Consider the following 55,013-nt stretch of genomic DNA (forward strand, 5'->3'; position numbering starts at 1 on the left):
GCAACGGCGGCGGCAAGCCGTCCGTCCCGGAACTCCAGACCGCCATGGGCATCACCTGGACCAGCGTCCGCGAGGAACTGACCGAAGCCATCCCACCCGCCTACACCGAGCACATCGGCGCCGCATTCCTCGCCACCGCAACGCTGGGGATGGTGGCATGAGCGGGAACCTGCTGTCCGCAGCGCTCGACGCCGCCGCCTGCGGCTGGCCCGTCCTGCCCCTGCGCCCCGGCGGCAAGCGCCCCGCCCTGCACGGCGAGAACGCCTGCACCCGCACCGGCCCCTGCGCCGGCGGACACGTGAAGTGGGAGCAGCGCGCCACCACGGACCCCGACCGCATCCGGCACGCCTGGGCAGCCGCACCGTTCAACGTCGGCATCGCCACCGGTCCCGCCGGGCTCCTCGTCGTCGACCTGGACCGGCCGAAGGGCAAGGGCAGTGCGGATACGCCTTGCGGCGTGGCGACCTTCACGGCGCTCTGCGAGCGCGCCGGACAGCCGGTCCCCACCACCCGTACGGTGCGGACCGCGAGCGGTGGACAGCACCTGTACTTCACCGCCCCCACCGGAACCCGGCTGGGCAACAGTGCGGGCACGCTCGCGCCGCTGGTCGACACCCGCGCGTGGGGCGGCTACGTCGTCGCCCCCGGCAGCATCACCCCCAGCGGCCCCTACGAGATCCTGGACGACACCCCGCCCGCCGCCGCGCCCGAATGGCTGCACACCCGCCTGACGGGCCGTCAGGCCGTGCGGGGGCTTATGGCTGCACCGGTCGCGTCGCGGTCCTCTCGTCGCGTCACAGCTGCCCTGAACGCCGAACTGGCGGCTGTCCACGGTGCGCCGGAGGGTGCGCGCAACGCGACGTTGCTGCGGGCGACGCGCGCTCTTGGGCGGTTCGTCGCGTGGGGCCAGATCCCCCGGCACGTGGTCGAGGACGCTTTTCAAGGAGCGGGGGAGGCGGCGGGACTGCCGCCGGCCGAGTGCCGCGCCACCATCCGCAGCGCCCTCAACTGGTCCATCCGCACCGCCCGCACCCAGGGGGCGGCATGAGCCAGCAGCATCCCCCCTCCCTGAAAAGCCAGTCCGTGACCAGTGACCAACCGCATGCCGCCGCCCCTGGCCCGGCCGCGTCGGACGGTCGGGCGCTGAAGGTCGTCGCCGAAGGCGTCCCCACTGCTCTTTGCCCTGACCCGCACCCGGGCGACGGGCGGCACTCCGTGGCGTGGCTGCACATCTGCGTGCCCGGCCACAGCGCGGTTCCTTCGGTCACGTCGCGGTGCCTGTGCGGCAGGGACCGCCGCGCGGTCGGCAGGGCACGCGTGCTGGCCCTCATCGACGACCACCAGGCACACCGCCACACCTGCCCGCTCCGCAGTCCCCAGGAAGGGAGGACGGCCGCATGAACGAGACGGATGGCGCTGCGTTGCTCGATGAGGTCGAGCAGTTCCATCGGCGCTTCAACGCCTTCCCCACCCAAGCTGCGTACGTCGCTGTTGCACTGTGGGACGCACACGCGCACCTGCTCGACTGCTTCGACTCCACCCCCCGGCTCGCGTTCCTCTCCCCCGAGCCGGGCAGCGGCAAGTCCCGCGCACTGGAGATCGTCGAGACCCTGGTTCCGCATCCGATGGTGGCGGTCAACGCTTCCGCTGCCGCCCTCTTCCGGGCCGTTTCCGGCACCGACGGACGGCCCACCATCCTCTTCGACGAGATCGACACCGTATTCGGTCCCAAGGCGGGGGAAAACGAGGAGCTGCGCGGGTTCCTCAACGCTGGGCACCGCCGCTCCGGCGTCACCTACCGGTGCGTGGGTGACGGCTCCACGCAGAACGTGGTGGCGTTCCCGTCCTACTGCGCGGTGGCAATGGCCGGACTCGGCTCCCTGCCGGACACGATCCTGACCCGCTCGGTCATCATCCGCATGCGACGCCGGGCCCCGAACGAGCGCGTGGAGCCCTTCCGACAGCGTCTGCACGAAGGTGAGGGCAACACTCTGCGCGACCGGCTGGCCGCATGGGCGAACACCGTCCGCACGGGTCTGGAAGGCGCGTGGCCGACGATGCCCGAGGGAGTTACTGACCGCCCTGCCGACGTATGGGAACCCCTGCTTGCCGTAGCTGACGCTGCCGGAGGGGCGTGGCCCGCACGGGCCCGTGCGGCCTGTGTGGAGCTGGTGACCGCAGCCAAGGAAGACGACCGCACCTCGCTCGGTATCCGACTTCTCACCGACCTGCGCGACCACGTGTTCTGCGGAGCGGACCGGATGCCCACGGCCGTCATTCTCGAATGTCTCAACGCCATGGATGAAGCTCCCTGGCCGGACATGGGTGGCAAGCCCATGACCCCTCGGGCTCTGTCTCGCCTGCTCGGGGAGTACGTCACCGGCGACAACAAGGCCATCAAGCCACGGCCCATTCGAACCGCCGCCGGTGTCCCCCGCGGTTACTACGCCGAGGACCTGGCGGACGCCTGGACGCGGTACTGCCCACCACCCCCTGAGAAGTCCGCTACATCCGCTACACCCGCTACAGACCAGCTCAGCGGCGGTGCAGATGTAGCGGATGAGCTTCCCGGTATCCGCTACATCCACCCGTCCTCGGCTACACCCGCCGGACCGGCCAGCCGCACCGCGTAGCGGCACCCATCCGCTACACCCCGCCCATCCGCTACACCCGCACGGTCTCCGACCTGCGGTGTAGCGGATGTAGCGGATGTAGCGGCTCTCTGAGAAGGGAGCGCCCGAAGCATGCTCACGCAGGACGAGACACACGATCCCACTCTTGCCCTCCTCACTGTCGAGGAAGCCGCCCGGCGGCTCGGCATCGGCCGGACCGTCTGCTACCGGCTCATCAGCTCCGGCGACCTGGAGTCGGTCACGGTGGGGCGACTCCGCAAGGTGCCCGCCGAGGCCGTCCCGGAGTACGTCGCCCGCCTCCGCACCTCCCGCCGTTCCACGACGCAGATCGCTGCCTGAAAGGACAACCTGTGGCTGAAGAGAAGAACCGCACGCGGCAGCCCAACGGACGGTCATCCGTCTATCTCGGCAAGGACGGAAGGTGGCACGGCCGTGTCACGGTCGGCATCCGGGATGACGGTCGCCCCGACCGTCGGCACGTGGAGCGGAAGACCAAGGCGGAGGTGACCAAGGCGGTCCGGGAGCTGGAGAAGCAACGGGACACGGGGAAGCTCCGCAAGCCTGGCAAGCGCTGGACGGTCGCTGATTGGCTCACCCATTGGGTGGAGACCATCGCACCGCTGGCCGTCAACGAGAACACGATGGTGGGCTATGGCGTGGCAGTCAGGAAGCACCTGATTCCCGCCCTCGGAGCGCACCGGCTCGACCGGTTGGAGCCGGAGCACATCGAGCGCTTCTACGCGAAGATGCAGGCCCGTGGCAGTGCCGCCGCCACAGCCCACCAGGCGCACCGGACGTTCCGCACCGCGTTGAACGAGGCAGTGCGGCGCGGACACTTGGCAGAGAACCCCGTCCGGCTCGCCAAGGCCCCGCGCGTCAACGAAGAGGAAGTCGAGCCGTACACCGTGGATGAGGTGAGGCGGCTCCTCACCGCCGCACAGCGGCGCCGGAACACCGCTCGGTGGGCGGTCGCCCTGGCCCTGGGTCTGCGACAGGGCGAAGCGCTCGGTCTGAAGTGGACGGATGTGGACCTAGACACCGGAATCCTCTACGTCCGGCGCAGTCGGCGGCGGCCCCGGTACGCGCACGGGTGCGGCGACACCTGTGGCCGCAAGGCCGGGTACTGCCCGGACCGGCGCCGGACCAACCCGGAAACTGCCGACACCAAGTCGCGCGCCGGCCGCCGGGCGGTGGGGCTACCACCGCAGCTCGCGAACCTGCTGCGTCAGCACCGAGTCGCGCAGGACCGGGAGCGGCAGGCGGCGGGGGAGCAGTGGACGGAAAACGGCTGGTTGTTCGCCACGGTGGACGGGCGCGGCACCTCACCGCGTACGGACTACGACGAGTGGAAAGAGCTGCTGACCGACGCCAAGGTGAGGGACGGCCGTCTCCACGACGCCCGGCACACCGCCGCCACGGTCCTGCTCATCCTCGGAGTCTCCGAGAGGGCCGTCATGGGGCTCATGGGTTGGTCCACCACAGCCATGGCTGCTCGGTATCAGCACATGGTGGATTCGGTCCGAAGCGACGTGGCTCGACAGGTGGATGGACTCATATGGACGCCGGCCGGAGACGAGCCCGATGACGGGGCCGTTGGTGTGCTCGCCCCGACCCGGTGAGACTGAGAGGGGCAGGGTTCTACACCCTGCCCCTCTCAGCGCTGCGTCATCACCTGACATCCGTCGATCAGTCGCGCCACCACGCTAAACGTAGCTAGCTGTTCCAATGCCTCCTGCTCCGCCAAGTCACCCACTTCGTGGGCAGCGGGGTTCCGGAGCGCGAAGTAAGCCCCCTGGCCGAGTTGGTGGGCGCCACGCTGCCGTGTCTGCACTCCGGGGTCTGTCGGGTCACCCGGCATCCGTAGTCGGGGCTTGCCCGTCTCCGGGGCCTTATCGCTGAAGGCTTCCTGTACGAGCTTGGCGTCCGACAGGTCACGCCGACCAAGCTTGTCCTGGAGGTGGGCGTTGATCGACGTGGCGGCGGCATGAACGGCGGCTCGGTAGTGCCTGGACTCCCAGAAGGTGCGAGCAGCGTCCCACACCCATGGGTGGAGCCTGTCAGCCGGAAGAGATGGCGCATCTGGCGCCAATCGAGTCGTCCACTCGTCCATGTCTGCGAGGATGCCTATGCCGCGCCTGACTGCGCTTGTGTTGATGGTCAGCCCTTGCCAGTCGTCCTCCGCAAGCACCTCTGTGTGCAGCAGCCGAGGGTCGAGAGTGCGCAAGATCTTCACGACTGTGGGCTCAGCTTCAAACAGCCGCTTCCGAACTTCCGACGTAGCAGCGTTGGCACGCCGAAGGAGCCAGTAGTGATCCTCTAGCGCTTCGAAGGCAGTGAGCCGCTTACGCATCCAGTCTCGATCCACGCCCCGGAGGATAGGGGGCGAAACACCTATTGCGGTGAGATTTTCTGCGCTTGACGGGCCAACTGAGACGGAAACTGAGACGGCGCACGACGAAGGGCCGGACCCCTGCCGGGTCCGGCCCTTCGTTCGTCCTGCTCAGAGCGGTAGCGGTGGGATTTGAACCCACGGTGGAGTTGCCCCCACACTCGCTTTCGAGGCGAGCTCCTTCGGCCGCTCGGACACGCTACCGGGAGAGAGCTTAGCCCACGGTGGGGCGTGCGCCGAAATCGGTGCCCGGGCGGTGGCGGAAGAAGTCGGTGAGCAGTGCGCCGCACCGGTCGGCGAGCACTCCGGGGATCACCTCGGGGCGGTGGTTGAGTCGCCGGTCGCGCACCACGTCCCACAGCGAGCCGGCGGCGCCCGCCTTGGGGTCGGTGGCGCCGTAGACGATCCGGTCGACCCGGGACAGCACCGCGGCGCCGGCGCACATCGTGCACGGCTCCAGGGTGACGACCAGGGTGCAGCCGGTGAGCCGCCACCCGCCGGCCTGCTCGGCGGCGCGGCGCAGGGCGACGACCTCGGCGTGCGCGGTGGGGTCGCCGGACGCCTCGCGGGCGTTGTGCCCGCGGCCCAGCTCGGTGCCGTCGGGGCCGAGCACGAGCGCGCCCACGGGGACGTCGCCGGCGCCGGCGGCCTCGACGGCCTCCGCGAGGGCGTGCCGCATCGAGGGGAGCCAGGGGTCGCGCAGAGGATCGTCCATGCCCCCAGTGTCACCCGGCTACCGGACGGCCTCCAGCACGTCGGTGCAGCCCAGAGCCTCGGCGATCTCGGAGAGCGCGTCACCGGCGTCCAGCGACAGCACCTCCTTCTCCAGCATCCCGAGGTCGGCCAGCAGTTCGGCGTCGCCGACCGGCCCGTCCGGGACGGTGCCCGGCTCGGACGGCTCGTCGTCGGCGTCGTCGGCCACCACGTCGGGCTCGCCGTCCTCGGTGCCGTCGAGGTCGACGAGGCTGTCGAGGTCCTCGGGCGCCTCGGGGTCCCGGCCGAGGACCTCGTCGGTGAGCAGGATCTCGCCGTAGGCGTTGCGGGCGGCGGCTGCCGCGTCGGAGACGTAGATGCGAGGGTCGTCCTCGCCGTCCACGCGGACGACGCCGAACCAGGCGCCCTCCTGTTCGATGCAGATCAGCACCGTGTCGTCCTCCCCGGCCGCCTCGCGGGCGAGGTCCGCGAGATCGGCGAGGGTTTCCACGTCGTCGAGTTCCGTGTCGCTCGCTACCCATCCCTCTTCGGTGCGCGCGAGCAGTGCGGCGAAGTACACCGTGACTCTCCCACTGGTATCCGGTGATCAGCGAGTGCTCAAGAGGGGCGACGCCCCGCTCTTTCGGCATCGTGACAGAAACCCGCGCCGGATGGGACGTCTTCGACGATGCGTCGGGCAGGTGTTTGCGGATCGGACGCGAGAGCAGGCAGCCGGGAGGCGCGGTGGGCCCAACCTGCGGGCGTTACCGCCGGTCACCACCGGAACGTGCGCATCCGCATCTGCTGGCGCATTCGGGCGGCGCGCGCCCGGCGCGGTTGCACGCGCTCGCGCAGTGCCTTCGCCTCGCTCAGCTCGCGCAGGAAGAGCGCCCGCTTGCGCAGGCGGTCCGGGTCGCTGACCTCGCGGCGCAGCGCGGCGGTGTCACCTCTGCGCGGCGACTGGTTCCTCGGGTCGGACATATGGCCTCACCTCCGGCGTATCCCTTCACTTTCCCTCCGGACCCGGGGTTCACGCCACCGCAGGAGACCTGGTCACGTGGGTCTCGGATACTGTCGGAGCATGCGGACCCACGTCGTCGACCACCCGCTGGTGGCGCACAAACTCACCACGCTGCGCGATGAGCGCACCGACTCCCCGACCTTCCGGCGGCTCGCCGACGAGCTGGTCACCCTGCTCGCCTACGAGGCGACCCGGGACGTGCGCACCGAGCAGGTCGACATCCGCACGCCGGTCACCGGCACCACCGGCGTGCGCCTGTCGCACCCGCGCCCGCTGGTGGTGCCGATCCTGCGGGCGGGCCTGGGCATGCTGGACGGCATGGTCCGCCTGCTGCCCACGGCCGAGGTCGGCTTCCTGGGCATGATCAGGGACGAGCAGACGCTGCAGGCGTCGACGTACGCCACGCGCATGCCGGACGACCTGTCCGGCCGCCAGGTGTACGTGCTCGACCCGATGCTGGCCACCGGCGGCACGCTGGTCGCGGCCATCCGGGAGCTGATCGGGCGGGGCGCCGACGACGTGACGGCGCTGTGCCTGCTGGCCGCGCCGGAGGGCGTGGAGCTGATGGAGCGCGAACTGGCCGGCACGCCCGTCACCGTGGTGACGGCGGCCGTCGACGAGCGGCTGAACGAGTCCGGCTACATCGTGCCCGGGCTCGGCGACGCCGGAGACCGGATGTACGGCACCGCCGGCTGACGTCACGCACGCGCACGCGCACGCGGACCGGATACGCCGGTCCGCTCCCGGCCGGTCCGCGGGCTCGTACGCCGGTGGGTCTGCGGCCCGTGCGCGGGTCTGCACGCCGGCTCGCCCGCACCCCCCGGGCCGATCCGGGCTGCCCGGCCGCGTGATCCGCTGCGGCCCGGGAGCGGCCGGTGGTCAGCAGCCGGCGGCGGTGGACGGCGCGGGAGAGGGCTTGGTCAGTGCCACGAGAGTCTGCTGGGCGGCTTTCGGTTTGGTCAGGGACCGGTAACCGTCCCCGATGACCAGGTCGACACTCTTGGCCGCGGTCCCCTTGCGTGCCTTGTCCGTGCGGGTGGAGGCCTTGTCCAGGTGCGCGGCGAGAACGGCGAGCGCGCCGCTCTGCTCGGACTTGGGCGTGCCCAGCAGCAGCCCGGTCTGCTTGACCTTCTTGTCCAGCTCGGGCGGCGCGTTGTCCACCTCCCCGATGGTGAAGCCGCGCTTTGCCAGCTCGTCGGCGGTCTCCTTCGCCAGCCCGCTGCGCTCGGTGGCGTTGTAGACGTTGACGGTGATCGACGACGGGTCCGGCAGGACGCGGGCCGGGGCCGCGTCCTTGCCGGTCCGCGGGTCGCTCGGTTTGCAGTCCTCTTGGGCGGCGCTGACGGTCTTGCCGTCGCCCCCGGTGAAGACGGAGACGAGCTGCACCGTGCCCCAGGCCAGCAGGCTGAGCGCGGTGACCGCGGCGAGGGAACCCAGGACGATTCGGCGGCGGCCGTGCGGTCGCCGCATGCGGGGGTAGCGGTCACCCGTGATGCGGTACTCACCGCCCATGCCGGGGGGCGTCAGCATGCTCATGGGCGCAGCGTAGCCCGGGTGCGCGGGAGTGCGTACTAACTGATGAGCGTACGGCGGGCAGCCCAACCCGAAAGGGTCATTACGCCCGGCGGACGGCTCTGCCCGCGCTGCGGACGGCGGCGGAGTGTGCAGCGCGCCGCCGTCTGGGCCACCCCGCGGACGCTCCCGGCTCGGGCGGTCCCGGCTCGGACGCTCCCGGCATGGGCGATCGGCGCCGGGCGGGTCACCGCGCGGCGGTCGGTGCGGGCGACGGACCGGCGGGCGCGGCGGAACGCGGGCAGGCAGGCGGGAGGCCGGTCGAGCGGGCCTGTTGCGGGCCTGCGGGCGGGATCAGCCGAGGTCGAGGACCCGGGCGTGCAGTACCTGCCGCTGCTGGAGCGCGGCGCGGACGGCGCGGTGCAGGCCGTCCTCCAGGTAGAGGTCGCCCTGCCACTTCACGACATGGGCGAAGAGGTCCCCGTAGAAGGTGGAGTCCTCCGCGAGCAGGGTCTCCAGGTCGAGCTGGCCCTTGGTGGTGACCAACTGGTCCAGGCGCACCGGGCGTGGGGCGACGTCCGCCCACTGGCGGGTGCTGTCCCGGCCGTGGTCGGGGTAGGGCTTGCCGCTGCCGATTCGCTTGAAGATCACACGGAAAGCCTACCGGGCCGGTGCCCGCGGGCGCAGCCTCGTCCACGGAACGGATAGTGGTCGTTCCGCCTCGTACCAGGCATATCGGGCGGGTCGTGGTGCGGCCTCCGAGGCGCCCGCCCGAGGGGCCGGGGGCCGGCCGGGGCGGTCCGCTCGCGCCGGAGTGCGCCGGAGTGCCGGGCACCGGCCCGGGGTCGGCGGGCAGGTCGCGGTCGCCGGAGGCACGGCTGCCCGCGTGCGCCCGTGGCGCACCGCGACGCGCCCCTGCCGGGGGTGCGGACGGCCGAAGGCCCCGCGGGCGCCGTGAGGCGGCCGCGGGGCCCGACCGGTCCGTACCGGGCGCTGCCCGGAGGGACTACCGGACTACTCCTTGTCCAGCTCGTGGTCGTGGTCGTCGTGCAGACCGCCGCCGCTGCCCGCGTCACCGTCGGTGGGCACGAACGGGACCTCCGCCTGGAGGGAGGAGGTGTCCCAGGCGTAGTTGCCCACGGCGTTGGCGATGACCTTGATGTTGATGTCGAAGGCCTTCATGTTGATGTTCTTGATGTCGTCGCAGGCCTGGTGGTAGCAGGCGTCGTAGGCGACACCGGCCTCGCCGCCCCACAGCTCGCGCTGGGCCTCGGTCTTGATGCCCTCGGCCCCGGTGAAGGTGCCACCGGAGGCGATGCCGATCTCGATGAACGGTCCGTAGTCGGAGCGCCCGGTGAAGTCGGTGCCGCGCGGCTCCTCGCCGCGGGACTTGATGAACTCGTTGATGCCGTACTCGATCTGGGCGGAGCCCTCGGGGCCGGGGCCGGCGCCGACACCGTCGGAGTCGTCACCGTCGTACACGAACAGCCCGTAGTTCGGCGAGGCGATCATGTCGAAGTTCAGGTACAGCGCGATCCGGTCCCGCTCGGCGTCGCTGAGGTTCGAGACGTAGTGCTCGGCACCCTGCAGGCCGACCTCCTCGGCGCTCCACAGCGCGAACCGCACCTTGTTGGCGGGCTGCTTGGGGTTCTTGGCCTGGTGCGGCAGCCACTGCTTGGTGGCCTTGGAGTACTGCAGGGCCGCTTCGAGGATGCCGGCCGAGCCGGAGGCGTTGTCGTTGATGCCGGGGCCGTCGGCGACCGAGTCCAGGTGCGCGCCCAGCATGACCACGTTGTCCGGGTCGCCGCCGCGGGTCTCCGCGATGACGTTCGGCGTGCTGCGGTCCTCCTGGAACTCGATGATCTCCAGGTTCACCGAGGTGTCGCCGCCCGCGACCTCGGTGGACAGCGCGCTGCCGTCGGCCAGGCTGAGGCCGCCGGTGGGGATGCGTCCGGCGCTGGAGTCGCCCAGTGTGCCGTTGAGTTCGCCGTCCACGTTGTTGTAGATGAGCGCGCCGACGGCACCGGCGTCCGCGGCTGCGGCCTGCTTGGCGGCGAAGGTGCAGCCGCCGCGCTGGATCAGCGCGATCTTGCCGGTGAAGTCACCGGAGGCGAAGTCGCCCGCGGTGCAGCCGGTGGTGCCGTCCTCGTCGCGCGGGACCTCGGCCACCTCGGCCTCGATGCCGCCCTCGGGCGTGCTGGTGGTGTACGTCATCAGCTTGATCGGCACGTCACGGCTGTCCGTGCCGAGCACGGTCAGGCGCTCCGCGATGGTCTCGCGGTAGGTGAACGTGAAGTCCTGGTAGGTCACCTTGTAGCCGGCGGCCTTGAGCAGGGTGCCCGCGTACTTGGCGGACACCTCGTGGCCGCGGGTGCCAGCGGCCCGGTTGCCGTCGTAGCGGTCGGCGATGGCCTGGAAGGCCTTCAGGTGCTTGTGGGCGTTCTTCGCGCTCGACTGCTTGACGAGCTGCTTCGCCAGCTTCTGCCCCTCGTGGACGGGGTCGGTCTTGGCGGCGGCCGGGCTTGCGGTTGCGACGAGCAGGAGCGGGGTCGCGAGCGCGGCGGCGGAGAGCGCCGCTACCGCGCGGCGTCTTCCTCGGAACGAGGCGGGCACAGGCAGGTCCTTCCGTGTGCGTACGACGAGGACTGAACTGTTCGACGTGGGGGATTCCGTGTCCGGGATACGAACGCGGTGGAAGGGAAGTTAGCGTCCGAGCGGCTTCTGGGGAACGCCTGTGGCACACATCACCGGGAGTGATGATCCGATTGGCCGAACTTGCGGCTGTATGGCTGTCAGATCGTGAGTGACAGGGTTTGCCCGTTAACGTGGCGCCGACCGCAGGTCCGCCAGCACCTCGCGGGCCGCCCGCGCGCCGGAGGCCAGCGCGCCCTGCACCGAACCGGTGGCCCGGTGGTCACCGCACACGTAACGGCCGGGTCCGAAGCGGGTGGTGCGGGTCAGCCGCTGGGGCGGCGGCATCGCCGGCAGCGCGTCGTGCACGGTCCGCGCGGCCAGGTGCTCCCAGCCGGACGTGTCGGTGCCGTAGGCGTCGGCCAGGGCGGAGAGCAGCGCCCGGCGCAGCTCCGGACGGTCCTCGCCCAGCACCGAAGTGGCCACCAGGGCACGGCTGCCCGGTGAGTGGCCGGACGACACCTCGGACAGCACGCAGGTGTTGAGGAAACGCCCCGCACTGTCGACCAGCAACGTCGGTTCGGGCAGGCAGAGCGTGCCGCGCAGCATGCTGCGCCACACCAGGTGGAAGAAGCGCTCGGAGGTCTCCAGCTCGTCCTCCAGGAACACGCCGGACAGGAAAGGGCGGAAGAACGTCTCCACCAGCTCGTCCGAGATCCCCGCCCTGGCCAGCGCGGTCAGCGTGGTGTGGTCCTCGGCGCGCTTGCGGTGCGCGGGCGGACCGAGCATGTCGCGGGCGGAGAGCACGCCCAGGGCCAGCAGGTCGCGGGTCGAGGCGAGGCGGCCCGGCAGCAGGTCGGCGCTGCGGCGCGGCTGCCGGGTGGGGTCGCTGAACCTCAGCAGCCCGCGTTCCGTCCGGATCAGCACGCCCGGCGTGAACGGGCGCAGCCGCAGCTCCCGCAGCCGAAGCCGCCGCTTCACCTGCGGATAGGAGGTGTTGAACACCTGGAAGCCGCGGTCCAGCACGAACCCCTCGTGCAGATCGGTCCGCATGCGCCCGCCGACGCCGTCGGACGCCTCCAGTACGCGGACCCGCAGACCGCCGGCCGTCAGGTCCGCGGCGCAGGCGAGCCCGGCCGCACCCGCTCCGATGACAACGGCGTCCACAGGGGTGTCGCGCGGGTTCGAACCGGTCTCCGGCATGGGCCGTGCCGCCTTTCGAGGGTGGGGGAGCGGGTGCGACGGGGCCGGTGGTCAGGAGGGCGGCGACGGTCCGCGGCACGTCGGAGTGTGCGGAGCGGAACGTGGACGCGGGCGGGCATGCGTTGACTCCGATACGGGTTCTTCGGTCCCGGACGGGAACTTCCGTGACGTGAGGCCCTGGAGGCCCTGGAGGCCCTGGAGGCCCTGGAGGCCCTGGATGGGCGTGATGATGCCATTTGCCGGGCCTGTGCGCTGTGAGCAACGCCCCGGCGCCCTGCCGCATCCGCGCGGCGGTGTGTGGGTGAACTGGCCAACGGGCTGCTGACGGGGGCCGGTTCGCTGCCGAGGCTGACCGCCGGCCTGGGCCGGCTGCCGGGCCTGTGCGCCGAGCGCTACCCGGCCTGTCCGCCGACCGGCTGCGGCTGCGCCTGCTGGCCCGTCCCGCGTCCTGTGGGCGACGCCGTCAGGCGCGGGCGACGGCGGTGAGGGCTTCGAGGGCTTCGGCGAGGCTGCGCGGGCGGACGGTGCCGGTGACTCGTCCGATGCCGGCCCAGCCCGGGCCGGCCAGCAGCAGCGCGGGCCGCTGCCGGGCCCCGCGCACGCCCCAGGCGGTGGCCTGGATCTGCCGGGCGAGGGTGCGGTCGGCGGTGGTGCGCGACTGGGACCACAGCACGACGGCGGTGGGACCGGTGCGGCGTACCGCCTCGTCGAGCGCCTCAGCCGGGACCGCCGCGCCGAACATGCGGACCGGCAGGCTGTGTCGGGCCAGTCCAGCGGCCAGCGCCTCCAGCGGTAGCGAGTGCATCTCGCCGGGCACGCAGGCCAGCAGCACCGGCGCCCGGTCGGTGCGCACGGCGGCGCTGCCGCTGAGCCGCCGCAGCGTCGAGGAGATGTGCCAGGACAGCAGGTGCTCGACCTCCACGTAACGCTCCCCGGACGTGGCCCACTTGCGGCCGACGGCTCGCAGCGCGGGCATGATCACCTCGTCCCAGGCGACGATCAGGCCGTGCTCGGCGACGGCGGCCTCCAGCCGGGCGTCCAGTGCGGGCGCGTCGAGCCGGACGGCGGCGTTGGCCAGTCCGCGGCACTCCTTGCGCACGCTGCCCAGTGGGAGGGCGTTGCTTCCGCCCGGACCGGTCAGCCCACCACCCGGCCGATCGGCCCCCACCTGGCCGGGTCCTGACTGGCCGGGTCCCACCTGGCCGGGTCCCACCTGGTTGGCTCCCTCCTGGTCGGCCCCCGCCCCATCGGCCCCCGACCGACCGGCGCCCGCCGACCCCACAGCGGCGTGCCCGGGCCCTCCGCCGGTCCCTCCGCCGGTCCCTCCGCCGGGCCCTCCGCCGGGCCGGAGCCCGGTGGGGCCGGTCGGCCGGTGTGCCGGTTGGGGCCGCGGCACGTCGGCCACCGGGCCGGGGGCGGAGGCCCCGGACGACCGGGACGCGCCGGGGGTGCCGGGGGCCGACGAGGGGTGGGACGTCGTCACGTCGGGGTCGGGGTCCGCGGCGGTGTGGCCGGCGCGGGCCTGGTGGGCGGCCTCGGCCGGTGGGACCCCGCTGCCGGTCAGGCGGCACATGTGCTCCAGCATCGCGATGTCGCCCGGCGTCCAGCGGCGGTGGCGCCCGTCGTGGCGCACGGCCGGGCCGATGCCGTAGCGGCGGTCCCAGGAGCGCAGCGTGGTGGGGGCGACGCCCAGGCGGCGGGCAACCGCGCCGGTCGTCAGTCCGGGGGCGTCCGCGTCGTTGTCCCGTGCGTCGTTCATGGCTCCATCATACGACGCATAATCGATGCAAGTTGCTTCCGGAATGTCGTTGCGTCGAATCTGTCGCTACCGGGTGCGGCGAGCTCCCGGCGGTGGCGGAACGCCGGACCGGGCAGTGCCCGGGACGGCCGGAAGCCGCCTCGGCCCACCGGCCGGGCACGGTCCCGGCGAGAGGAGTGGCACTGATGGTCGCCACCGCCGCAGACAGCCGGACCCGCCCGGCGACACGGGCCCCCGCTGGGGTGCCCGCAGCGGGCGCACCGCCGTTGCGCCTGGCGCACTCCGCGCCCGCACCCACCGACGGAGAGATCGCCGAGGCGTTCGTCGCCGGCGACGAACTGGCACTCGCCGCCTACGACCGCTGGGGCACGCTCGTGCACACGCTCGCCGCCCGGACGCTGGGCGACGTGCGCGAGGCCGAGGACGTCACCCAGCAGGTGTTCCTCGCCGCGTGGCGCGGACGCCACGGCTTCCGACCCGAGCGGGGCGCGCTCGGCGGCTGGCTGGTCGGCATCACCCGCAGGAAGATCGCCGACGCGCTCACCGCCCGTACCCGCCGCACCGCGCTCGCCGCAGCAGCCGGGGCCCAGCAGGCGCGTCCCGTCGCCGAGCCGCACACCGACGCGGTGCTCGACCGGTTGCTGGTCACCCAGGAGCTGGCGAAGCTGCCGCCCGCCCAGTGCCAGGTGCTGTCCCTCGCGTTCTACGACGACCTCAGCCACGTCCAGATCGCCGAGCGCACCGGACTTCCGCTGGGAACGGTCAAGAGCCATGTCCGCCGCGGCCTCCAGCGACTGCGCCGGGTCCTGGTGGACGCCTCCACCTCCCAGTGACCCTCGGCGATGCACGGTCTGTGAAAAAACCGGAAAACACTCGTCCGGAGCCATCCGAAAGGGGCCCGGGAACCGAATACAGGTAGAGGGCGGAGAGAAGCCGACAGGCACGGCGACCGAATCCCGCCGTATCGATTTCAGGGCGGCGATGCTCGACGCGATCACGCTCCGACGCGATCACGCTCTCGACGCAAGGCGAATTCAGGTCCGGCAATTACGAAGTCCGACGCTTTCGAGGCGCCCGATCACACTTCTTCTGAGGCGTACCGACTTCGACCCGCACCACATCCGTCGCTCCACGCGGCGGCACTCGGGGACTCCGCGCACCACCCGCACTGAGGAGATCCGGCCATGAAACTGAGCGACGAACTGCCGACCGACCACCGGCTGGCCACCGTCTACCGCTACGGGGCCGCCCTGAGCGGCCTGATCCTGCTGGCCTTCGGCACCCTGGGCTTCCTCGACCGGCTGGCCTTCTTCGACACCACCGGCCAGTCCGTGGCCGGTCTGTCCAGCAACGGCCTGCTCAGCCTCATCTCGGTCGTCGTCGGCCTGCTGCTCATCGCCGGGGCCCTGATCGGCGGCAACTTCGCCTCCACGCTGAACATGACCATCGGCGCGCTGTTCGTCGCCAGCGGCTTCCTGCACCTGATCGTGCTGGAACGCGGCGCGAACCTCCTCGCCTTCCGCATGCCCAACGTCATCTTCAGCTTCGTGATGGGCTTGTTCATCCTCACTTTCGGCATGTACGGCCGGGTGAGCGGCGGGCTGCCGCACGACAACCCGTACTGGCGCAGCCGCCACCCCGACGAGGCCGCCCGCGAGGAGCGCCGCGCGGGTGTCGGCGCGGCCGGGCCGCGCTCGGTCACCGGCGCCGACGTACGCCGTCCCAGCCTGCCCGGTCCGGTCGGAGGCCCCGGCCAGACCTGACGAGCCGGCGACGCGGCCGGCGGAGAGACCTCCGCCCCGGCACCGCGTCGCCCCCCGGGCCCGCACGGGTGCCCGTCGGCAACCACCTCCACGCCGGCGCATCCGTGCGGGCCGCCCACGTGGAAGAGGGGAGTGCGGGAATCGGCGGGCAACGCCCGTGCCCGCCGATTCCCGCAGCCATCGCGCACCGGCCGTCGACATCCGACTCCGGCCGGGGCGCGCCGGTGTGTTCCGACCCGCACCGCCGATTTCACGCGGTGGCACTTCAGTTCCGGCAACATTCCGGAAGGCGCATCCGGTTCGGTGCAGCCCCCGGAAGAGGTCAGTAAAACCCCGTAGAGATCGGGGCCAGTCGCGAAGGGAATTCCAATGATGAACTCGCGCACCGCAGCAGCGATCGTGGCCGCCGTGGGGACCTGCTCCCTCGCGCTGGCTGCGACCCCCGCCGGCGCCGCTCCGGCGGCCGACGACAACAAGGCGATGGTGTCCGTCTTCCACGGCGTTCCCGGCCTGACTGTCGACGTCTACGCCAACGGCGACGAACTGCTGCCCGACTTCGAGCCCGGCACGCTCACCGACCCGCAGGCCCTCGACGCCGGCACCTACGACATCAAGATCTTCGAAGCCGGTGCCGACCCCGAGGGCGACCCTGCGATCGAGAAGGAGATCGAGGTTCCCGCCGGTGCGAACGCAACCGTCGCGGCCCACCTCAACGCGGACGGCGAGCCCCAGCTGACCGCCTTCGTCAACGACGTGTCCGACGTGCCCGCCGGCAAGTCGCGGCTGACCGTGCGGCACGTGGCCGCCGCTCCGGCGGTGGACGTCCGCGCGGGCGGATCGCCGGTCTTCGAGGGACTGGAGAACCCGGACGAGGGCACCGGTGAGGTGGGCTCCGGCACCGTCGAGGCCGACGTCACGCTCGCCGGCACCGAGGACGTCGCGATCGGCCCGGCCGACCTCGACCTGAAGGAGGGCACCAGCAACGTCGTCTACGCCTGGGGCAGCGCCGAGGACGACAACCTGGAGCTGAAGGTCCAGTCGTTCAGCGGCATGCACTCCTCGCCCGAAGCCGTGCACGCGGGCGGCAACGGCGCGGCTGCCGGTGCCAACTCCTCCGACGCGTGGCTCGCCTGGAGCGCGGCCGGCGCGGTGGCCCTGGCCGGCGGAGTGCTGATCGTCCGCCGACGTGCCGCCGGACAGCTCGGCTGATCCGACGGCACGTCCGCGCCCGATCCGGTCGCCTCCCCCTCCCCGGCCGGGACCCCGAGCCCCGGCCGGGCCGGCCGTCCGGTCCAAGGCCCCGTCCCCCCGGACCGGACGACCCGACCGGTGAGCGCTTCCGCCCACCGGCACCTGCACGTCACCACCTGCACGTCACCACCTGCACGTCACCACCTGCACGTCACCACCTGCACGTCACCACCGGCACGTCACCACCGGCACGTCACCGCCGCACCGGCATCAGCAGACGAGGAGTTCGCCCATGCGTCAGGTACCGCGGGCCCGGTGGTTCACGGTGTGCGGTGCCGCCGTGGCCGCGGGGTTGGTGCTGCTGGTGGTCCTCCACCTCAACGACCCTGCGCCACCACCGGACTTCGGCGGCGGCTCGGCGTCCGCGCCGGTCCAGGACCGGTCCGGCCCCCGCACGCCGGACCGCGTCAGCGACGGCCCAGGCAGGGACGGGGGCCGGCCGCCGGAGAAGGGCGCGCGGGGCGGCGCTGACGCCCAGCCGCCGCGGGACGCGGCCCCCGCACCGGTCCGGCTGCGCATGGAACGGGTCGGCGTCACGGCGGGGATCGTCCCGGTGGGCGTGGCGAAGGACGGCACCGCCGAGGTCCCCGCCGACCCGGCCGAGGCCGGCTGGTACCGCTTCGGCCCAGCGCCCGGCGACGCGGCCGGCTCGGCCGTCCTGGTCGGCCACGTCGACTCCGACACCGGTGAACTGGGCGCGTTGGCAGCCCTGTACGACGTCCGCGAGGGCGACGTGCTCACCGTGCGCCGCGACTCCGGAGAGCCGGTCGAGTACCGCGTGTCCACCCGGCGCACCGTGCCCAAGGACGAGCTACCGGCGGACGTGTTCCGCCGCGACGGCCCGCCCGTGCTGACGCTTGTCACCTGCGCCGCCCCCTACGACCCGGACCGCGGCGGATACCAGAACAACGTGGTGGTCACGGCGGTCCCGGCGGGACAGGACTGAGCGCCGGGCCCAGCGGCCCCGGCCGGCCGCTCGGCCGGCCGGCCCCCTACGTACCGTCAGCCGCCGGGGCGTTCAGCTCCTCGAACAGATACAGGTGAGGAGGTCGGCGGTGAGGCACATAGAGCCCGCGGAACTCAGCGAGTTGGCACTCGGTGGTGAGTCGGCCCAGGGGCCCACCGCCGAGCACCTGCACGCGTGCGCGCACTGCCGGACGGAACTGGCCGTGCTGCGCCGCGTCGTGCGGGCCGCCCGCACCGCCGCCCCCGAGGCGGACCGCCCCACCCCGCCGTCGCCCCGCGTCTGGCAGGGCATCGCCGCCGCGCTCTCCCACGATGCTGACGGCAGCCCGGACACGACCGACGCCGACCCGGACGCGACCGCTGCCGACACTCCCGGCGGTCCGGCCATGCCCGGTGGCCCGTCCGCTCGCTCGTCCGCCGGTCCGTCCGCTCGCCCTGCGGCAGCCGGTCCCGTTGCGGGGCAGCCGCGGCGCTCCCGGCGGCCGGCGCTGCTGGCCGCAGCCTGCCTTGCGGCGGGCGCCGTGCTGGGCGGCACCGCCACGCACCTGCTCGGCGGCGGCGATCCGGCGCCCGCCATGCAGGCGGGCCCGGACGTGACGCTCTCGCCGCTGCCCGCCGACCTGGACGCGGTCGGCACGGTACGGCTGGAACGGCTGTCCGACCCGTCCGCCCGGGAGGTGCGCATCCGTGTGGAGGGGCTGCCGCGCACCTCCGGCTTCTTCGAGGTGTGGCTGATGGACGCGGACGGCAAGAAGCTGATCTCGATCGGGGTGCTGCACGGCGATGGCACGGCCTCGCTGCCGCTGCCGCCCGGTGTCGACATCGGCGAGTACTCGCAGGTCGACGTCTCCGACCAGCCCTACAACGGCAGCCCCGAGCACTCGGGCAGGAGCCTCGTGCGCGGTGCGCTCGCCGGCTGACCGCGTACCGGTCGCGCTTCCGCCCGGCCCCACCCCCGCCCGCATCTCGCCCCCTCACTGTGGCGTTGTGGGCGCGCTTCCGCACGCCCCCGCCAGTGCTCCGATCCGCCCCGTGCTGCTCGGCGCGGCGCGGTCCGGCGGTGGGCTTATCGGGTGACTTGACGGTATGGCGACGACACCTTGGGCGGCGGCTGCCCGCATCGTCGTCGTCGGGAAGGCAGTCCGGTGCCGCATCGGGCGCACTCGCTTTCCCTTCGCCTGGACGTTCGACAAGGAGACATGGCCCATGTTGAAGAACCGGAAGATCGCCGCCGCCCTCGCCTCGGGTGCGCTCGCCGCCGGCCTGCTCGCCGCCACGCCGGCGATCGCGATGGACGAGGAGCCGGCAGAGGTGCAGGCCGCCGCGGCGCAGACCGAGGTCCAGGAGGAGGCCCAGACCCTGGCCCACCCCCGCTACGCGTACGGCAAGGTCGTCGCGCGCAGCGGCGTCAAGATCCGCGCCAAGGCCACCACCGCCTCCTACGCGCTCGGCGGCTTCAACCACGGTGCCCACGTCAAGCTGGCCTGCAAGGTCAAGGGCCAGTGGGTCCACGGCAACCAGATCTGGTACAAGCTGGCCGACCGCAAGGGCTGGGTCACCGCCCGCTACGTCAAGAACCTGAAGCACGTCAACTACTGCCGCTGACCCGGCAGCGGCGACGGCCGCACGCCGTCGCCCCCCGCGGGTCCCGGAGCTCGGGCGGCACCCGCATGACCCTCACACCGAAGTGAACGCAGCACCCGCTCCACCGCAGCACCCGCTCCACCGCAGTACCCGCAGTGCGGCAGCTCCCGGCCCCACCAGGCCGGGAGCACGCCGCGTTCCGGGGCCGGCGGTCGCGGGGGATGACCGCGGACGGGGGCGCCCCGGCCGGAGGGCCGGGGCGGCCGGAAAGTAAAGTCGGGCTTCCGTTCCGCCCCCCGCGCCCCCTGAACCAGAGGTACCGGAGTTGAGCCCCGCACCCCCCGCGCCGCAGACCGGCGGCCCGGCCGGGCCCGCCGCGCACCCGGTGACCGTCGTCGGCATCGGCGCCGACGGATGGGCCGGACTGCCGGCCCGTTCCCGTCAGGCCCTGCTCGACGCCGAGGTGCTCGTCGGAGGCCCCCGGCAACTGGACCTGCTGCCCGCCGACTGTGCGGGCGAACGCCTCACCTGGCCCGTCCCGCTGCGACCGGCCGTGCCCGGCCTGATCGCCTCCCGCGAGGGCCGCCGCATCGCCGTCCTGGCCAGCGGCGACCCCATGTTCCACGGCATCGGCCGCACCCTCGCGGAGACGATCGGCGCCGACCGGCTGCACGTCCTGCCGCACCCCTCGTCGGTCTCGCTCGCCTGTGCCCGCCTGGGCTGGCCGGTGGAGACGACCGCCGTCGTGACGCTCGTCGGCCGCCCGCTCGCCGGGCTGGCCTCCGCACTGCACGACGGCTGCCGGGTGCTGGTCCTCAGCGCCGGCCGCGACACCCCGACCCAGGTCGCGGGCCTGCTGCGGGAACGCGGCTTCGGGCCGAGCCGCCTGCGGGTCCTGGAGCAACTGGGCGCCGGCCGCGAGCAGGCCATCGAGGGAACCGCCGACACCTGGGACGCGCCGCCCGGCGACCCGCTCAACGTCGTCGCCGTCGACTGCCGCCAGGCCCCCGGCGCGCTGCGGCTGCCCGTCGTCCCCGGCCTGCCCGACGAGGCCTACGAGCACGACGGCCAGCTCACCAAGCGGCACGTGCGGGCCGCCACCCTCGCCGCGCTCGCCCCGACCCCCGGCGAGCTGCTGTGGGACGTCGGCGGCGGTTCCGGCTCGATCGCCGTCGAGTGGCTGCGCGCCCACCCCTCCTGCCGGGCGGTGACCGTCGAACGCGACCCGGTCCGCGCCGCCCGCATCACCCGCAACGCCGAGACGCTCGGCGTGCCCGGCCTGCGCGTGGTGACCGGCCGCGCCCCGCAGGCCCTCGACGGGCTGCCCACGCCCGACGCCGTGTTCATCGGCGGCGGCCTGACCGCGCCCGGCCTGCTCGACGCCTGCTGGGCGGCGCTGCGGCCCGGCGGCCGACTCGTCGCCAACACCGTCACCCTGGAGTCGGAGGCGCTGCTCACCGAGCGCTACCGCGTCCACGGCGGTGAACTCGTCCGGCTGGCGGTGGCCCATGCCAAGCCGGTGGGCGGCTTCACCGGCTGGCGCCAGGCCATGCCGGTAACCCAGTGGGCCGCCGAGAAGCCCGCCTCGGGCGGCGCGAAGCCCGCGCCAACTGACTGCGAAGACTGACGAAGGACGAAGGACGATGACGGTCTACTTCATCGGTGCAGGTCCCGGCGCCGCCGACCTGATCACCGTGCGCGGCGCACGTACCCTCGCCGCCTGCCCGGTGTGCCTGTACGCGGGCAGCCTGGTGCCGCGGGAACTGCTCGCCGAGTGCCCGCCGGACGCACGGCTGGTGGACACCGCGCAGCTCAACCTCGACCAGATCACCGAGGAACTGGTCGCCGCGCACCGCGCCGGCCAGGACGTGGCGCGGCTGCACTCCGGCGACCCGTCCGTCTTCAGCGCCGTCGCCGAGCAGATGCGGCGGCTCGACGCCGCCGGGGTGCCGTACGAGGTGGTGCCGGGCGTGCCCGCGTTCGCCGCCGCCGCTGCCGCACTCAAGCGGGAACTGACCGTGCCGACCGTCGGCCAGACCGTCATCCTGACCCGCATCGCCCAGCAGGCAACCGCCATGCCCGACGGCGAGGACCTGGCCACGCTCGGCCGCAGCCGCGCGCTGCTGGTGCTTCACCTGGCCGCCCGGTACGTCGACCGCGTGGTGGACGAACTGCTGCCGCACTACGGCGCCGACTGCCCGGCGGCGGTCGTCGCCATGGCCAGCCGCCCGGACGAGGTGGTACTGCGCGGCACCCTGGACACCATCGCCGCCCTCACCAAGGACGCAGGCATCACCCGCACCGCGGTCATCATGGTCGGCCGCACCCTTGGCGCCGAGCAGTTCCGCGACAGCCACCTCTACTCCGCCGACCGCGACCGCCCGCACGCGACGTGCGAGGGGACGGACGGCGAGGCGCGTGGGGACGTCGGGTAGCGGATCGTGACGGGGCTTACGTGGGCGTTGCGTGGGGAGTCCGCCCCTGAGGGCGGGATGCGCTGAGCGGACACCTGGGTACAAGAGAAAGGGCTCCGCAAGCTCATTCCGTCTGCTTCGGGTGTCCTCGGCTCGCCAGCTTGACCCAGCAGATCCGCTTCTCTGCGTCCAGCAGATACCAGACCCGGCCGCCGTTGAGCACCTCGAGCTGCCACTGCGGCAGTTCACGACCTGCGTGCACGCCCGTCGCCAGCTCCCGCTTCAACCGGAAGTGTCGGCTCGTGGGCCCCTCGGAGCGGCACCCCGCGTTCTGGCGCATCTGAATCCAGGCCCAGTGGGTGTTCCCGGGTTCCTGAGCGCAGAGATCCTGCCACCCTTTGATCGCCTCGTTCGTCGAATAGCGAACATCGAACTCGTCTCCGACTGCCGGAGGGGCGACGGAATCCCCCCGCTTCGGCGTCACTCGGCGACTGCCTTACTTGGCATCGGCAGGCGGTTCGTCCACAGGGCCAAAGTCGTCCTCCACGGGTTCTTGCAGCTTCTGGCGAAGCGCCGGATCGGAGTAGATCTCGGCCGTAGCCTTCCACGAAGAGATCAGAGGCGCCAAAGGCCCAACGGTGCCCAGGTCAGAGGCCGCTCGGGCGGTGTCCACGAACTCGACCAGGAACTCCCGGACGGCGTCCTCCGGCAGGAAGCGCACCCAGGGAAACGCCTCCGGGAAGACGCGGGTGAGCAGGTCCACCGCGCTCGGGTCAGCCTTCATCATCGCGACGAAGAGCCTGGTGGTGGAGTCGACGACCTCGGTCGCCTGGTCGGCTCGCTCCGCCGTCGTCAGGTACAGGTCGTCCTCGCCGCGGCGGTGCAGGCGCATCCCCTGACGGGCGGATCCCTGCATGCGGGCGACCGTGTCCTTCGGCTTCTGGATGAGCTCGGAGAAATTCGCTTCAGCATGCGTGGCGGTCATGACTTCAAATCTACTTCAAAAGTCCGGGCGATGCACCGTCGCGAAGCCGCCGACCTCGTGCGTCAACGCGGTGCTGTGCCGTGCGGCCCCTGGGACCCGCGCGGCTCTCGGGGGCGGCGCGGCCCACGACGGTGCCGGCGCGGTCGATGCAGATGACGTCCGCCGTCATGGATGCGTCGAGTAGGACGGTGCCAGCGCCTCGTCGCGTGCGGTGGCGGCGACCAGGTCGCCGAGCGGGACCCCGGCGGCGGCGCACAGGGGCGCCGAGCTGGGCGGGGTGGACGGATTGGGCCGCCCACCGTTGGCCATCGCTCATGTGAAGGAGGACCTACCTGCATCGTAACCCGGCCCCCGGAGGGTTTGGATCGGCTCAGGTCTACCCGGGCAGTGCGCTTGCGAACTGGCCTCGCCCTGCCGGCCCAGCCCGGCGAGGACCTTGTCAGGTTGTGGTGCCGCCGAGCTGGTGCTCTCCGATGTAGCGCCGGAAGCCGTGCGCCAGGAACCGGAATCCACAGGACTCGTAGAACGAGTGCACGTACGCGTCATCGGCTGCCAGCAACTGAACCTTGTAACAACCGGCTGATTCGCCGAGGCGTACAGCCGTCTCCATCAGCCGTTGTCCGATTCCTTGCCGCTGGCGGGATCGTGCGACCACGACGTTCTCGACGAAGAGGATTGATCGGCCGCCACGAGTGAGGTTCGGCAGGACCATGCAGTCCGCAGTGCCGACGACAGTCCCGTCCAGCTCTGCGACCAGTACGGTTCGGCCGCGCTGGGCGGAGATCTCCGCCCAGAGGGCATCGGCCGACTCCTGTGGCAGGGACGGATCGTCCGGGTTCAGTTCGCTGAAGAGGGCAAGCAGAGACGGCAGATCTGTCGCGTCAGCCGACCGCACGGTGATCCTCATGGACCGAATCGTAGGACGAGACCCTTCCGGGGCGGGCAGAGGGCTGTCGAGATCGCCCCAGGTCAGGTGCCCTGCGGTCCCCGGGGCTCCGCGCGGCCTACGACGGTGCCGGCGCGGTCGATGCAGATGACGTCGACCGTCACGGGGGCGCCGCGCAGGACCGCGAGCGCTTCGTCGCGGGCGGTGGCGGCGACCAGGTCGCCGAGCGGGACCCCGGCGGCGGCGCACAGCTGTAGTGCGGCGAGGCCGGTGTTGGCCGCCGCCACCTCGGCGGCCAGCGCCTCGTCGGCGCCGCCGCGTCGGGCCAGTGCGGCGAGGAAGCCCTTGTCGACCTGCGACCGGGCCGAGTGCAGGTCGAGGTGGCCGTGGGCGAGCTTGGACAGCTTGGCGAAGCCGCCGCAGATCGTCAGCCGGTCCACGGGGTGCCGCCGGACGTACTTCAGGACGGCACCGGCGAAGTCGCCCATGTCGAGCAGCGCGTCCTCGGGCAGGCCGTGCTCGGCGGCGGCGGTGCGTTCGGAGGTGGAGCCGGTGCAGCCCGCCACGTGGGTGCGTCCCGCCGCGCGTGCCACGTCCACACCGCGCCGGATGGAGTCGATCCACGCCGAGCAGGAGTACGGCACCACAACGCCGGTCGTGCCCAGCACGGACAGGCCGCCGAGAATGCCCAGTCGCGGGTTCCAGGTGCTGCGGGCGATCTCCTCGCCGTGGTCGATGGACACCTCCACGCACACGTCGCCGCTGCCGCCGTGGCGGGCGGCTACCTCCGCGACGTGGCGGCGCATGAGGTCGCGCGGTACCGGGTTGATGGCCGGTTCGCCAACCGGCAGCGGCAGACCCGGCTTGGTGACCGTGCCGACGCCGGGACCGGCCCGGAACACCACGCCCGAACCGGGCGGCAGCGGTGTGACGGTGACCCGGACCAGGGCGCCGTGCGTGACGTCCGGGTCGTCGCCCGCGTCCTTGACGACCCCGGCCGTGGCCCGGCCCTCGGCCAGCTCCTCGACTGCGAGCGCGAAGGCGGGCGTGTGGCCCTTGGGCAGGGTGACGGTGACCGGGTCGGGGAAGTCGCCGGTCAGCAGTGCGGTGTAGGCGGCGGTGGTTGCCGCCGTCGCGCAGGCGCCCGTCGTCCAGCCCGAGCGCAGCCCGGTGTGCTTGAGCTGCGCGCTGCGGCCCCCGGCGGCGGTTGCGGGGGCATCTCCGGCACCGTTCCCGGTTGGCTCGGGCGGCTCGGGCGGGGCAGAGTGTGCGTGCTCAGGCATGGAGGTCCCCCGTGAACACCGCACCCGTCCCGTCCGACGGCACCCCCGGGCAGCCGCCCGCGCCCGGAACTTCGTCAGCCCGGCGGCACGTGCTGGTACTGGGCGGGACGGCGGAGGCGCGGCGGCTGGCCGCCGAGCTGGTGGGCTGGGCGCGTCCCGGGCTGCGGGTGACCAGCTCGCTGGCCGGACGGGTCGCCTCCCCGCGGCTGCCGCCGGGCGAGGTGCGCGTCGGGGGCTTCGGCGGCACGGCGGGGCTGACCCGCTGGCTGCGCGAGCACCGGGTGGATGCGCTCATCGACGCCACCCATCCTTTCGCCGGCACGATCGGTTTCCACGCGGCCGAAGCCGCTGCTCATGCCCATGTTCCCCTGCTGGCGCTGCGACGGCCCGGCTGGGTTCCCGGTCCGGGTGACGACTGGCACTCGGTGGCGTCCCTGGCGGAGGCCGCAGAGGAGCTGCCCGCGCTCGGCGAGCGGGTCTTCCTCACCACCGGGCGCATGGGCCTGGCGGCCTTCGCCCACCTGGACGGGCTGTGGTTCCTCGCCCGTTCCGTCGACCCTCCCGAGCCGCCGCACCCGGCCCGCATGGAGGTGGTGCTCGACCGGGGGCCGTTCACCCTCGACGGTGAACGCGACCTGCTGCGGCGGCACCGGATCGACGTCGTCGTCACCAAGGACAGCGGTGGCCCGGCGACCGCCGCCAAGCTCACCGCCGCCCGTGAGGCGGGCATTCCCGTGGTTGTCGTCCGCCGCCCGCCGACGCCGGAGGGTGTGCCGTCCGCACCTGACCCGGCGGGCGCGGCCCGCTGGCTGCGCGACGTGCTGGGCTGACGGCGAAGACGGCCAGGGAGAGTAGCCCACCTAGCGCGCCCGGTCAGTGCCCGGCCGGCTGCCGGTTCCGCCTGCGGCGGCGGGCCACGCCGACCACCGCGAGCACGGCGACCAGGGCCAGGGCCGTCACCGCCACCGGTGCGAACCCGAGGTCGTTGAGCCAGCGCGTCAGGTCGCCCTGCCACTCGGTGGCGGTGCCCACCACCGGGTCGTCGGCCGAGCCGCCGGACAGTACCCTGACCTCGTACCAGCCGTAGTACGCGACGTAGGCGCCCGCCAGGAGCAGCAGGGCGCCGCTGGCCCGGGTCACGTACGGCAGCGCCCGGCGGACCCTGGCGATCACCGCCTCCTGGGACAGGGCGACCGCCAGCGTCAGCACGCCGACGACCGCGCCCATGCCGAGGGCGTAGGCGAGGAACACCCCGGTGACGCCGAGCACGCTTCCGTCCCGGAAGGCGGTGGACGTCAGCGCCAGGAACGGGCCGACCGTGCAGGACAGCGAGGCGATCGCGTAGGAGACCCCGTACAGGCCCAGCGACGCCGCCGAGTCAGACGGCCTGCCTCCGGGCCTCGGCTTCAACTTCGGGACGGGTACACGTAGTTCGCGTCCGGTGAGCAGGTAGGCGCCGGTGCCGAGCAGCAGTGCGCCGATGACGATCGTCACCCAGGGCAGCCAGCGTTCCACCGACAGCGCCAGCGGCGCCACGACCAGTCCGAACGCGCCGAAGACCAGGGCGAACCCGCCGGTCATGGCCGCCGTGGCCACCGCCGCCCGGCGCAGCGCGCCGAGCCTTGCCCCGGCCGTCGCGCGACCCGCAGCGGCCCCGGGCTGGCCTTCGTGCCGGTCTCCGGGGTCGCCGCTGCCGACGAACAGCGCAAGGTAGGCGGGCAGCAGGGCGAAGCCGCACGGGTTGACGGCGGCCAGCATGCCGGCCGTCACTGCCAGTGCGTACGGGACCGAACTCACTCGCCGGTCAGCTTCCCGACACGTGCGTTGAGGGCCTGCTCGCTCATCGTGCCCGGCACGACCTCGACCTTGCCGGTCTTGTCGACGAAGGCCAGCGCGGGCTGCGCGGTCACGCCGAACCGCGACCACAGCGAGCCGTCCTCGTCCACGGTGTGGGCGAAGTCGCCCAGGTCGTGGGTGCCGACGAACTTCTTCATCTCGTCCGTCCGGCCCTTGCCGGCCACGCCGACGAACGTGACGTCGTCGCCGTGCTGCTCGACGGTCTTCTTGATCGCCGGGGCCTCCGCCGCGCAGACGGTGCACCACGGTGCCCAGAACCACAGCACGGCGTTCTTGCCGTGCAGCGACGCTCCGTCGAAGTCGTCGCCGTCCAGGGTGGAGGCGGTGAACGCCAGCTCCTTCGGCACGTTGCCGGAGCCGGCCTCGTCGCCCTCCGGTTCCTGGCCGCCGTCCTGCTGCCCGCCGTCGCCCGGGGTGGAGGGCGCGGGGTCGGACTCGGTCACCTTGCCGGTGCCGCTGTCGGACTCGTCCGTGCCGCCACCGCAGGCGGCGGTGACGGCGGTCAGGGTGAGGACGCAGAGCGCGGCGGACACTGCGCGGGAGCGCGGGAGGCGCATGGTGGATGGTTCCTTTCGCGGTTCCGACGCCCGGCACGCGGACCGCGCACCGCACGCCCTGACCCTAGACGCGCCTCGGTGGTAGGGCCGCCGAGCGGCGGACGATGTTCTACTTCCGTAAGAACCCGGGGGGATTCGACATGCGAGGCAGTGGATCGGTGCAGCACCACGATCTGAGCCCGAACGGGAGCCGGCCCGGTCCGGTGGAACCCGGTCGAGACGGCACTCCGGAACCTTGATCGCTCCGGCAGTCATCACCCTCAAGCCAAGGTGTCTCACCCCGCACAGGCAGACGGGTTAGGGCGCTGGCCGGCCGAACCGTCAGCCCATATCCCGGCGCGGGAAGAAGCGCCGCCGCAGTTGATCGCCGACTTCACCTACAACGATCACCAGCACAGCACCCGCCGCACACCCCGAGAGGTCCGTCGGTTGACCGGAGACCCTGCCCAGGAGCCAGAGGACCGCGGTAACAGCCGCCCACCACGTGACCCACATGTTGATCGCGGACAACCAGCGTCGTCTCTCCACAGCATCAAAATACGTCCCCCGCGCTCGATCTGAGCGGACTGGGGTGCAGAAGCAGGTACTCAGGGCTCCGGCGGAGACGCCGTGGTCTCCTCGTGAGGTGCCTGACGTGCGGGCGAGGCGGTGTCTCCCTGGGGCCGTCGCCTGTCGTGCTGGTCGGCTGCGACGCGCAGGGCGGCGCGCCAGCCGTGGCCCTGGCGGATGAGGTCGGCCGGACCGTCGGGGCGGACCAGCGGCTCGTCCGGTCCCGTGCGGGGGCGCGGTGGTGACGTGGGGGCGGGCCGGTCGGGCAGGGACCAGGCCGGGATGGGCGGCAGGTAGCGCAGCAGGCGTTGGCGTACGAACGCCGCCGGGCAGCGCACGCCCTCGGCAGGCAGGCCCTGGGCCACGGCGAGGCGGATCGCCTCCGGACGTCGTCCGCGCAGCAGGTACTGACCGGCGAGCTGTGCGAGTTCCGGCAGCTTGTCGGACGGCAGGGCGAGTTGGGGATCGCTGTGCTGGAGGGAGCGCAGCACACATTCGGCGTGCTCGGCGTAACGGGCGAACACGCCGGTCAGCGCGGGGAGTTGTGTGAGCGGCGTCCGGGGGTCCGCCGCATCGGGCGCGGAGGGGTCTTGTCCGAAGCCGGGCGGACGAGACGCCGACGGGCGAGGGGCGAACGGGCGAGGGGCGGAGGCGTCCGGGGCGGCTGCCGCCGGGACGCTGACGCTGCCGGTCGCTGCGGGGAGGGGGAGGGGGGTCTGGTTCTCCTCAATCTGACTCCCCTCGGGAGGACGCCGCCGGGTGGGCGGGGCAGCGGTCCGACCGGCGGCCGGTCGCCGAGCCAACAGCGGAGGCGAGGCGGACGGCTCGGGCGTCATCCGTGGGGTGGGCGCCGTCCTCGCTGCCCCTACTCGTGCGGTCGCTGCCGCAGAACGGCCGTCCGCCTGCCACTCCCGTGAGTTGAGGATGCGCACGCCCCAACGGCGGGACGCCGCAGTGTCCTTGCCGAGTCGGGCGGCCTCCTCCGCTGCTGCCCAGGCCGCCGCGAGCGCGTCGGGGGTCCGCAGCGGGACGAGCGACGCCATGCGCTGGTCGCGGATCTCGCCGCGCCCGTTCTGGCGCTTGCGGGCGTGCCAGTGGCCCAGCAGGCGCAGCGACTTGCGGGCGGCGTTCGTCTTCTCCTTGCCCATGCGCAGGGTGCGGGCGACGGCGTCGCTGTTGCGGGCATTGCGCGGTGGGAGCTTGACCATCGCCTGGAGCAGCCGCAGCGCGGCGTCGGTCAGGGAGCAGTCGTCGATGAGGGCTTCCGGCGTTTGCAGGAAGGCGGCGCGCGGCGGCGCGTTAACATCGCAGGGCATCGTCGGTGGGTCTCTTCCACTTGTGCGGTGTAGGCCCTCGGCGTGGTGTTGGCTCACCTGCCGGGGGCCGCCTCGTCACGGAGGCGAGGCGGAACATCACCCAACGTACACCGTGTATGCCAGGGTGTAGGACAAATCCACCGCAAGGGTGAATCGACCTACCGGGAGCCGCACATGTCCGTCCGCCGAGTGGTACCCGACGTCCGCTGCGAGGACTTCGAGCAGAGCCGCGACTTCTACGGGCTGCTCGGCTTCGAGGAGGTCATGGAGCAGGGCTGGGTGATGACGATGGCCTCCACGATCAACCCCACCGCGCAGATCACCTTCGTGACCGAGGACCGCACCGCCCCCGTCGAGGCGGACATGAGCGTCGAGGTGGACGACGTGGACGCCGTCTACGCATCCGTCCTTGCCAGCGGCGCCACCATCGTCCACCCCCTCACCGACGAGGAGTGGGGCGTGCGCCGTTTCTTCGTCAGGGACCCCAACGGCCGCGTCGTCAACGTCCTCGGCCACCGCTGACCCTCTCGGGAGGGGTGTGGTCACCCGTGGCTGAGGATCACCATCAGGGCCGTGCTCTCGGCGAAGATCTGGACGGCGAGCGCTGCCTGCCGCATCCGCAGGGCCGTTGCGGCCAGCGCGGTGAGGAGCGCCACGGCACCGACGCCGGCGCTCCACCAGAAAAGCCATTCCGGTAGCCCGGAAGCACAGTTCTCCCCGTATGTGAGACATCGTGAGGCCTGCGCCGAGGCCAGCACCAGGACACTCGCCAGCGCGGCAGCGGGAAGGAAGAGGACGGCGGCTATGGAGGCCCACAACCGCGTGCGGTCCTTGGGCGGTTCGGCCCGAACCGTAGGAGCGGGGACGGGTGCGGATACGTTCATGGCCCCATCCAACGCGGGCGGCCGGTGCCGCACAGCCGCCCGGGTACTCAGATCCGGGGGCGTGTACTCAGACGGACGGCGACTCCGGGCAACACGGAACAGCCCCGCCGACGTTGCCCCGCCCTCCGGGCGTGGCTCAGCTCTGGCGGGCGAGCTGGACGAACGCGGCCCAGGCGTCCGGAGTGAGGGTGAGGTGAGGGCCAGCGGTGCGCTTGCTGTCGCGGACGTGGACCGCCTCAGCACACCGTCCCACCTCGACGCAGTCTCCGCCGTCGGGGCCGCTGTAACTCGACTTCTCCCAGGAGACGGCGACTTCGAGGCAGTCCCCGCCGCCGCCGCCGCTGCCGCTGTAGCTGCTCTTGAACCAACTCAGATGGCGGCTCATCGCGTGGCTCAGCTCTGGCGGGCGAGCTGGACGAACGCGGCCCAGGCGTCCGGAGCGAGGGTGAGGTGGGGACCGGTGGCCTGCTTGCTGTCGCGGACGTGGACTACCGCAGGGCATCGTGCGACCTCGACGCAGTCGCCGCCTTCGGGACCGCTGTGGGTGGACTTCTTCCAGGAGATGGCGACTTCGAGGCAGTTGCCGCCCTCGGGTCCGCTGTGGCTGCTTTTGAACCAGGCTGGTTCGCTGCTCATCGCTCTCCTGCTCCCTGCTCGATCAGCCGTGCGGACTCCTCCAAGTTGAGTGCCCGCGATCGCAGCTTGCCATACCGAAGACCAAAGGAACTGACCGTGCTCGGCTCGGTGATGACGGTGCCGATGCCCTGCGATTCCAAGTAGCCGACCTGCCTGTGTTCGGAGGTCTCAAGCACCACCAGCGGTCCGCTGGCGCCGGGGTGCATGCCGACGTTGGCCCCCATCACCTGTACTTCCACGTTGGGTAGCCGACTCACCTCCCGCAGATGCCGAAGCTGCTCGGTCAGCACCTCACGCCCTCCCACCGGGTTCCGCAGGGCGGGTTCCCACAGCACGAAGGAGAACTGGACCATCGGTTTGCGCGTCAGCAGCTTCTGCCGTTCGAGTCGGGCTTCCAGGTGCTGTTCGAGGATGTCAGGTTCGAGCGTGGGGCAGTGGCCGTCGAACACCGCGCGGGCGTAGTGCTCGGTCTGGAGAAGGCCCGGTACCAGCTGGGGTTCGTACTGGAACCGGCTGACCGCCTCCAGCTCGATCTTCGCGAAGTCCTGGAAGAACTTCGGCAGCTTGGCCAGCTCCACCTCCTCCTGGAGGGCGAGCAGCGCTCCTCGTGCGTTGAGCGCGCGTTCCGCTGCCTCGGTGAAGGTGATCTTCGCCGGTCGGCGGCCCTGCTCGACCGACGCGGCCTGCTCCGGCGAGTAGCCGACGGCCTCCGCGAGTGCGGGCTGCGTCATGCCGGCCTGCTCCCGGAAGAGTTTGAGCAGCCGCCCGTAGCAGCGCCACGCTTCCGGCCGGGTGTCCTCGTTCGGTCGTGTCCTCAGTGTCCGTCCCATGCGCTGTCGGCCTCCCCGTTCCCCGTCCCGTACTGGTCCCGTACGGGATCGCTCCGGTCCGTACGTCGTGCATCGGTACTCCGAGCTGATCTGTGCAGAGTAGGTGCAGTGACCGGACGGTTACCGTGTGACAGCAGACAATCCTTCGACCGAGTGCGGCACGTTGTTCCGCATGCGCTTCACCTCCACTCCCCGGGGCGCCCGGTTGGCGCGGCGGCTGACCGCCGAACGGCTCGACACATGGCGGGTGCTGCTCTACGGGACCCCTGCCTCCCGTGCCGTCGAGCTGATCGTCGGGGAGCTGTGCGCCAACGCCGTCCGGCACGGGTCCGTCCGGGGCCGGGACTTCGAGCTGGGCCTGCTGCGGCGGGGCGACGTGCTGCGGATCGAGGTGTCCGACGCCCGCGACGAGCAGTTCCCGCCGACCGAGGTGCGGCTGCCGCCCGTGGTCGCCGAGTTCGGCTACGGACTGGTCCTGGTGGCGGCCTTCGCCTCCCGCTGGGGCACGGTCGGGCGCGTCCCGGTGGGCAAGACCGTCTGGGCGGAACTGAACCTTTGACCGCGCTGCGGGGCAGGCGCGTTGGCGGGACAGGCCCGGACTGCGGGTCGCGGCCCACAACGCGGGACGCGACCGGGACGGGAGTCGAGCGGACGACGTCACCGGGACGACCGGTGGCCTACTCGCCGACCTCGCCGTCGATGGCTTCCCGCAGCAGATCGGCGTGCCCGTTGTGGCGCGCGTACTCCTCGATCATGTGCGTGAGGACGTATCGGACGGAGATGGCCTCACCTCGGAAGTCCACCGTGGCGTCCAGGGACGGGAAGGTGCTCACCACGTCGCGGGCCTCCTCGCACGCGGTGCGCCAGGCGGAGAACGCCTCCTCCCTGTCGGCATCCTCCACGTGGAACTCGCCGTGGTCACCGCCGAAGTCCGGCCACAGGCCGTTGACCGTCTCACCCTTCAGTACCTGCCGAAACCATGTGCGCTCCACCTCTGCCATGTGCCGGACCAGGCCGAGAAGGGTCAGTTTCGACGAGGGAACCGCTCGCTGCTTCAGCTGGTCGCCGGTCAGACGTTCGCACTTCAGGGCCAGCGTGGCGCGCTGGTAGTCGAGGAAGGCCGTCAGGGACGCACGATCCGTCGCCACCTTGGACGGGTGTTTGCGCTGGTCGTCGATCATCACGGCATGATGCCAGTCCGAAGTACCGCCCGGTTGGTGTCACCGCCCCACTCCGCCGGACCGGTTCGTGTCCGTAAACACCCGCTGTGCACCGTTCCATCCCGCTAGTCCCGCAGCTTCCTCTCTTACGTAACGGCCGGTTTCCGCTTAGTCTCGCCGCAGCTCGCGAGTTACCTGCCAGTTAACAAGTCCATGTGGGCGTCGCCGCCCCGGAGGTCGATGTGAGTTCCGCGCAGTCCCAGATCGAAAGCCGCCCTGTCTCCGTGGCGCACCTCTTCCTGTCGCGGGTGGAGGACACGCCGAACGCCGAGGCGTACCGCTACCCCGTGCCGGTCGGCGATGGCTCCACCGATGACGAGAAATGGGTGTCGCTCACCTGGGCGCAGACCGCCGACCGGGTCCGGCTCATCGCGGCCGGTCTGCTGTCCCTCGGTATCCGTCCGGAGGAGCGGGTGGCGATCTCCTCCTCCACGCGGGTGGAGTGGATTCTGGCCGACATGGGCGCGATGTGCGCCGGCGCCGCCGCCACCGCCGTCTATCCCAGCACCAACGCCGACGAGACGGAGTACATCCTCTCCGACTCCGGCAGCCGGGCGATCTTCGTGGAGGACGCGGAGCAGCTGGCCAAGGTGGCCGCGACCGCGGAGCGTCTGCCGGGGCTGCGGCACGCGATCCTCTTCGACGTGCCGGCCGACGCGCCCCTGGTGGAGGGCGTGGAGGTGCTGTCGCTCGCCGAGCTGGAGAAGCGCGGCACGGCGTACCTGGAGCAGCACCCCGACGCTATCGAGCGCACGGTTGAGGCCATCGAGCGCGAGCAGCTCGCCACCCTGATCTACACCTCCGGCACGACGGGCCGCCCCAAGGGTGTGCGGCTGGTGCACGACTGCTGGTCGTACCAGGGTGTGGCGCAGGAGTCGTCCGGGTTGATCCTCTCCGACGACGTGCAGTTCCTGTGGCTGCCGCTGTCGCACGTCTTCGGCAAGGCGCTGATCTCCGGGCAGATCAGGACGGGCCACGTGATGGCGGTGGACGGGCGGGTCGACCGCATCGTCACCAACCTGCCCGCCGTCCGGCCGACGCTGATGGCGTCCGCGCCGCGCATCTTCGAGAAGGTCTACAACGGCATCGCGGGCCGGGCCAGGGCGGAGGGCGGTGCCAAGTACAAGATCTTCCTGTGGGCGGCGAAGGTCGCCCGCGACTACGCCAGGACGCGGCAGGAGAGTATGGCCGCGACGGGCACGCCCCAGGTGCCGCTGCCGCTGAAGCTGCGGCACGCCGTCGCCGACAAGCTGGTGTACGGGAAGATCCGGGCGGCCTTCGGCGGCAACCTGCGCGGAAGCGTCTCCGGCAGTGCGGCCCTCGCGCCCGACATCGGCTACTTCTTCGCCGGGGCGGGCGTGCACGTCCTGGAGGGCTACGGCCTGACCGAGACCAGCGCGGCCGTCACGGTCAACCCCGCCGAGGACTACCGCGTCGGCACGGTCGGCCGGCCGCTGCCCGGTACCGAGGTCCGCATCGCGGACGACGGCGAGGTCCTGCTGCGCGGTCCCGGGGTCATGCGCGGTTACCACAACCTGCCGGACAAGACCGCGGAGGTCCTGGAGAGCGACGGCTGGTTCCACACCGGCGACATCGGCGAGGTGGACAAGCACGGCTACGTGCGGATCACCGACCGCAAGAAGGACGTGTTCAAGACCTCGGGCGGCAAGTACGTGGCGCCGACCGAGATCGAGGGCCGCTTCAAGGCGGTCTGCCCGTTCGTCAGCAACATCCTGGTGCTGGGCAGCGGACGCAACTTCTGCAGCGCGCTGATCGCCCTGGACGAGACGGTGATCATGCCGTGGGCCGCGTCCAACGGCATGGAGGGCCGCAGCTACACCGAGGTCGTCACCTCCCCGGAGGTCCACGAACTGATCGACGGCTTCGTGCAGAAGGTCAACGCCGACCTGCAGAGGTGGCAGACGATCAAGAAGTTCTCCGTGCTGCCGCGCGACCTCGACATCGAGCACGGTGAGTTGACGCCGAGCCTGAAGGTGAAGCGGCCCGTCGTGGAGCGCGAGTACGCCGAGGCCATCGAGTCGATGTACGAGGGTTCCCGCGAGGCCTGACCCCGCAGGGGACCTCCAGCACACGCCCGGTGCGGGACGGCGGTTGCCGTCCCGCACCGGGCGTGTCCGGTCAGCCCGGGGGTGCGGTGAGGCGGAACGACGTGTCGGCCTTGTACAGCGCGTTGTGCTCGTACGGGTCCAGGCGCAGGACGAACTGGCGGTGGCGCAGGAAGCGGCCCGGGTAGTTGTACGACTCGAACGAGACGGAACCGCTGACGGCCCCGTCGCGGCGGCAGAACGTGGCGTCCTTGTGGAACAGCGCGGACCCGTCCGACCTGCCGACGCGCACTTGGAAGTTGAGGTGGCGCAGGTAGCCGCCGTCGTGGGTCCGGAAGGACTGGCAGTTGCTGTCGGCCAACCCCGGCACCAGGGTGAACGTGGCCCGCCTGACGGCTTCGGGATGGGAGCCGCCGCCCACCCGGTCGAGGTGCACACCGCCGTTGCGGTGCAGCACGAACCGGTCGGGGTAGTTGACGGACTGCAGGGACCGGCCCGCAGCGGGCGCCGGCGTGCTGCCGCCGCCCTTGCCGTTACCGCCCGTGCTGTTGCCGCCCTTGCCGCTGCCCGGGGTGCTTCCCGGAGTGCCGTCCGGGCTGCCGGAGGGCGAGGCGGAGGCGGTCGGGTGGGAGGGTTCCTTCTCCTTTTCCACGACCTGTGCGGCGGCGGCGTTCTCTCTGGCGGTCGGGTCCGCCGATCCGGAGCGCGACGGCGTCGGAGAGTCCGGCGTGGTGCCCGGGTCGGCCGGGACCGCCAGGGCTTCCTGGGCGGGACGGCCCTCGCCGAACGGCGGGTCCGGCTCACCCGTCAGCGTCAGGGCCAGCAGGAGCAGTGAGCACGCCGTGAGCCCGGAGGTGACGGCGACCGGACCCGTCGGCCGCCGCTGCAGACGGGTCAGCAGCGGTTCCGGCACGGTGGGCGGGCGCCGGGGTGCCTCGTCCTGGAAGAGGCGGAGGTCCTCAGGCCGGGGCTTGGGGAGTGCGGACGGGACGTCACCGGGTGCGGCGACCTCCGCGAACCGGGCGAGGGACGCGGTGGACTCGGCCAGCGGCAGCTCCGGCCCGTTGGTGGGCGGAAGCAGGGGCGGCGGTGGAACGGGGGGCGGGACGGCTCCGGGGCCGCGCCGCGAGGTGTGACCGGTCGGTCCGGTACCGGTACCGACGGTGGGCCAGGGCGGTTTGCCCGACCCGGCGGGTGGTTGGTGCGTGCCGCGGCTCAGGTACCGGGGTATGCGTACGTCCGGGTCACGTCGGGCTGTGCCCGTGGGGGGGACGTCGTCCGGCGCGGGAGCGTCCCCTCGGGGGCTCGTGCCGCCCCGTGAGGGGAGGCCGCCCGGCGGTGTTCTGTCGTCCTGGGGGTTTTCGCCTGACAACTGCGGGACGCCTCCTCAACCTGTGTCCCGGGGCGGGTCTCCGTCCCGGCGACGCCTGGCCGCGCGGGGCGGAGACCTCCGGACATGTGGTGGGTCCCCCGGATCCGGGGAGTGGGCGCTCACAGTAGTGCAACTTACCGCCACGTAACCAGATTTCGTTCAATACGCAACAACACGATTCCGTTTACGTGGCTCGACACTCCGTGCGAATGCCCTACTGACGCTCTCGTCAGCACGAAGTCCGGGACAGGCACACGTCGTTCACGCCTCCGGATAGCGTCGCGGGGTCCAGACCACGTGGTCGTCGTCGCTGCGGCGCACGGCCTGGGTCTGGGATGAGCCGACCAGGATGATCGTGCGCATGTCGACGTCCGCCGGGTCGAGTTGGGCGAGCTGGATGATGCGCACCGACTCCTCGGGGCCGCCGACGTCCCGGCCGAGCACGACGGGGGTGTCCGGCGCGCGGTGTTCGAGCAGCAGCTCCCGGGCCTTGCCGACCTGCCAGGTGCGGCTGCGCGAACCGGGGTTGTACAGGGCCAGTACCAGGTCGGCGGCGACGGCCTTGCGCAGCCGCTCGGCGATGACCTCCCACGGCTTGAGCCGGTCGGACAGCGAGATCACCGCGTAGTCGTGGCCCAGCGGCGCCCCGGCGGCGGCTGCCGCCGCGTGCGCCGCGGTGACCCCGGGCAGCACCCGCACCGGCACGTCCCGGTACTGCTCCTGGCACGCCACTTCCAGCACGGCCGTGGCCATCGCGAAGACCCCCGGGTCACCGGAGGAGACCACGGCCACGCGGTGGCCGCGCCGGGCCAGGTCGAGGGCGAACTCGGCGCGCTCGGACTCGACCTTGTTGTCGGAGCCGTGCCGCCGCTGCCCCGGGCGCACCGGCACCCGGTCCAGGTAGGTGGTGTAGCCCACCAGGTCCTCGGCGGCGGCGAGTTCACCGCGCGCCTGCGGCGTCAGCCACTGCGGACCGGCCGGGCCCAGCCCCACGACGACCACCTCGCCGACCTCGCCGACCTCGCCGCCGCCGGTGCGCGGCGGTGCGGACGAGCCGACGCGGCTGGGGACGACGGCCACCGAGAAGTACGGCACCGAGTCCGCCGCCACGTCGGCCAGGCGGCCGGTGCGCTCGGCGGGCATCGTCGCCCGCTCCACGTAGTACGCCTCGTCGAGCCGCCCCGACCGCTCCAGCGCGCGCCGCACGTGCGGGAAGGTGCGGCCCAGCTTCATCACCGCGGCGGAGTCCGTGGCGGCCAGCCGGGCGGCCAGTTCCTCCTCCGGCAGCGTGCCCGGCAGCACCGTCAGCACCTCCTCGCCCTCCACGAGCGGCTTGCCGAGCCGGGCGGCGGCGGCGCTGACCGACGTGACACCGGGGATGACCTCGGTCGGATAGCGGTGGGCGAGCCGCTTGTGCATGTGCATGTACGAGCCGTAGAAGAGCGGGTCGCCCTCGGAGATGACGGCCACCGTGCGGCCCGCGTCCAGGTGCGCGGCGAGGCGGGCGGCGCACTCGGTGTAGAAGTCCTCCATCGCACCCTGGTAGCCGCCGGGGTGGTCGGTGGTGCCGGTGGTCACCGGGTAGATCAGCGGCTCCTCGACGTGCTCGGGACGCAGGTGCCGCGCGGCGATGGACCGCGCGATGCTGCTGCCCGGCCGGGCGCCGTGATACGCGACGACGTCCGCCTCGGTGATGACCTCCACGGCCCGCAGCGTCATCAGCGACGGGTCGCCGGGGCCCAGCCCGACCCCGTAGAGCCGCCCGGTCCGGCCGGTTCCGCCGGTGCTGTCGGTCCCGTTCACGGCCGTCTCGGCTGCGCCGGCCGTCTCGGCCGCGTCGTCCGGGGCGGTGCCGTGCTGCTCGACCATGCTCATTCCGCTTCGCTCGCAATCGCGTTGATCGCGGCAGCGGCGATGGCACTGCCGCCCCGCCGTCCGCGCACCACCAGGTGGTCCAGCTTCGCCGGGTGCGCGGCGAGCGCGTCCTTGGACTCGGCGGCGCCGATGAAGCCCACCGGCACCCCGATGACGGCGGCCGGTCGCGGCGCGCCCTGCTCGATCATCTCCAGCAGGCGGAACAGGGCCGTCGGCGCGTTGCCGATGGCCACCACCGCGCCCTCCATCCGGTCCCGCCACAGCTCCAGCGCGGCGGCGCTGCGCGTCGTGCCGAGGTCGGCGGCGAGCTGCGGCACGGACGGCTCGTTCAGCGTGCACACCACCTCGTTGTCGGCGGGCAGCCGCTTGCGGGTGACGCCGCTGGCGACCATGCGCGCGTCGCACAGGATGGGCGCACCGGCGCGCAGCGCGGCGCGGGCCGCGGACACCGCGCCGGGGGTCCAGCCGAGGTCGCGTACCAGGTCGACCATGCCGCAGGCGTGGATCATCCGCACCGCGACCTGCGAGACGTCGGCGGGCAGCGCCGCGAGGTCCGCCTCGGCGCGGATGGTGGCGAAGGACTGGCGGTAGATCTCCGCGCCGTCCTTTTCGTAGTCGAACACGGTGCTCTCGTTCATCTCGGGGGACCTGCCGGAGCGTCGGGGGCGGATGGGCCGGGCGGGCCGGCGAGGTCGGACGGGTCGGACGGGCCCGGTGGCGTGGTGGCGCGGGCGGCGGCCACCGCGGTGGGGAGGCGGTGTGCGGGCACGGGCCGGGGGCGGTCCGGGCCGGGCGTTGTGGGGCCGGGCGTTGAGGGGCCGGACGCGGTGAGGTCGGACGCGGTGAGGTCGGTCGTCCCGGGCGGGGTGGCGGGGGTGCGGGCGGGCAGGGCGCTCACCAGGTAGCCGTCCTCGGTCGCGGTCACCTCCACATGGGCGCCGGCCGGGTGCCCGCAGCGCCGTGCGCAGCCGGACCAGTACACCGGCAGCAGCCCGCCGGGCCTGTCTCCCGTGCCGCCTGCCGCAGCCGGTCCCGCCGGGCCGGTGAGGGCGGCGGCGTGGGCAGTGGCGTGGGCAGTGGCGTGGGCGGCGGCATGAGTGGCGGCGTGGGCGGCGTCGGCGCGGACGTCGGCTAGGGACTTGGCGCAGCCGGGGCGTCCGGTGCAGGCGCCGACGCCGTGCCAGGGCGAGGCGGGGGAGGTGACGAGCCCGGCGTCGGCCAGTTCACGCAGCCGGTCGTCGGCGGTGCCCGGCGGGAGGCCGGGCAGCACGACACCGCGCCACGGCGTGAGGCGAAGCTCACCGGTGCCGTCCCGCTCGGCGGTCTCGGCGAGCCGCCGCCACATCGCGGCGGTGGCCCGGCCCAGCGGCAGCAGCACCGACAGTGCCACCCGGCCGTCGGGCCCCGGCACGGTTCCGGGTTCGGGGGCCGGGCCGTCCGCCGGCAGCGGCCGGTGCACGGGCCGCGCGGTGATGCCGGCGGCGGCCAGCGCGGACGCCAGCGCGCCGGTGTCCGGCAGGAGGTCCGGCGGCAGGTCGCCGGTGCGCCAGGCGCGGGCGCCGCCGGACCGCAGGTGCGTCTCGGCCGCCGTGAGAAAGGTCTCGGCCGCCACCAGCGCGGCCCGCGGCCCGTCGGCCGCGGGCAGCCGCAGGCCCTCCGGACCCGGACCGAGCACCAGCACCGCCGTCCCGCCTGACGCCGCCGACAGGCTGTCCGTTCCGGGCTCCGGCTGCTCCACGGGTCCGGCGCCCGGTTGCGCGTGGGGGCGTGCGGGCGGTTCTGCGAGCAAGGTCACATCGGCGCCCAGGGACGCCACGTCGCCGCGGCCGTCGTCGAGGGCGAAGAGGAAGCGGCCGGAGAGCGCCGCTGCCCGCTCGTCCGCGCAGAGCAGGGCGTCCAGTTGGCGCACCCAGGCGCTGAGATCAGGGCTGCCGGGCCGCTCAGGGCCGTCGGAGGCGCGGGAGGCCGCGGCCCCCGGAGTGTGGTCCAGCCCGGCCAGCGGGCCGGCGACGATGTTGCGGGCCCGTTCGTGCCGCTCGGACGGCAGCAGACCGGCGTCGTGCAGCGCGGCGCCCAGCGTTCCCCCGCAGTCCGCCGTCAGGCCTCGCAACTGCACATTGCCTCGCGAGGTGAGGTGCAGCTCGCCGTCCCCGAGGCGTTCCGCCAACTCGGCAACGCACAGCGCCTGTGCGGAGGTGAGCAGGCCGCCGGGCACCCGGATGCGGGCCAGTGCGCCGTCGTCGGCTGTGTGCAGCCGCAACGCACCCGGGCAGGCGTCGGTGCGCCGAGGGCTGCCGTCGGCAGCCTTCGACTCCGGCGGGGCGGGGGTGGGCGGCATGGCGGCGAGCATACCGATGGCCCTTGCAGCGGTCCGAAAAGGTGTACGCCCGGTCCGGCCGGGCAGCGCTTACTATGCTCCTCGGCGGTCCGCATGGGCCGCCACCGCCTGCGACGGCGTCATGGGAGGAAGCCCGGTGAGAATCCGGCGCGGTCCCGCCACTGTGAGATCCGGATGCGTCCGGACGAGCCAGGAACTCCCGCCGTCACTCACCGCCCGGGGCGCGGACCCCGAGGAAGGCCTGACGCCGCATGATCCTGCTGCTGTCGACGTCCGACACCGACCTGCTCAGCGCCCGAGCCGCGGACGGCGCCGTGCCGTACCGCCTCGCCAACCCCGCCCGTCTCACACTGGATGAGCTGCCCGCCCTGCTGGACGGCGCCGACCTCGTCGTCGTGCGGCTGCTCGGCGGGGTCCGCGCCTGGCAGGAGGGCCTGGACCTGCTGCTTGCCGGGGACCGCCCGGTGGTGGTGCTCACCGGCGAGCAGGCCCCCGACGCGCAGCTGATGGAGGCCTCGACCGTCCCCATCGGGATCGCCGCGGAGGCCCACGCCTACCTCGCGCACGGCGGCCCGGCCAACCTGGAGCAGCTCGCCCGCTTCCTCTCCGACACCGTGCTGCTCACCGGCCACGGCTTCGCGCCGCCGGAGCCCGCTCCTTCCTGGGGCCCGCTGGAGCGCGACGCCCGGCCCGGCGCCGACGGCCCGACCGTCGCGGTGCTCTACTACCGCGCCCACCACATGAGCGGCAACACCGCCTTCGTCGAGGCGCTGTGCGAGGCCGTGGAGAACGCGGGCGGCCGGCCGCTGCCGCTGTACGTGGCGTCGCTGCGCACGCCCGAGGCGGAGCTGCTGGAGCAGCTGCGCACCGCTGACGCGGTGGTGACGACGGTGCTCGCCGCCGGCGGCACCAAGCCGGCCGAGGCGTCCGCCGGAGGCGACGACGAGTCCTGGGACGCGGGCGCGCTCGCCGACCTGGACGTGCCGATCCTCCAGGCGCTGTGCCTGACCAGCCCGAGGGCGGCGTGGGAGGAGAACGACGAGGGGCTGTCCCCGCTGGACGCCGCCACGCAGGTCGCCGTCCCCGAGTTCGACGGCCGCCTCATCACCGTGCCGTTCTCCTTCAAGGAGATCGACGCCGACGGCCTGCCCGCCTACGTGCCCGACGCCGAACGCGCCGCCCGCGTCGCCGGCATCGCCGTGCGGCACGCGAAGCTGCGGCACATCCCGGCCGCCGAGAAGCGCCTGGCGCTGGTGCTGTCCGCCTACCCGACGAAGCACTCCCGGATCGGCAACGCCGTCGGCCTGGACACCCCGGCCAGTGCCGTCGCCCTGCTGCGGCGCCTGCGGGCCGAGGGCTACGACTTCGGTGACGAGTCGGACGAGGCCGGCGAGGGCCCGGTGCCCGGCCTCGCCTCCGGCGACGGCGACGAGCTGATCTACGCGCTCATCGAGGCCGGCGGCCACGACCAGGAGTGGCTCACCGACGAGCAGCTGGCCGCCAACCCGGTGCGCATCCCGGCCGCCGACTACCTGCGCTGGTACCGGCTGCTGCCGCAGGAGCTGCGCGAGTCGGTGGAGGAGCACTGGGGGCCGCCGCCCGGCCGCATGTTCCTCGACACCAGCCGCAACCCCGAGGGCGACATCGTGCTGGCGGCGCTGCGCCGCGGCAACCTGCTGATCCTCATCCAGCCGCCGCGCGGCTTCGGTGAGAACCCCATCGCGATCTACCACGACCCGGACCTGCCGCCCTCGCACCACTACCTGGCCGCCTACCGCTGGATCGCCGCGCCGCGCGCCGAGGGCGGCTTCGGCGCCGACGCGATGGTGCACCTGGGCAAGCACGGCAACCTGGAGTGGCTGCCCGGCAAGAACGCCGGCCTGTCCGCGGCCTGCGGCCCGGACGCGGCGCTCGGCGACCTGCCGCTGGTCTACCCGTTCCTGGTCAACGACCCGGGCGAGGGCACCCAGGCCAAGCGCCGCGTGCACGCCACGCTCGTCGACCACCTGGTGCCGCCGATGGCCCGCGCCGAGTCCTACGGCGACATCGCGCGCCTGGAGCAGCACCTCGACGAGTACGCGGCCATCTCCGCGATGGACCCGGCGAAGCTGCCCGCGATCCGCGCGCAGATCTGGACGCTGATCCAGGCCGCCCGCCTCGACCACGACCTCGGTCTGGAGGAGCGCCCCGACGACGACGGCTTCGACGACTTCCTGCTGCACGTCGACGGCTGGCTGTGCGAGATCAAGGACGCCCAGATCCGCGACGGCCTGCACGTGCTCGGCGGCGCGCCCACCGGCCCCGAGCGCGTCAACCTGGTGCTGGCCATCCTGCGCGCCCGCCAGATCTGGGGCGGCACGTCCGCGCTGCCGGGCCTGCGCGAGGCGCTCGGCCTGGACGAGTCCGCCGCGACCCGCACCGGCGCCGACGACGCCGAGGAGCGGGCCCGCGCGCTGGTGCAGGCGATGGAGGACGCCGGCTGGCAGACCTCCGCGGTGCCGTCGGTGACGGCCGCGCTGCCCGAGGCGCAGCGGCAACCCGTCGCCGACATCCTGGAGTTCGCCGCCCGCGAGGTGGTGCCGCGGCTCGCGGCGACCACCGACGAGATCGACCACGCGGTGCACGCGCTGGCCGGCGGCTTCGTGCCCGCCGGGCCTTCCGGCTCGCCGCTGCGCGGCCTGGTCAACGTGCTGCCCACCGGCCGCAACTTCTACTCCGTCGACCCCAAGGCGGTGCCCAGCCGCCTCGCCTGGGAGACCGGCCAGGCCCTCGCCGACTCGCTGCTGGAGCGCTACCGGTCCGACAACGGCGACTGGCCGACGTCGGTGGGCCTGTCCCTGTGGGGCACCTCCGCGATGCGCACCTCAGGTGACGACATCGCCGAGGCGCTGGCGCTGCTGGGCGTGCGCCCGGTGTGGGACGAGGCGTCCCGCCGCGTCACCGGCCTGGAGGCCGTGGACCTGGAGGAGCTGGGCCGTCCCCGGGTCGATGTGACGCTGCGCATCAGCGGCTTCTTCCGGGACGCGTTCCCGCACGTCATCGGCCTGCTGGACGACGCGGTGCGGCTCGTCGCCGGGCTGGATGAGCCGGCCGGGCAGAACTACGTGCGCGCCCACGCCCAGGCCGACCTGGCGGAGCACGGTGACGAGCGGCGGGCCACCACCCGCATCTTCGGCTCCCGGCCAGGCACGTACGGCGCCGGACTGCTCCAGCTCATCGACAGCCGCGACTGGCGCACGGACTCCGACCTGGCGGAGGTGTACACCGTCTGGGGCGGCTACGCCTACGGCCGGGAACTCGACGGGCGGCCCGCGCGTGCCGAGATGGAGTCGGCGTACCGGCGCATCGCGGTGGCGGCGAAGAACACCGACACCCGCGAGCACGACATCGCCGACTCCGACGACTACTTCCAGTACCACGGCGGCATGGTCGCCACCGTGCGCGCGCTGAGGGGCACCGCGCCCGAGGCGTACATCGGCGACAGCACCCGCCCGGAGACCGTGCGCACCCGCACGCTGGTGGAGGAGACGTCCCGGGTGTTCCGCGCCCGGGTGGTCAACCCGCGCTGGATCGCGGCGATGCGCCGGCATGGCTACAAGGGCGCGTTCGAACTGGCCGCGACCGTCGACTACCTCTTCGGCTACGACGCCACGACGGGTGTCGTCGCGGACTGGATGTACGACAAGCTCGCCCAGACGTACGTACTGGACCCGGAGAACCGCGAGTTCCTCCAGCAGGCCAACCCGTGGGCGCTGCACGGCATCGCCGAGCGGCTGCTGGAGGCGGAGTCCCGCAACATGTGGGCCAAGCCCGACCCGGCGACGCTGGAAGCCCTGCGCCAGGCGTACCTGGAGACCGAGGGCGACCTGGAGGGCGACGACTGACCGCTGCCGCCCGGCCCACCGCGGTTTCTTCGGAAGCCGCGGTGGGCCGGGCGCGGTGGGACGGGCGCGGTGGCCGGGTGCCGGTGGCGCGGCTACTCGGCGAGGGCGGCCAGGGTGTGCTCCAGGTCGCGCTCGCGCGGCTGGTTGTGCGGCAGCTTGCCCAGCAGCACGGCCATGCCGCAGGTGTCGGTGAGCGCGGAGAACACCAGCCCGCTCGCGACGCCCGCCGACAGCCAGCGGGCGGCAGGAACGCGGCGGCCCGCGAGCAGCCCGAGCAGCACCAGCCCGCCCGCGGTCAGCCGCACCTGCCGGTCCATGGCCCACCCGGGCCGGGTGCCCGACGGGCGGTGCAGGTCGTGCCCCCGCTCGTGCCAGGCACCGGTGCCGCCGCTGAGCGTCGCCGCTCCGACGCCCGCCTCGGACAGCGTCCGGCAGGCGTCGGCCGAGCGGTTGCCGGAGGCGCAGACCACCAGCAGGTCACCGCGGGCGGCGGCGGACCGCAGCACCGGCACGGCCTCGTCCAGGCGGTCCAGCGGAACGTTGTACGCGCCCGGCAGGTGCCCGGACGCGTACTCGCCGGGGGTGCGGACGTCGATGACGACCAGTTCGTGCAGCCGGTCGCGGGCCTCGTCGGGGGCGAGTGCGGGAACGTTCATGGGGATTCCTCGGAAGTTCGGATGACAGGATCGGGCACGGGGTCGTCACTCAGGGGTAGGATACCCCTTGGGGTATGGAGAGGAGCGGGTCGTGGAACTCACGATGGCAGCGGACGAGCTCAAGACGGTGGTCAACCGGCTGCGGCGCGCGCAGGGCCAGATCGCCGGGATCATCAGGATGATCGAGGAGGGCCGCGACTGCGAGGACGTCGTCACCCAGCTCGCCGCCGCCTCCCGGGCCCTGGACAAGGCCGGTTTCGCGATCATCGCCACCGGCCTCCAGCACTGCATGACCGACCAGGACGGCCGCCCCGAGGCCGACCGCGACGAGATGCGCGCCCGCCTGGAGAAACTCTTCCTCTCCCTGGCCTGAGCCCTGCCTGGCCGGGCCGGCCAGCCCCCGGATTGCCCGATGGCGCCGCCTTCAGGACGCTCGCCTGGACCGGGGGCTCGTAGCCTGGCCGGGTGCCCGATGACATCCTCGCTCTGTGGCCCCATGCGCCCGCCTCCGAGACCGACTGGCTCGCCGAGCTTGCCTCGGACGACGGCTTCACCGGCTACGAGGCACCCGGGCGACCCGACTCCGCCTGGGTGCTCGGCGGCATGTACGAGCGCGGGGCGACCGCCCGCGATTCGGTCAACCACAGCCAGAGCCGCGACGAGCACCCCGGCCCGGGTTGGAAGCGGCTGCGCTGGGCGGAGCTGGCCGCCCGCATCGGTGATCCGGTCGTGCCGCAGGGCCTGTACCCGTGTTTTCGCTGCTTTCCCTCCGCGAAAGGGGCGGGCATCCGGCCCGGCTCCGTCGAGTGGCCCGCCGAGGGCAGTCTCGACAGGCCGACGTGGGACCAGCTGATCCGTTTCCTGACCGCGCACAGCCCCCAGGGGGCGGACACTCCCTGCCTGGCGTACTACAACCCGATCGTCGTGCGGGATTTCGAGAACGGCCATGTCCGCTCCGGCAGCCTGGGCGACGCCCAGGCCCTATTCGACCACCCTGACATCCTGTACACCCCCTCCAACCTGTGGGCCGCAGACCGCTCCTGGGTCGTCTGCACCGACTACGACTCCTGGGGCACCAAAGTGTGCGGTCCCCGCCCGCTCGTGGAAGCGCTGCTCGCGGACATCGAACTCGAAGCCGTCCGTCTGCCATGGACCAGCTAGGCCTTTGACCGGGGACGGTCTCCCGCCCACCGAAGGTCCGGCGCGCGGGCCTGCTCTCGTTGGAAGCGGCGCCCGGGCCCGCTTTCTCACCCGGGCGGGGGAACCGGGGGCTCGTGCGCGGGGGTGCCGGGCGAGCCGCCCGGGGGCCGGGCGGCGCCCGTCCTAGGGTCGGCGGACCCAGGGCGTCCGCACCGGCACCCGCCGCCGCCGGCCCGGCCCGCCGGGCCGCGGCCCGGGCGCCCGTCCACGCCGCAGGGAGCGTCCGCGCCCATGACCGCCCGCCCGCACTGGCTCTTCGGGGACCAACTCGGCCCGCACTTCACCGACCCTGCCGACGGCGGCCCCGACCGGCAGGCACCCCTGGTCATGATCGAGGCCAGGTCGGTGTTCGCGCGGCGGCGATTCCACCGGGCCAAGGCCCACCTGGTGCTGTCCGCGATGCGGCACCGGGCAGCCGAGTTCGGCGACCGCATGACCTACGTCCGGGCCGCCACCTACCGCGACGGCCTGGAGCAGGCGCTCGGCCGCCGGGCCGTCGACCGGCCGTTCACCGTCACCCACCCCACCTCGCACGCCGCGCTGCGCCTGGTCCGCTCGCTACCCGGAGCGGAGGTCCTGCCAGCCCGCGGATTCCTCGTCCCGCAGGGCGACTTCGCCCGCTGGGCCGGCGGGCAGGGCGGCGAACGGCTGCGGCTGGAGGACTTCTACCGCTGGGTCCGGCGCGGCCACGGCCTGCTGATGGACGGCGACGCACCGGCCGGGGGACGCTGGAACCTCGACCACGACAACCGCGAACCCCCGCCGCGCGGCGCCGACACGCTTCACGTGCCGCCCCCGTGGAGGCCCGCCGAGGACGCCGTCGACGAGGAGGTGCGCGCCGACCTGGACCGCTGGGAACGCGACGGCGACGTGTCGTTCGTCGGCCGCGACGGGCCACGGCGGTTCGCCGCCACCCGCCGCGAGGCACTCGCCGCGCTGCGTCGCTTCCTCACCGACCGGCTTCCCGACTTCGGCCGGTACGAGGACGCCGTGCTGGCGGGCGACCCCGTGATGAGCCACAGCCTGCTCTCGGCGCCGCTCAACCTGGGCCTGCTGGACCCTGCCGAGTGCGTGGAGGGCGCCGAACGGGCGTGGCGGGACGGCCAGGCGCCGCTGAACAGCGCCGAGGGCTACATCCGGCAGGTCGCCGGGTGGCGGGAGTACGTGTGGCACCTGTACTGGCACTTCGGCGAGGACTACCGGTGGCACAACACGCTGTGCCACACCGCTCCGCTGCCCGACTGGTTCCTGGAGCTGGACGCCGACGCCGTCACCGCCCGCTGCCTGTCCACCACGCTCGCCCAGGTGCGCGACACCGGCTGGACGCACCACATCCCGCGCCTGATGGTGCTGGGCAGCCGCGCGCTCCAGGACGGCTGGGACCCGGCGGCCGTCACCGACTGGTTCCACCGCTGCTTCGTCGACGGCTACGACTGGGTGATGCTGCCCAACGTCGTCGGCATGTCCCAGTACGCCGACGGCGGCCGGATGACCACCAAGCCCTACACCTCGGGCGGTGCCTACATCCACCGGATGAGCGACCTGTGCCGCCCGTGCGCCTACCGCCCCACCGAACGCACCGGCGAGCACGCCTGCCCCTACACCACCGGCTACTGGGCGTTCCTGCACCGGCACCGCGACCTGCTGTCCGGCAACCACCGCACGGCCCGGCCGGTGAAGGGCCTGGACCGGCTCAGCGACCTGCCGGAACTGCTCGAACTCCACGCCGCACGGGGCGACTCGGCCCCCTGAGGCGCGGGGCGGGGGCGTCTGCGGGGGCCCCGCCAGGGGCGCTCGGCCGGGGGCGGGGTGGCGCGGCCCGGGGTGGCGCGGCCCGGGGTGGCGCGGCTCGGGGTGGCGCGGGGCGGCCGGGAGGTGCGCCGGACGGTGCTTCGGCACGGGGGAGGCCCCGGCGGGCACGGCCCGCGCCACCCGCGAGCGTGGACCCCACTATGCCGAACCGTCCCCCAGCACCGGCCCAGGAGCAGGTCAAGAACGGGCAAGGAGCCCGTAGAGCGGAAAGCCGGTGCCAGCCGCAGAGCTGACCCCCTTCCGGCTGCCGCCCTCCCCGCTCCCCCGGGGAGCGCCGGGCCGGTCACGCGGCGGCCAACCGGGTCGTCACGACCAGGTCCTCCAGCGCGTCGGCGCCCGCCGGACGGTCCGGCAGAGCCGACGACCGCCCGGCCTCCGCCAGCGCGGCGCGCAACTCCGCGACGTCCGCCGCCAGTCGCTCCGGGGCCGGCGCCCCCGGCACCCCTGCCAGCAGGCCATGCTCCGCGTCGGCCTTCGCCCGGACCAGGTCTCCGAGGTAGCGCGGGCCGTCCTCCGCCAGCGTCGGCAGGTGCGCCACCAGGCCGCCGCCGCGCAGCAGGCGGATACCGGTCAGCAGCACCCGGAACGTGTACAGCAGCGGCTTCAGCTCCCCCGTCCGCTCGAACAGCCGCCACTGGCCGGCGGCGAACCCCTCGTAGTGGCGCACGTGGCCACGCGTCGGCAGGCCGGGCGCCAACTCCACCAGCGCGGCGTGCGTCGGGCCGGAGAGCACCACGAGCGGGGACAGCAACTGCTCCAGCACGTAGCCGTCGGGCCGCAGCAGCATCCGCACGAACTTGGCCAGATCGTGGGTGACCAGGTCGACTTCGACGCCGCCGCGCACCTCGGTGACGGTCTGCGTCCCGGCCGGGCGGCCGAGCCCGATCACCTGCCGCAACGGCAGCAGGTGCGCACCGCGCAGGTCCACGTCGGAGTCGGCGGACGGGAACCCGTACAGGTGCGCGCCGGAGACGGCGGCGAACAGCGGCGGGTGCTCCCGGTCCGCGACGGCGGCGACCAGCGCGGCCGGGTCGGGCAGGCCTGCGGCGGCGAGCACGCCGGGGTCCGCAGCAGGGGTCGAGGTCGAGGTCACGGTGCTGCCTCCTCGGCATGGTCGAGTGAACGCCGCCGGACGGACGCCAGCCAGTCCTCGACGCGGGCGGTGTCCGGTGCGTCCGGCAGCGAGGTTCGGGCGGCGGCCCGGTCCAGCCGCTCCACCAGCGACTCGCTCCACCGGCACACCTCGTCCCAGCCCGTCTCCTGGCGGCGCACCGCCAGCAGCCGGTCGCGGTGGTGGGACACGTCGATGTCCAGCGTGCCCGTCTCCAGCAGGGCACTGGCGGTGAGCAGCAGACGGAGCTGGTGCACGAGCTGCTTCGGTCGCGGCTCAACGCCGCGCCCCCGGCGCTTCTCGGCCCTGCGGAACTGGGACCGGGCATGGTCCCCGAACGTCCGGTACACCCGCCGGGACAGGAACGCAGGCGCCAACGCCAGCAGTTCGGCGCCAACCGGGGTGCGGCGCTCGACGAGCGGACTGTGCAGGGCCTCCAGCGCCGTCGGGTTCCCCGCGAGGGCGAGGGCACAGAACCGCTCGACCTCCCAGCTGAACTGCTCCGGCCGGGGCCCGTCCAGGTGCGTCGGCGGCTTGTCGAAGCGCCAGAAGGCCTCGGCCGGCGCCACGTACACACCGCGCAGGTCGGTGTCCGAGGCGGAGGTCGCCAGGCCGAACGCCCGCGAGCCCGCCACCACCGACAGCACGGTGTGGCGCTCGACGAGGTACTCCCAACGGGCCGGCACGCCTTCGATGATTCCGGCGACCCGGCCTGTCCCGCCAGCGATTATCCCGGCGGGACCCGGCAGGACCCGGCGGGGCGGCACGAGCTACGAGTCGGAGCCCTGCTGCGCCTGCTTGTCCTTCGACGCCTGCTTGTCCTTCTTGGCCTGCGCCTTGAGTTGCTGCTTGTGGGCGCGGACCTTCTCCAGCGTCTCCGGTCCCGTGATGTCGGCCGCCGAGCGGAACGCGTCCCGCTCGCCGTAGGGCCCGGCGGCCTCCCGCCAGCGGTCCGGGCGCACGTCGTACTGCTTGCCGAGCAGCGCCAGGAAGATCTGCGCCTTCTGCTTGCCGAAGCCGGGCAGGGCGTTCAGCCGCCGCAGCAGCTCCGGGCCGTCCGCTGCGTCCCGCCAGACGGCGGCGGCGTCCCCGTCGTAGTGCTCGACGAGGTACCGGCACAGCTGCTGCACGCGTCCGGCCATCGCGCCGGGGTAGCGGTGCACGGCCGGCTTCTGCGACAGCAGGGCGGCGAACTCCTCCGGCGGCCACTCCGCGATGCGCCGGGCGTCCAGGTCGTCGCCGCCCAGTCGCTGCGCGATGGTGAGCGGCCCGGCGAACGCCCACTCCATGGGCACCTGCTGGTCGAGCAGCATGCCGACCAGGGCCGCCAGCGGGCTGCGGCCGAGCAGTTCGTCGGCTTCCGGCTGCTGTGCCAGCCGAATCGTGTGCGTCATGCTCCGATCGTGCCCCCGCCCCGGCCGCCGCGCACCCGGGACCCGCCGCACCGCGCGTGCCCGGACACGGCCGGACACGGCCGGCGGGCGGAATTCGTACGTTCATCTCGCCGTTCATCACACCGGATAAGTGACGGAACACCCGGGTAGTGCTCGGGGCGTCCGGGCTCGGAAAGGCCGCGGACCGCATACGTGTGCGACGTTCGTCTCAGAAAGGCCGGGCATCGGTGACACAGCCCTTCGAACTTCCGGATTTCTACCTGCCCTATCCGGCACGGCTCAACCCGCACCTGGAGCAGGCCCGGGAGCACACCAGGGAGTGGGCCGACCGGATGGGAATGCTGGGGGGGTCCGGAATCTGGGACCTGCGCGACCTGGAGGCCCACGACTACGCCCTGCTGTGCTCCTACACCCATCCGGACGCGTCCGGACCCGCGCTGTCCCTGGTCACCGACTGGTACGTCTGGGTCTTCTTCTTCGACGACCATTTCCTGGAGACCTTCAAACGCTCCTCCGACCGGGTCGGCGGCAAGGCCTATCTCGACCGGCTGCCGCTCTTCATGCCGATGGACCTGTCGGACACCGTGCCGGAACCGGTGAACCCCGTCGAGAAGGGACTGGCGGACCTGTGGGCCCGCACGGTCCCCAGCATGTCCATGGAATGGCGGGCGCGGTTCGCCGAGAGCACCGAGAACCTGCTCAACGAGTCGCTGTGGGAACTCTCCAACATCAACGCCCACCGCGTCCCCAACCCCGTCGAGTACATCGAGATGCGCCGCAAGGTCGGTGGCGCGCCCTGGTCGGCGGGGCTCGTCGAGTACGCCGCGGGCGCGGAGGTCCCGGCGGCCGTCGCCGCGTCCCGGCCCCTGCGGGTGCTCAAGGACGCCTTCTCCGACGGCGTGCACCTGCGCAACGACCTGTTCTCCTACCAGCGCGAGACCGAGGAGGAGGGCGAGCTGAGCAACGGCGTGCTGGTCCTGGAGACCTTCCTCGGCTGCACCACCCAGCAGGCCGCGGACTCCGTCAACGACCTGCTCACCTCCCGCGTGCAGCAGTTCGAGAACACCGCGCTCAGCGAGCTGCCGCCGCTGTTCGCGCAACACGGCCTCGCACCGCACGAGTGCGCCGCCGTGCTCGCCTACGTCAAGGGACTGCAGGACTGGCAGTCCGGCGGCCACGAGTGGCACATGCGCTCCAGCCGCTACATGAACGGCGGCGGTGGCGGGGGCACGGCCCCCGCGGTCGGCCCGGCGGCCGGCTTCCTCCCGTCCGGGCTCGGCACGTCCGCCGTGCGCCTGGGCAACGGCATGTCCCTGACCGCACGCGCCGAGACGGCCAGGACGCGCACCCACACCCATGTGCCGCACCAGCGGACCGGCCCCTCCCTGCTGCCGGACTTCGCGCTGCCGTTCACCACCACGCTCAGCCCGCACCTCGACGCGTCCCGCCGCCATGTCATCGCCTGGTCGCGCGAGATGGGCATGCTGCAACCGCAACCCGGCGTGCCCCACTCGCACGTGTGGACCACTGAGCGGGTCGCCGGGATCGACCTGCCGCTGTGCGCGGCCGGAATCCACCCCGACGCCACCGCCGAGAGCCTCGACCTGACCTCGGACTGGCTGACGTGGGGCACCTACGGCGACGACTACTTCCCCGTCGTCTACGGACGCGCCCGCGACCTGGCGGGCGCCGCGCTGTGCAACGAACGGCTCTCGCTGTTCATGCCGCTGGACGCGTCGGCGCCGACCCCGCCGCCGCTGACCGCGCTGGAACGCGGACTCGCCGACCTGTGGCGCCGCACGGCCGGACCGATGGCGCCGCAGGCCCGCGCCGCGTTCCGCAAGGCGGTGGAGGACATGACGGAGAGCTGGCTGTGGGAGCTGGCCAACCAGGCGCAGAACCGCGTGCCCGACCCGGTCGACTACGTCGAGATGCGGCGCATGACCTTCGGATCCGACCTCACCATGAGCCTGTGCCGGCTCGGCCACGGCCGCGAGGTGCCGCCGGAGATCTACCGCAGCGGGCCCATGCGGTCCCTGGAGAACGCGGCGGCCGACTACGCCTGCCTGCTCAACGACGTGTTCTCCTACCAGAAGGAGATCGAGTTCGAGGGCGAGGTGCACAACGGCGTCCTGGTGGTGCAGCACTTCTTCGACTGCGACTACCCCACCGCGCTCGCCATCGTGGACGACCTGATGAACAGCCGCCTGAGCCAGTTCCGGCATGTCGCCGCACACGAACTCCCGGTGCTGTACGACGACTTCCAGCTCAGCCGGGAGGCCCGCGACATCCTCGACGGCTATGTGCGGGAACTGGAGAACTGGCTCGCCGGCATTCTCATCTGGCACCGGGGCTGCCGGCGCTACGGCGAGGAGGAACTGCTCGCCGACGCCGCGAACCCGCCGCAGCTTCAGCCGCCTGCCCTTCCGGGCACTGCGGGACGCGGCGGCGGCCTGGTGCCGAGGGGGGCGGCACCCATCGGCCGGGTGCCCACACGCCCGGTGCCCACGGGTCCCGTGACCACCGGCACGGCGCCCTCGGGCCCGGTGCCGACGGGCCTGGTGCCGACGGGCCTGGGCACGTCGGCGGCCCGGCTCGTACCGGCGCTGAGCCGCCTGCCGCGCTGAGGCGCGAGTAGCGCTGAGCCGCCTGCCGCGCTGAGGTGCGGCGGGCGGTTGACACGGCGGCGAGTTGTCGGACCGTCAGAAGATGTCCGAATCCCTTCCGGGTGGACGGTTCCTGTGGGAGCCTTGTCGCCCTGTGTGATGGGGGCGTGACAGAGGGGGATGGCTATGTTCACGGGCCGGGAGCACCCAGTTCCGGGTTGGCGGGGCGGAGACGGCAACGCCGCGTATCTCGACAAGACGATCCGGTTCACGGACATCGAGACGCGGCTGAACGAGAACGTCAGCGCTGCTCACATCTTCTACCTGCTGGCCAGAGGCGCGGTCGTCTCCTTCCTGGTCTTCTTCCTGGGCATGCTGGCCGGGCTGTTGGTGCTCCTTGTCGGCGGTGTCGCGGCGTTCAGCGTCTGGACGTTCATCGTCGGCATCGGCTCGATCGGCGCGTTCTGGCTGGCCGTGCTGCTGGCCAGGGAGCCCGAGCCGATCGCGGAGTGGCGCGTGCTGCTCGCCGAGCGGGAGGGCCGCAGGGACCAGGCGTACCTGGGAATCCGCAAGGTGCTCCAGGCGCGCCGCTTCCCGGTGGGGGTCAACGAGGAACAGGGCCGACTCGTGCTCCGGGAGCGCGGATACGTCGCCTACATCTCGGTGTTCACGTACGGCAGCAGCCTCTACCTGGGCTGGATGATGTGGCGTACACGCCGGGGCCACCAGCTCATCGGCCAGTTCCTCGGTGACGTGTGGCAGAGCCTCAAGGGCCAGAACCAGATCGAGCACCAGATCCTCCGCAGCGAAGGCGCCCGTGCCCTGCGGGAGGCGGTGCACCTGGCCGCCCGCGAGGGACTGATGGTCGCCCTGGAGGACGCCCAGCAGGAGCGGGTGTCGGTCCAGAAGGACCAGACGCCTGGTCCGGGCGGAGCCGACGGAGTCACGGGAACGCTGGGAGGGATTCCCGGCCAGCCCGGCCAGCTCGGGTATCCGCCCCCGCCCGCGTTCCCGGCCGCACCCGCCACCGAGCCGATGCCCACCATGCCCGCGGCGCCGCCGCCACCGCAGCACCCGGCCCCGGGTTCGGGGCCGGGTTCGGGGCCGGGCCCGGTTTCGGGCGGTGGCTGGCCTGGTGAGCACCAGGGGCGGAGCTTTTGACCGCTGCGCCGCCGGATGACCCGTACCTCCAGCTCAACGGCCCCGGCGCGGTGTGGTGCTACACCGGGGTCCGGCTGGAGCCCGACCCTGCCGCGGCCCACAACGCCACGGCCGTCGGGCTGCCTGAGGAGCAGCGCCGCGTGGAGGTCGTCCAGCGGGAGCGGGCCTGGCTGGCCGGCCAGTGGGCCGCCGACGGACGCTGCTGGGAGCTGCGCGTCACCAACGGGCCCGGCGCCGACGCCGCCCCCGGAGGCGGACGGCTGTCCTGCGTGCTGCTCGGCCGGGCCTTCGGCACGGACCCGCACCGGGCGCGTGCCTCGGCGGAACGGTTGCGCGAGGGACTGGCCGCCCTGCCCCGCCACGTGCGTACGGACCCGCTGAGCAGCCGGGAGATCGACAGCGCCCTGCGCCCGATACCGGACGGGGCCGCGCACCTGGTGGAGGTCAGGAAGCGCCTCACCTGGCAGTCGATACACCGGTCCGACGCGGCCTTCCCGGTCGGTGTGACCGTGGACCCCTTCTCCACGGAGGCGATGAGCTGGGAGCCGGTCTGGTCCCCGCTTGCCCGTACCCCCGGCACGACCGTGCTGGTCGTCCGCCTGGAGCCCGCCCCCTGGCACCATCAACACACCGACGCCGTAAGGCGGTTGCTCGGTGAGTACCAATCCCTCGCGCGGCCCGGACGCTTCAACCCCGCCATCGGCAGGCAGGAACCG

At 72.8% G+C, this 55,013-nt stretch carries 53 protein-coding genes, 1 tRNA gene, 2 pseudogenes and 1 riboswitch (1 of these 57 running past the window's edge); of the genes and pseudogenes, 25 read left to right on the top strand and 31 right to left on the bottom strand.

Translation table 11 applies throughout. From position 1 onward, the window contains the following. The 5 genes and pseudogenes from QNO07_RS18605 to QNO07_RS18625 form a co-directional block, all read left to right on the top strand. Positions 1-161 (top strand): annotated as a pseudogene (locus tag QNO07_RS18605) (DNA methylase); the annotation flags it as partial. Beyond that, the gene (locus tag QNO07_RS18610; protein ID WP_283993288.1) at positions 158-1,048 is read left to right on the top strand and encodes a bifunctional DNA primase/polymerase; all 891 of its coding nucleotides are present in this window, start codon (positions 158-160) and stop codon (positions 1,046-1,048) included. The pseudogene QNO07_RS18605 and the gene QNO07_RS18610, both read left to right, overlap by 4 nt. 349 nt (positions 1,049-1,397) lie before the next feature. After that, the gene (locus QNO07_RS18615; protein WP_283993289.1) at positions 1,398-2,633 is read left to right on the top strand and encodes a DUF3631 domain-containing protein; all 1,236 of its coding nucleotides are present in this window, start codon (positions 1,398-1,400) and stop codon (positions 2,631-2,633) included. Positions 2,634-2,744: 111 nt separating this feature from the next. Continuing rightward, positions 2,745-2,972 (top strand): excisionase family DNA-binding protein, encoded by a 228-nt coding sequence (locus QNO07_RS18620; RefSeq protein ID WP_283993290.1) that lies wholly within the window; start codon positions 2,745-2,747, stop codon positions 2,970-2,972. Positions 2,973-2,983: 11 nt separating this feature from the next. Next, a complete protein-coding gene (locus tag QNO07_RS18625) occupies positions 2,984-4,252 on the top strand; it encodes a tyrosine-type recombinase/integrase (protein ID WP_283993291.1) in 1,269 nt (422 codons plus the stop codon). A gap of 35 nt (positions 4,253-4,287) precedes the next feature. Here QNO07_RS18625 and QNO07_RS18630 read toward each other — a convergent pair whose 3' ends face one another. The 5 genes from QNO07_RS18630 to QNO07_RS18650 all read right to left on the bottom strand — a co-directional run bounded on the left by QNO07_RS18630 (position 4,288) and on the right by QNO07_RS18650 (position 6,696). Further along, positions 4,288-4,998, bottom strand: a complete 711-nt coding sequence (locus tag QNO07_RS18630) for a TIGR02391 family protein (RefSeq protein WP_283993292.1) — start codon at positions 4,996-4,998, stop codon at positions 4,288-4,290. Positions 4,999-5,139: 141 nt separating this feature from the next. Beyond that, positions 5,140-5,226, bottom strand: a tRNA-Ser gene (locus QNO07_RS18635). A gap of 10 nt (positions 5,227-5,236) precedes the next feature. After that, positions 5,237-5,737, bottom strand: a complete 501-nt coding sequence (gene tadA, locus QNO07_RS18640; RefSeq protein ID WP_283993293.1) for a tRNA adenosine(34) deaminase TadA — start codon at positions 5,735-5,737, stop codon at positions 5,237-5,239. Positions 5,738-5,755: 18 nt separating this feature from the next. Further along, positions 5,756-6,295, bottom strand: coding sequence for a tRNA adenosine deaminase-associated protein (locus QNO07_RS18645; protein WP_283993294.1), 540 nt, complete (start codon positions 6,293-6,295; stop codon positions 5,756-5,758). Positions 6,296-6,489: 194 nt separating this feature from the next. Next, on the bottom strand, positions 6,490-6,696 hold the full coding sequence (locus QNO07_RS18650; RefSeq protein ID WP_283993295.1) for a hypothetical protein: 207 nt from the start codon (positions 6,694-6,696) through the stop codon (positions 6,490-6,492). A 100-nt stretch (positions 6,697-6,796) separates the two neighbouring features. Here QNO07_RS18650 and upp point away from each other — a divergent pair, with 100 nt between their 5' ends. Next, entirely contained in the window at positions 6,797-7,432 is a 636-nt protein-coding gene (upp, locus tag QNO07_RS18655) for a uracil phosphoribosyltransferase (protein WP_283993296.1), read from the top strand. Between the two features lie 183 nt (positions 7,433-7,615). On the opposite strand, the gene QNO07_RS18660 is transcribed toward upp, so the two are convergent. From QNO07_RS18660 to QNO07_RS18680, 5 genes are all read right to left on the bottom strand, one after another. Beyond that, positions 7,616-8,272 carry a LytR C-terminal domain-containing protein gene (locus tag QNO07_RS18660; RefSeq protein WP_283993297.1) on the bottom strand — a complete coding sequence of 219 codons (657 nt, stop codon included), beginning with the start codon at positions 8,270-8,272 and terminating at the stop codon, positions 7,616-7,618. A gap of 330 nt (positions 8,273-8,602) precedes the next feature. After that, the gene (locus QNO07_RS18665; RefSeq protein WP_283993298.1) at positions 8,603-8,899 is read right to left on the bottom strand and encodes a type II toxin-antitoxin system VapB family antitoxin; all 297 of its coding nucleotides are present in this window, start codon (positions 8,897-8,899) and stop codon (positions 8,603-8,605) included. A 363-nt stretch (positions 8,900-9,262) separates the two neighbouring features. Beyond that, positions 9,263-10,861 (bottom strand): M28 family metallopeptidase, encoded by a 1,599-nt coding sequence (locus QNO07_RS18670; protein WP_283993299.1) that lies wholly within the window; start codon positions 10,859-10,861, stop codon positions 9,263-9,265. A 207-nt stretch (positions 10,862-11,068) separates the two neighbouring features. Next, positions 11,069-12,082: an FAD-dependent oxidoreductase gene (locus QNO07_RS18675; protein ID WP_283993300.1), complete on the bottom strand. Its 1,014-nt coding sequence runs from the start codon at positions 12,080-12,082 to the stop codon at positions 11,069-11,071. 463 nt (positions 12,083-12,545) lie between these two features. Beyond that, positions 12,546-13,841, bottom strand: coding sequence for a MerR family transcriptional regulator (locus QNO07_RS18680; RefSeq protein WP_283993301.1), 1,296 nt, complete (start codon positions 13,839-13,841; stop codon positions 12,546-12,548). A gap of 185 nt (positions 13,842-14,026) precedes the next feature. On the opposite strand from QNO07_RS18680, the gene QNO07_RS18685 reads away from it, so the two are divergent. The 8 genes from QNO07_RS18685 (at position 14,027) to cobM (ending at position 21,840) form a co-directional block, all read left to right on the top strand. Next, positions 14,027-14,674: a sigma-70 family RNA polymerase sigma factor gene (locus QNO07_RS18685; RefSeq protein WP_283993302.1), complete on the top strand. Its 648-nt coding sequence runs from the start codon at positions 14,027-14,029 to the stop codon at positions 14,672-14,674. A 351-nt stretch (positions 14,675-15,025) separates the two neighbouring features. Continuing rightward, positions 15,026-15,604 carry a DUF4383 domain-containing protein gene (locus QNO07_RS18690; RefSeq protein WP_283993303.1) on the top strand — a complete coding sequence of 193 codons (579 nt, stop codon included), beginning with the start codon at positions 15,026-15,028 and terminating at the stop codon, positions 15,602-15,604. Positions 15,605-15,976: 372 nt separating this feature from the next. Further along, a complete protein-coding gene (locus tag QNO07_RS18695; protein ID WP_283993410.1) occupies positions 15,977-16,813 on the top strand; it encodes a DUF4397 domain-containing protein in 837 nt (278 codons plus the stop codon). 274 nt (positions 16,814-17,087) lie between these two features. Next, positions 17,088-17,801, top strand: a complete 714-nt coding sequence (locus tag QNO07_RS18700; RefSeq protein ID WP_283993304.1) for a class F sortase — start codon at positions 17,088-17,090, stop codon at positions 17,799-17,801. A 109-nt stretch (positions 17,802-17,910) separates the two neighbouring features. Then, on the top strand, positions 17,911-18,741 hold the full coding sequence (locus QNO07_RS18705) for an anti-sigma factor (RefSeq protein ID WP_283993305.1): 831 nt from the start codon (positions 17,911-17,913) through the stop codon (positions 18,739-18,741). A gap of 286 nt (positions 18,742-19,027) precedes the next feature. Then, on the top strand, positions 19,028-19,426 hold the full coding sequence (locus QNO07_RS18710) for an SH3 domain-containing protein (RefSeq protein ID WP_283993306.1): 399 nt from the start codon (positions 19,028-19,030) through the stop codon (positions 19,424-19,426). Positions 19,427-19,730: 304 nt separating this feature from the next. After that, on the top strand, positions 19,731-21,032 hold the full coding sequence (gene cbiE, locus QNO07_RS18715; RefSeq protein ID WP_283993307.1) for a precorrin-6y C5,15-methyltransferase (decarboxylating) subunit CbiE: 1,302 nt from the start codon (positions 19,731-19,733) through the stop codon (positions 21,030-21,032). A 16-nt stretch (positions 21,033-21,048) separates the two neighbouring features. Next, a complete protein-coding gene (cobM, locus tag QNO07_RS18720) occupies positions 21,049-21,840 on the top strand; it encodes a precorrin-4 C(11)-methyltransferase (protein ID WP_283993308.1) in 792 nt (263 codons plus the stop codon). Positions 21,841-21,943: 103 nt separating this feature from the next. Here cobM and QNO07_RS18725 read toward each other — a convergent pair whose 3' ends face one another. From QNO07_RS18725 to QNO07_RS18745, 5 genes and pseudogenes are all read right to left on the bottom strand, one after another. Further along, positions 21,944-22,105 (bottom strand): hypothetical protein, encoded by a 162-nt coding sequence (locus QNO07_RS18725; protein WP_283993309.1) that lies wholly within the window; start codon positions 22,103-22,105, stop codon positions 21,944-21,946. 210 nt (positions 22,106-22,315) lie between these two features. Further along, a complete protein-coding gene (locus QNO07_RS18730) occupies positions 22,316-22,804 on the bottom strand; it encodes a hypothetical protein (protein WP_283993310.1) in 489 nt (162 codons plus the stop codon). 94 nt (positions 22,805-22,898) lie between these two features. Next, positions 22,899-23,062 (bottom strand): annotated as a pseudogene (locus tag QNO07_RS18735) (cobalt-precorrin-5B (C(1))-methyltransferase); the annotation flags it as partial. 181 nt (positions 23,063-23,243) lie between these two features. After that, a complete protein-coding gene (locus QNO07_RS18740; protein ID WP_283993311.1) occupies positions 23,244-23,711 on the bottom strand; it encodes a GNAT family N-acetyltransferase in 468 nt (155 codons plus the stop codon). A 62-nt stretch (positions 23,712-23,773) separates the two neighbouring features. Beyond that, positions 23,774-24,973, bottom strand: coding sequence for a cobalt-precorrin-5B (C(1))-methyltransferase (locus QNO07_RS18745; RefSeq protein ID WP_283993312.1), 1,200 nt, complete (start codon positions 24,971-24,973; stop codon positions 23,774-23,776). An 89-nt stretch (positions 24,974-25,062) separates the two neighbouring features. Between QNO07_RS18745 and QNO07_RS18750 the strand changes: the two genes are divergently transcribed. Then, positions 25,063-25,803 carry a cobalt-precorrin-6A reductase gene (locus tag QNO07_RS18750; protein WP_283993411.1) on the top strand — a complete coding sequence of 247 codons (741 nt, stop codon included), beginning with the start codon at positions 25,063-25,065 and terminating at the stop codon, positions 25,801-25,803. A gap of 43 nt (positions 25,804-25,846) precedes the next feature. Here the strand turns inward: QNO07_RS18750 and QNO07_RS18755 are convergent, their stop codons facing one another. From QNO07_RS18755 to QNO07_RS18765, 3 genes are all read right to left on the bottom strand, one after another. After that, positions 25,847-26,770 (bottom strand): cytochrome c biogenesis CcdA family protein, encoded by a 924-nt coding sequence (locus QNO07_RS18755; protein WP_283993313.1) that lies wholly within the window; start codon positions 26,768-26,770, stop codon positions 25,847-25,849. After that, complete coding sequence (locus QNO07_RS18760; protein ID WP_283993314.1) at positions 26,767-27,387, bottom strand: redoxin domain-containing protein; 621 nt, start codon at positions 27,385-27,387, stop codon at positions 26,767-26,769. The genes QNO07_RS18755 and QNO07_RS18760 overlap by 4 nt, the downstream gene beginning before the upstream one ends. Before the next feature lie 587 nt (positions 27,388-27,974). Next, positions 27,975-29,252 (bottom strand): hypothetical protein, encoded by a 1,278-nt coding sequence (locus tag QNO07_RS18765; RefSeq protein WP_283993315.1) that lies wholly within the window; start codon positions 29,250-29,252, stop codon positions 27,975-27,977. Between the two features lie 174 nt (positions 29,253-29,426). Here QNO07_RS18765 and QNO07_RS18770 point away from each other — a divergent pair, with 174 nt between their 5' ends. Then, on the top strand, positions 29,427-29,774 hold the full coding sequence (locus QNO07_RS18770; protein WP_283993316.1) for a VOC family protein: 348 nt from the start codon (positions 29,427-29,429) through the stop codon (positions 29,772-29,774). Between the two features lie 20 nt (positions 29,775-29,794). On the opposite strand, the gene QNO07_RS18775 is transcribed toward QNO07_RS18770, so the two are convergent. The 4 genes from QNO07_RS18775 to QNO07_RS18790 form a co-directional block, all read right to left on the bottom strand. Beyond that, positions 29,795-30,136 carry a hypothetical protein gene (locus QNO07_RS18775; protein WP_283993317.1) on the bottom strand — a complete coding sequence of 114 codons (342 nt, stop codon included), beginning with the start codon at positions 30,134-30,136 and terminating at the stop codon, positions 29,795-29,797. 136 nt (positions 30,137-30,272) lie between these two features. Beyond that, positions 30,273-30,521 (bottom strand): DUF397 domain-containing protein, encoded by a 249-nt coding sequence (locus QNO07_RS18780; protein ID WP_283993318.1) that lies wholly within the window; start codon positions 30,519-30,521, stop codon positions 30,273-30,275. 8 nt (positions 30,522-30,529) lie between these two features. Continuing rightward, complete coding sequence (locus QNO07_RS18785; protein WP_283993320.1) at positions 30,530-30,772, bottom strand: DUF397 domain-containing protein; 243 nt, start codon at positions 30,770-30,772, stop codon at positions 30,530-30,532. Beyond that, the gene (locus tag QNO07_RS18790) at positions 30,769-31,602 is read right to left on the bottom strand and encodes a helix-turn-helix domain-containing protein (RefSeq protein ID WP_283993321.1); all 834 of its coding nucleotides are present in this window, start codon (positions 31,600-31,602) and stop codon (positions 30,769-30,771) included. The genes QNO07_RS18785 and QNO07_RS18790 overlap by 4 nt, the downstream gene beginning before the upstream one ends. Positions 31,603-31,729: 127 nt before the next feature. On the opposite strand from QNO07_RS18790, the gene QNO07_RS18795 reads away from it, so the two are divergent. Further along, a complete protein-coding gene (locus tag QNO07_RS18795) occupies positions 31,730-32,161 on the top strand; it encodes an ATP-binding protein (protein ID WP_283993322.1) in 432 nt (143 codons plus the stop codon). A gap of 118 nt (positions 32,162-32,279) precedes the next feature. Here the strand turns inward: QNO07_RS18795 and QNO07_RS18800 are convergent, their stop codons facing one another. Beyond that, a complete protein-coding gene (locus tag QNO07_RS18800; RefSeq protein ID WP_283993324.1) occupies positions 32,280-32,783 on the bottom strand; it encodes a DinB family protein in 504 nt (167 codons plus the stop codon). A 221-nt stretch (positions 32,784-33,004) separates the two neighbouring features. Between QNO07_RS18800 and QNO07_RS18805 the strand changes: the two genes are divergently transcribed. Beyond that, positions 33,005-34,891 carry an AMP-dependent synthetase/ligase gene (locus QNO07_RS18805; RefSeq protein ID WP_283993325.1) on the top strand — a complete coding sequence of 629 codons (1,887 nt, stop codon included), beginning with the start codon at positions 33,005-33,007 and terminating at the stop codon, positions 34,889-34,891. A gap of 70 nt (positions 34,892-34,961) precedes the next feature. Here the strand turns inward: QNO07_RS18805 and QNO07_RS18810 are convergent, their stop codons facing one another. The 4 genes from QNO07_RS18810 to QNO07_RS18825 all read right to left on the bottom strand — a co-directional run bounded on the left by QNO07_RS18810 (position 34,962) and on the right by QNO07_RS18825 (position 40,473). Further along, positions 34,962-35,801: an AbfB domain-containing protein gene (locus tag QNO07_RS18810; RefSeq protein ID WP_283993326.1), complete on the bottom strand. Its 840-nt coding sequence runs from the start codon at positions 35,799-35,801 to the stop codon at positions 34,962-34,964. 720 nt (positions 35,802-36,521) lie between these two features. Further along, the gene (locus QNO07_RS18815) at positions 36,522-38,129 is read right to left on the bottom strand and encodes a precorrin-2 C(20)-methyltransferase (protein ID WP_283993327.1); all 1,608 of its coding nucleotides are present in this window, start codon (positions 38,127-38,129) and stop codon (positions 36,522-36,524) included. A 2-nt stretch (positions 38,130-38,131) separates the two neighbouring features. Further along, positions 38,132-38,773 carry a precorrin-8X methylmutase gene (locus QNO07_RS18820; protein ID WP_283993329.1) on the bottom strand — a complete coding sequence of 214 codons (642 nt, stop codon included), beginning with the start codon at positions 38,771-38,773 and terminating at the stop codon, positions 38,132-38,134. Further along, positions 38,770-40,473: a ferredoxin-like domain-containing protein gene (locus tag QNO07_RS18825; RefSeq protein WP_283993331.1), complete on the bottom strand. Its 1,704-nt coding sequence runs from the start codon at positions 40,471-40,473 to the stop codon at positions 38,770-38,772. Before QNO07_RS18825 ends, QNO07_RS18820 begins: the two co-directional genes overlap by 4 nt. 68 nt (positions 40,474-40,541) lie before the next feature. Next, positions 40,542-40,694, top strand: a riboswitch (cobalamin riboswitch). Positions 40,695-40,724: 30 nt separating this feature from the next. On the opposite strand from QNO07_RS18825, the gene cobN reads away from it, so the two are divergent. Then, on the top strand, positions 40,725-44,357 hold the full coding sequence (gene cobN / locus QNO07_RS18830; protein ID WP_283993332.1) for a cobaltochelatase subunit CobN: 3,633 nt from the start codon (positions 40,725-40,727) through the stop codon (positions 44,355-44,357). A gap of 92 nt (positions 44,358-44,449) precedes the next feature. On the opposite strand, the gene QNO07_RS18835 is transcribed toward cobN, so the two are convergent. Continuing rightward, positions 44,450-45,013 (bottom strand): rhodanese-like domain-containing protein, encoded by a 564-nt coding sequence (locus QNO07_RS18835; protein WP_283993333.1) that lies wholly within the window; start codon positions 45,011-45,013, stop codon positions 44,450-44,452. Between the two features lie 91 nt (positions 45,014-45,104). Here QNO07_RS18835 and QNO07_RS18840 point away from each other — a divergent pair, with 91 nt between their 5' ends. The 3 genes from QNO07_RS18840 to QNO07_RS18850 all read left to right on the top strand — a co-directional run bounded on the left by QNO07_RS18840 (position 45,105) and on the right by QNO07_RS18850 (position 47,965). Beyond that, on the top strand, positions 45,105-45,386 hold the full coding sequence (locus QNO07_RS18840; protein WP_283993334.1) for a metal-sensitive transcriptional regulator: 282 nt from the start codon (positions 45,105-45,107) through the stop codon (positions 45,384-45,386). 92 nt (positions 45,387-45,478) lie between these two features. Further along, positions 45,479-46,174, top strand: a complete 696-nt coding sequence (locus QNO07_RS18845; protein WP_283993335.1) for a hypothetical protein — start codon at positions 45,479-45,481, stop codon at positions 46,172-46,174. Between the two features lie 270 nt (positions 46,175-46,444). Continuing rightward, positions 46,445-47,965, top strand: a complete 1,521-nt coding sequence (locus QNO07_RS18850; protein WP_283993336.1) for a cryptochrome/photolyase family protein — start codon at positions 46,445-46,447, stop codon at positions 47,963-47,965. A gap of 343 nt (positions 47,966-48,308) precedes the next feature. Here QNO07_RS18850 and QNO07_RS18855 read toward each other — a convergent pair whose 3' ends face one another. The 3 genes from QNO07_RS18855 to QNO07_RS18865 form a co-directional block, all read right to left on the bottom strand. Further along, on the bottom strand, positions 48,309-49,118 hold the full coding sequence (locus tag QNO07_RS18855; RefSeq protein WP_502961880.1) for a nucleotidyltransferase domain-containing protein: 810 nt from the start codon (positions 49,116-49,118) through the stop codon (positions 48,309-48,311). Next, a complete protein-coding gene (locus QNO07_RS18860; protein ID WP_283993337.1) occupies positions 49,115-49,822 on the bottom strand; it encodes a nucleotidyltransferase domain-containing protein in 708 nt (235 codons plus the stop codon). Before QNO07_RS18860 ends, QNO07_RS18855 begins: the two co-directional genes overlap by 4 nt. 84 nt (positions 49,823-49,906) lie before the next feature. Then, positions 49,907-50,530 carry an HhH-GPD-type base excision DNA repair protein gene (locus tag QNO07_RS18865; RefSeq protein ID WP_283993338.1) on the bottom strand — a complete coding sequence of 208 codons (624 nt, stop codon included), beginning with the start codon at positions 50,528-50,530 and terminating at the stop codon, positions 49,907-49,909. 227 nt (positions 50,531-50,757) lie between these two features. Here QNO07_RS18865 and QNO07_RS18870 point away from each other — a divergent pair, with 227 nt between their 5' ends. The 3 genes from QNO07_RS18870 to QNO07_RS18880 all read left to right on the top strand — a co-directional run. Continuing rightward, the gene (locus QNO07_RS18870) at positions 50,758-53,157 is read left to right on the top strand and encodes a terpene synthase family protein (RefSeq protein WP_283993339.1); all 2,400 of its coding nucleotides are present in this window, start codon (positions 50,758-50,760) and stop codon (positions 53,155-53,157) included. Positions 53,158-53,316: 159 nt separating this feature from the next. Next, positions 53,317-54,297, top strand: coding sequence for a hypothetical protein (locus QNO07_RS18875; protein ID WP_283993340.1), 981 nt, complete (start codon positions 53,317-53,319; stop codon positions 54,295-54,297). After that, positions 54,294-55,013: the 5' portion of a hypothetical protein gene (locus QNO07_RS18880; RefSeq protein WP_283993341.1), read on the top strand. 531 nt of this gene lie beyond the right edge of the window; the window shows 720 of its 1,251 coding nt (coding positions 1-720); its start codon is at positions 54,294-54,296; its stop codon lies off the right edge, out of view. Before QNO07_RS18875 ends, QNO07_RS18880 begins: the two co-directional genes overlap by 4 nt.

It is taken from the genome of Streptomyces sp. 549 (assembly GCF_030124175.1).
Lineage (GTDB): Bacteria > Actinomycetota > Actinomycetes > Streptomycetales > Streptomycetaceae > Streptomyces.

What these genes read in the sequence shown, in the direction of transcription:
- QNO07_RS18610 (WP_283993288.1), top strand. Translation starts at nt 158, where the DNA reads ATGAGCGGGAACCTGCTGTCCGCAGCGCTCGACGCCGCCGCCTGCGGC.
- QNO07_RS18615 (WP_283993289.1), top strand. Translation starts at nt 1,398, where the DNA reads ATGAACGAGACGGATGGCGCTGCGTTGCTCGATGAGGTCGAGCAGTTC.
- QNO07_RS18620 (WP_283993290.1), top strand. Translation starts at nt 2,745, where the DNA reads ATGCTCACGCAGGACGAGACACACGATCCCACTCTTGCCCTCCTCACT.
- tadA (WP_283993293.1), bottom strand. Translation starts at nt 5,737, where the DNA reads ATGGACGATCCTCTGCGCGACCCCTGGCTCCCCTCGATGCGGCACGCC.
- QNO07_RS18650 (WP_283993295.1), bottom strand. Translation starts at nt 6,696, where the DNA reads ATGTCCGACCCGAGGAACCAGTCGCCGCGCAGAGGTGACACCGCCGCG.
- upp (WP_283993296.1), top strand. Translation starts at nt 6,797, where the DNA reads ATGCGGACCCACGTCGTCGACCACCCGCTGGTGGCGCACAAACTCACC.
- QNO07_RS18660 (WP_283993297.1), bottom strand. Translation starts at nt 8,272, where the DNA reads ATGAGCATGCTGACGCCCCCCGGCATGGGCGGTGAGTACCGCATCACG.
- QNO07_RS18675 (WP_283993300.1), bottom strand. Translation starts at nt 12,082, where the DNA reads ATGCCGGAGACCGGTTCGAACCCGCGCGACACCCCTGTGGACGCCGTT.
- QNO07_RS18680 (WP_283993301.1), bottom strand. Translation starts at nt 13,841, where the DNA reads ATGAACGACGCACGGGACAACGACGCGGACGCCCCCGGACTGACGACC.
- QNO07_RS18685 (WP_283993302.1), top strand. Translation starts at nt 14,027, where the DNA reads ATGGTCGCCACCGCCGCAGACAGCCGGACCCGCCCGGCGACACGGGCC.
- QNO07_RS18690 (WP_283993303.1), top strand. Translation starts at nt 15,026, where the DNA reads ATGAAACTGAGCGACGAACTGCCGACCGACCACCGGCTGGCCACCGTC.
- QNO07_RS18695 (WP_283993410.1), top strand. Translation starts at nt 15,977, where the DNA reads ATGAACTCGCGCACCGCAGCAGCGATCGTGGCCGCCGTGGGGACCTGC.
- QNO07_RS18700 (WP_283993304.1), top strand. Translation starts at nt 17,088, where the DNA reads ATGCGTCAGGTACCGCGGGCCCGGTGGTTCACGGTGTGCGGTGCCGCC.
- QNO07_RS18710 (WP_283993306.1), top strand. Translation starts at nt 19,028, where the DNA reads ATGTTGAAGAACCGGAAGATCGCCGCCGCCCTCGCCTCGGGTGCGCTC.
- cobM (WP_283993308.1), top strand. Translation starts at nt 21,049, where the DNA reads ATGACGGTCTACTTCATCGGTGCAGGTCCCGGCGCCGCCGACCTGATC.
- QNO07_RS18730 (WP_283993310.1), bottom strand. Translation starts at nt 22,804, where the DNA reads ATGACCGCCACGCATGCTGAAGCGAATTTCTCCGAGCTCATCCAGAAG.
- QNO07_RS18740 (WP_283993311.1), bottom strand. Translation starts at nt 23,711, where the DNA reads ATGAGGATCACCGTGCGGTCGGCTGACGCGACAGATCTGCCGTCTCTG.
- QNO07_RS18745 (WP_283993312.1), bottom strand. Translation starts at nt 24,973, where the DNA reads ATGCCTGAGCACGCACACTCTGCCCCGCCCGAGCCGCCCGAGCCAACC.
- QNO07_RS18760 (WP_283993314.1), bottom strand. Translation starts at nt 27,387, where the DNA reads ATGCGCCTCCCGCGCTCCCGCGCAGTGTCCGCCGCGCTCTGCGTCCTC.
- QNO07_RS18765 (WP_283993315.1), bottom strand. Translation starts at nt 29,252, where the DNA reads ATGCCCTGCGATGTTAACGCGCCGCCGCGCGCCGCCTTCCTGCAAACG.
- QNO07_RS18770 (WP_283993316.1), top strand. Translation starts at nt 29,427, where the DNA reads ATGTCCGTCCGCCGAGTGGTACCCGACGTCCGCTGCGAGGACTTCGAG.
- QNO07_RS18775 (WP_283993317.1), bottom strand. Translation starts at nt 30,136, where the DNA reads ATGAACGTATCCGCACCCGTCCCCGCTCCTACGGTTCGGGCCGAACCG.
- QNO07_RS18780 (WP_283993318.1), bottom strand. Translation starts at nt 30,521, where the DNA reads ATGAGCCGCCATCTGAGTTGGTTCAAGAGCAGCTACAGCGGCAGCGGC.
- QNO07_RS18785 (WP_283993320.1), bottom strand. Translation starts at nt 30,772, where the DNA reads ATGAGCAGCGAACCAGCCTGGTTCAAAAGCAGCCACAGCGGACCCGAG.
- QNO07_RS18790 (WP_283993321.1), bottom strand. Translation starts at nt 31,602, where the DNA reads ATGGGACGGACACTGAGGACACGACCGAACGAGGACACCCGGCCGGAA.
- QNO07_RS18800 (WP_283993324.1), bottom strand. Translation starts at nt 32,783, where the DNA reads ATGATCGACGACCAGCGCAAACACCCGTCCAAGGTGGCGACGGATCGT.
- QNO07_RS18815 (WP_283993327.1), bottom strand. Translation starts at nt 38,129, where the DNA reads ATGGTCGAGCAGCACGGCACCGCCCCGGACGACGCGGCCGAGACGGCC.
- QNO07_RS18820 (WP_283993329.1), bottom strand. Translation starts at nt 38,773, where the DNA reads ATGAACGAGAGCACCGTGTTCGACTACGAAAAGGACGGCGCGGAGATC.
- QNO07_RS18825 (WP_283993331.1), bottom strand. Translation starts at nt 40,473, where the DNA reads ATGCCGCCCACCCCCGCCCCGCCGGAGTCGAAGGCTGCCGACGGCAGC.
- cobN (WP_283993332.1), top strand. Translation starts at nt 40,725, where the DNA reads ATGATCCTGCTGCTGTCGACGTCCGACACCGACCTGCTCAGCGCCCGA.
- QNO07_RS18835 (WP_283993333.1), bottom strand. Translation starts at nt 45,013, where the DNA reads ATGAACGTTCCCGCACTCGCCCCCGACGAGGCCCGCGACCGGCTGCAC.
- QNO07_RS18850 (WP_283993336.1), top strand. Translation starts at nt 46,445, where the DNA reads ATGACCGCCCGCCCGCACTGGCTCTTCGGGGACCAACTCGGCCCGCAC.
- QNO07_RS18865 (WP_283993338.1), bottom strand. Translation starts at nt 50,530, where the DNA reads ATGACGCACACGATTCGGCTGGCACAGCAGCCGGAAGCCGACGAACTG.
- QNO07_RS18875 (WP_283993340.1), top strand. Translation starts at nt 53,317, where the DNA reads ATGGCTATGTTCACGGGCCGGGAGCACCCAGTTCCGGGTTGGCGGGGC.